The organism is Streptomyces sp. NPDC096323 (assembly GCF_040302845.1).
Taxonomy (GTDB): Bacteria; Actinomycetota; Actinomycetes; order Streptomycetales; family Streptomycetaceae; genus Streptomyces.
This window is the reverse complement of record NZ_JBEOSI010000005.1, coordinates 166,173-221,489: the sequence shown is the minus strand read 5'-3', so window position 1 is coordinate 221,489 and position 55,317 is coordinate 166,173. Positions and strand designations below refer to the sequence as shown.

Here is a 55,317-nt window from a genome sequence, read left to right as displayed (position 1 = left end):
CGACCGCGCCGCCCTCGACGCCGACGTCGGCCACCTCGCCGACGCCCTGCCGGCCCTGGCCCGCACCCTGCGCTACGGGGACGTCCGCGCCACGGACACCGCCGCGCTGGGGAAGGTCGCGGCCGGGCTCGCGGAGCGGATCTGCGTCGGCCTGCCGCCCGCCTGCACCGGGCTCGACGCGGACGGGGCAGCCGCCCTGCGCCGCCAGGTGGACGGCGTCCACGCGGCGATCGGACTGCTCGCCGGCGCGGTCCCGGAGAACGCGGACGGGCTGCGCGAGCGCTGGAGAGCGGTCCTGCACAAGCTGGCCGCCCGGGACGCGGTCGTCGGCGTGATCCGCGGCCGGGCTGCCCGGCTGCTGCTCGACGACGGACACCTCGCCCAGGACGAGGCCGCCCGGCTGATGGGCCTCGCCCTGTCACCGGGCACGCCTCCCGCCGACGCCGCCGCATGGATCGAGGGATTCGTCGGCGGCGCGGCAGGCGGCGGCATGCTCCTGGTCCACGACGAGCGGTTGCTCGCGCTGGTCGACTCCTGGCTCAGCGGCGTCCCCGCGGACACCTTCACCGACGTGCTGCCTCTGCTGCGACGCACGTTCTCGGCGTACGAACCGGGCGTGCGCCGCACCTTGGGCGAGCTTGTCCGGCGCGGCCCGGCCGTCCGTACGGTCCCGGGCGGGGGAGCGGTCCCGGGCGGGGAGTCCACGGCGCCCGGATTCGGCCCCGTCCTCGACGCGGCGCGCGCGGACGCGGTGGTGCCGGTCCTGCGCCTGCTGCTTGGCCTGGACGCCGAGCCGATGACGGAGACACCCGACAACCACGAGGAACGGCTGGGGGCAACGGGATGACGGCAGTAGGCGACACGGACGCGGTGGACATGGCAGCAACGGCAACGGCAACGGCAACTGCACCGGCGGCGGCGACCGCACCACCTCCCCTCGATGACGGGGAACGGCTGCGGCGGTGGCGCATGGTGCTGGGTGCGGACAGCGCGGAGAGCACCGGATGCACCCTCACCGGCCGCGACGCCGCGATGGACGGTGCGCTGACCGCGCTGTACGAGAGCGGGGGCCGGCCCGGAGGCAGGGGCGGCGGCGGACGATCGGCCGGACTCGGGGCCTCCGCCCCGTCCGTGGCCCGCTGGCTCGGCGACATCCGTACGTACTTCCCCACGTCCGTCGTCCAGGTCATGCAGCGCGACGCCATCGACCGCCTCGGCCTCTCCGCGCTCCTGCTCGAACCGGAGATGCTGGAAGCCGTCGAGGCGGACGTCCATCTCGTCGGCACCCTTCTCTCCCTCAACAAGGCCATGCCCGAGACGACGAAGGAGACGGCCAGAGCCGTCGTGCGCAAGGTCGTCGAGAAGCTGGAGCGGCAGCTCTCCACGCGCACCAGAGCCACGCTGACCGGGGCACTCGACCGGTCCGCGAAGGTCACGCGGCCCCGGCACCACGACATCGACTGGGACCGCACCATCCGGGCCAACCTCAAGAACTACCTCACCCTCCCCGGCGAGGACGGGGCCGGCACGATCGTCCCCGAGCGGCTCATCGGCTACGGGCGGGCAGCGCAGTCCGTCAAGAAGGACGTCGTCCTCTGCATCGACCAGTCGGGCTCGATGGCGGCCTCCGTCGTCTACGCCTCCGTCTTCGGCGCCGTCCTCGCCTCGATGCGCTCGCTGCAGACCCGGCTCGTCGTCTTCGACACGGCCGTCGTCGACCTCACCGACCAGCTCGACGACCCCGTCGACGTGCTCTTCGGCACCCAACTCGGCGGCGGCACCGACATCAACCGCGCGCTCGCCTACTGCCAGTCCAGGATCACCCGCCCCGCGGACACCGTCGTCGTGCTCATCAGCGACCTCTACGAGGGCGGCATCCGCAACGAGATGCTGAAGCGGGTCGCCGCGATGAAGGCGTCCGGGGTGCAGTTCGTGACCCTCCTCGCCCTCTCCGACGAGGGAGCGCCCGCCTACGACCGCGACCACGCGGCGGCACTCTCCGCACTGGGCGCTCCCGCCTTCGCCTGTACGCCGGACCTCTTCCCGGACGTGATGGCGGCCGCCATCGAGAAGCGGCCCCTGCCGATACCGGACAAGGAGACCGCTCAGGGATTCGGTCACTGACCCGGGCCCGGGAGGTGGAGTCCACCACGCCCGGGACGTGGAGTCCGCCCGGTCCGCGTCCGGCTCTCCCATCCTCTTCCCGTGTCGATTTGTCCACTGCGACCCGGCTACCAGCGCGATCTGTGACCGTAATCACCGCCCAGGTGGGATCTGCGATTTAGGGTCATGCGGGGCGCGGGGATAACCTGCGAGATGGACATGCCGCGTATTCGGTCACCGTGTGCGCCTTCCTAGTGACAGAGCAGTCACGTTGCCCCTCGCGGCACGCCCACGCAGAAAACCAACCGCGAGACCATTTGATAAGGGACGGACGCGCGTGGACCTGTTCGAGTACCAGGCGAGGGACCTCTTCGCCAAGCACGGTGTACCGGTGCTGGCCGGTGAAGTGATCGAGACGCCTGAGGCAGCCCGCGAGGCGACCGAGCGGCTGGGCGGCAAGTCTGTCGTCAAGGCCCAGGTGAAGGTCGGCGGCCGCGGCAAGGCCGGTGGCGTGAAGCTGGCCGCCAACCCCGACGAGGCGGTCGCCCGGGCGACCGACATCCTCGGCATGGACATCAAGGGCCACACGGTCCACAAGGTGATGATCGCCGAGCTGTCCCCGGAGATCGAGGCGGAGTACTACGTCTCGTACCTCCTCGACCGCACCAACCGCACCTTCCTGGCCATGGCCTCGGTGCAGGGCGGCATGGACATCGAGGAGGTCGCGGAGAAGACCCCCGAGGCCCTCGCGAAGGTCCCGGTCAACGCCGTCGACGGCGTTGACATCGTCAAGGCCCGCGAGATCGTGGCCCAGGCGAAGTTCCCGGCCGACGTGGCCGAGGGCGTCGCCGAGGCCCTGGTGACCCTGTGGGACACCTTCGTCGCCGAGGACGCCCTCCTCGTCGAGGTCAACCCGCTGGTGAAGACCAAGGACGGCCGCATCCTGGCGCTCGACGGAAAGGTGTCTCTCGACGAGAACGCCGACTTCCGTCAGCCCGGGCACGAGGCGCTCGAGGACAAGGCCGCAGCCAACCCGCTCGAGGCTGCCGCCAAGGCCAAGAACCTCAACTACGTGAAGCTCGACGGCGAGGTCGGCATCATCGGTAACGGTGCCGGTCTGGTCATGTCGACGCTGGACGTCGTCGCGTACGCCGGTGAGAACCACGGCAACGTGAAGCCCGCCAACTTCCTCGACATCGGTGGCGGCGCCTCCGCAGAGGTCATGGCGAACGGCCTGGAGATCATCCTCGGCGACCCGGACGTCAAGTCCGTGTTCGTCAACGTCTTCGGCGGCATCACCGCCTGCGACGAGGTCGCCAACGGCATCGTCCAGGCGCTCGAGCTGCTCAAGTCCAAGGGCGAAGCGGTCACCAAGCCGCTCGTCGTGCGCCTTGACGGCAACAACGCGGAGCTGGGTCGCAAGATCCTCTCCGACGCCAACCACCCGCTCGTTCAGCGCGTGGACACCATGGACGGCGCGGCCGACAAGGCCGCCGAGCTCGCCGCGGCTGCGAAGTAAGGAAGAGGGACTCAGACCACCATGGCTATCTTCCTCACCAAGGACAGCAAGGTCATCGTCCAGGGGATGACCGGCGCGACGGGCATGAAGCACACCAAGCTCATGCTCGCCGACGGCACCAACATCGTCGGCGGCGTGAACCCGCGCAAGGCCGGCACGACCGTCGACTTCGACGGCACCGAGGTACCGGTCTTCGGCTCCGTCGCCGAGGCGATGGAGAAGACCGGCGCGAACGTGTCCGTCCTCTTCGTGCCGCCGGCCTTCTCGAAGGCCGCCGTCGTCGAGGCGATCGACGCCGAGATCCCGCTCGCCGTCGTGATCACCGAGGGCATCGCCGTCCACGACTCGGCCGCCTTCTGGGCGTACGCCGGCGCGAAGGGCAACAAGACCCGGATCATCGGCCCGAACTGCCCGGGTCTCATCACCCCCGGTCAGTCCAACGCCGGCATCATCCCGGGCGACATCACCAAGCCCGGCCGCATCGGTCTCGTGTCGAAGTCCGGCACGCTGACCTACCAGATGATGTACGAGCTCCGTGACATCGGCTTCTCGTCCGCCGTCGGCATCGGTGGCGACCCGGTCATCGGCACGACGCACATCGACGCCCTCGCGGCGTTCGAGGCCGACCCCGACACCGACCTGATCGTCATGATCGGCGAGATCGGCGGCGACGCCGAGGAGCGTGCGGCGGACTTCATCGCGAAGAACGTCACCAAGCCGGTCGTCGGTTACGTCGCGGGCTTCACCGCCCCCGAGGGCAAGACCATGGGCCACGCAGGCGCCATCGTCTCCGGCTCCTCCGGCACCGCCGCGGCGAAGAAGGAGGCCCTCGAGGCCGCCGGCGTCAAGGTCGGCAAGACGCCGACCGAGACCGCCAAGCTGGCGCGCGAGATCCTCGGCGCCTGACGCCTGACGCCTGACGCCTGACGCCTGACGCCTGACGCCTGACGGCTGGTGCCGACGCCTCATCGCGTCGGACCACCACCGCAGGAACGCGGCACCGCACACAAGACCGCGGGCCCGTACCCCGAGCAGGGGTACGGGCCCGCGTCTTTGTGGGCCCGGCAGTGTGCCGGTATCCGGGCGGCGTGCCGCCGCCTGCCGGATCAGCCGGCCCGGGGGACCAGCCGGGCGGGGCCGTGCACCAGCTCACCGGAGAGCTTCTTCTGGAGCTTCCTGTCCTGCGGCGTCAGCTTCTGCGGGCCGCCGAGCGGAGGCACCCCTTCCACTCGCTGCGCCGGCGACGGCGGTGTCTCGTACTGTCGCGGAGCCGTGGCCAGCGTGATGAGCGTGAGCCCGATCAGCAGCACGGTGAACGCGATGGCCGCCCGGGTCCAGAGCTCCGCCTTGCGCTCACTGCCGGTTCGGATCAGCTCCGGCACCGGAAGCGAGGAAGCGGGCTGGGTGAGGGCGAGCGCGCCGAGGCGTTCGTGCACGAGCGCGGACTGCTCGGCCGGCGTCGGGGGCTCCGCCAACTCGGGGAGCCGCTCGGAGAGGGCCGCCCGCGCGGTCATCAGCCGCCCGGCCGCCGCGGGAGTGCTGGCCTCCGTCTCCGCCGCGGTCTCCGGCAGCCCCAGACCCACACCGTCGTACAGCAGAAGGGTGCGGCGGTACGAGGGCGGCAGGGCCAGGAGCGCGTCGAGCAGGGCGCGCGGACCAGGCGCCTCGGGCGGCGGATCGGGGCGGCGGTGCTCGCGGCGCAGCCGGTGCCAGGGCGACATCGCGTACTCATAGGCGGCCGCCCGCACCCAGCCCACCGGATCGCGGTCCACGGCGACCTCGGGCCAGCGCTGCCAGGCCAGTTCGAACGCTTTGCCGACGGCTTCCCGGGAGAGGGCGCGGCGGCCGGTCAGCAGATAGGTCTGGCGGTAGAGCGCGGCGGCGGCGTGCCGGTAGAGCGCGTCGAACGCCGCGGCGGGGGAGAGCCCGGCCCCATCCGCCTGGGCCTCACCGGCCCCGTCCGTCGCCTCGTCGGCGTCGGCAGTGTCGACCCCAGCGACCACACTGACTCCACCGCCCCCACCGACTCCCTCTGCCCCATCAGCTCCATCTGTCCCCACGGCCTCAATAGGCTCAGGCACGGCGGTGGTGCCGGGAGGGGCCGGATCCACGACGTCGCTCCCGGTGCTCTCCCCGGCTTCCTCCGCCCTGTCCACAGTGGCCTTCTCCGTCCCGGAAGGGGGCGGCGTGGGCCCCGTGCCGGTGGTCCCGATGAGTCGCGCGTACACCTCGCGCTTGCGTCCGCGCGGGCTGGTGCGGCCCGTCTCCCAGGCCCGGACCGTGGCCGGGGTGACACCCACGGCCGCCGCCACCTGCGCCTCCGTCAGAGACTTGGCCTCCCGCAGCCTGCGTCGCTCCTTGGGTGCGGGGAGCGGAGGGGCGGCGGGCGTGCCGGTCGTGCTCTGAGTCATGACGGCTCCCCGCCCGGCCTGCACTGGGTGAAAAAGTACATAAACGTATATTGGGCGACACAACGGCCGTTCGCCCGTTACACGGAATAAGCGCGTGTCGTTGGGAGCATTGCGGCGTGACCCAATTGACCGAACGCGGCCCGTCGTTGTCGGCAGAGCACGGACGGTCCGCCGTGCAGGCCCGGGCGCTGCTGCGGGGGGCCGTCGCGGCAGGGCTGGGCCTCGGCTCCGTCGGCGTGCTCGTCGTGCTGCTGTGGATCAGCTCCCCGGACCCCGACAGCGGCCCCCGCGAGGCCTTCCACGCCGCGGCGGGCCTCTGGCTCCTCGCGCACGGCGCCGAACTGATCAGGACCGACACCCTGACGGGAGCCCCGGCCCCCGTCGGCGTCGTTCCACTGCTGCTCACCGTCCTGCCGGTCTGGCTGGTGCATCGGGCGGCCAGGGATGTCCTGGAACCCGAGGAAGGGCGGGGGGCTCCCTCGGCCGGAGGCACGTTCGCGCTGGTGACCGGGGGATACCTGCTGGTCGGTGCGGCTGTGGCGCTCTACGCCCGGGGCTCCTCGCTGTCGGCGCGGCCGCTGTCCCTGCTCTTCCCGGCGGCCCTCGTGGTCGCGGTGGCCGCCGCGGCCGGTGTGTGGACGGCCTCGGGGCGTCCGCTCGGGCCGCCGCCCTCATGGGCGCCGGTGCGGGTGCACGAGGCGATGGCGCGCTCCCGGTTCGCGCGGCGCGCGGAGGCGGTGGGCCGGTCCGCGGCGGCCGGGGTGGCGGTCCTGCTGGGCGGGGGCGCGCTGGTGACCGCGGTGGCGCTGGTGTTCCACGCGGACCCGGTCCAGGAGTCGTTCCTCCGGCTCTCGGGCGACTGGGCCGGGCGGTGCGCGGTGCTCCTGCTGGCGCTGGGCCTGGTGCCGAACGCTGCGGTGTGGGGCGCGGCGTACGGGCTCGGCCCCGGTTTCGCGCTCGGTACGGCGTCCACGGCCACCCCGCTCGCCTTCACGGGGCACCCGTCGCTGCCGGACTTCCCCCTGCTGGCGGCCCTCCCGGCGCAGGGGCCCGGGACGCCCCTGAACTGGGCGGCCGCCGCCGTGCCGGTCGCCGCCGCGATGACGGTGGCCTGGTTCACCGTACGGAGGGCGGCGCCCGCCCACGGCGAGCGCGAGGCGGCCTGGAGTCTGGGGGAGACGGCGCTCACCACCGCGCTGGCGGCCACCGGCTGCGGCATCGGCGCGGCTCTGCTGGCGGCGGCGGCCGGCGGGCCGCTCGGAACGCACGCACTGGCACGGCTCGGCCCCGTGTGCTGGCTCGTGGGCGCGGCGGCCCTGGTCTGGACGCTGGTGCCTGCCGTCCCGGCGGCGCTGCTGCTACGGGCCTGGCGGCTGCGCGGCCCGAAACCGGCCGATGCGGCGGATGCCGGACCGGGCGGGGCGAGCGGCGGTACGGGCGAGGTGCGGAAGCCCGGCGATGCGGCGGAGGGTGGGAGCGGGAAGACCGGCCGCAGGTGGTGGCCGAGGCGCGGCGCCCGGCCGGAGGAAGAGCAACAACCTGCGGCGAACGAGGCCCCCGTGCCCGTACTGCAACCGGCCGGTCCTTCCCGGGCGGACGCGGACGACGATTTCGAGGCGTACGACTTCCTGCCGATCGGCCCGTGGCAGGCGAAGCCGCCCGCCACGCACCCCACCGCACCTGAAGAAGAACCCGCACCGGCCGCAGAGTCCGCACCGGCCGCAGACCCCGCATCGGCCGCAGACCCCGCATCGGCCGCAGAGCCCGCACCGGCCGCAGGGCCCACAACAGCCACGGACCCGGGACCGGCCGGACCCTTCGGCCCGGCCGGTCCCGAGAGCGCTACTTCTTGACGCCGAAGAAGGGCTCCAGCGGCTTGGGGAGCTCGTCGTTGCAGGACAGCTGCCCCGTCTTGGTGAGGGCGTCGTTCACGCAGGTGTAGTAGTCGCGGTAGACCAACTGCACCGTGAACGTCGTCGCCACGATCGACAGGGCGATCAGTCCGGTCACCAGACCGCTGACCGCGGCCGTCGTCTGCTGACGGCTTCCGCGCTGCACGTAGTTGGTTCCCTGCGGGTCCGCCGGTGCGGACGGCGCGACGGGAACGGTGCCCTGACCTTCTCGGGGAGCCACCTCCCGTCCGGCCTCCCCTCCCTGCGCCGACGGCTCCTCCGGCTTGGCCCGGAGCGCGCTGATCGACCAGTAGGTGGCGAGTGCGCCCAGCAGCAGCGCGATCTCCGGGAAGTCGAAGAGCGCGAAGAAGAAGGCCCACATGCCGGAGAGCAGTGAGTAACGGGCGCGGCGCTGGACCGGGTCCTTCGGGTCCCAGCGCAGGGCGCCGCGGGGGCCCTCGGGGCCGCCCCGTCCGCCGCCCTGGCCGTTCGGTCCCCCGGGCCCGTTGGGCCGGCCGCCGAAGGGGCCGCTCTGGCGCCCCGGCTGATGGCTGCTCCACTGGCTGCCCCAGACGGGCCGGTTGTCGGAGGACCCGCCCTCTGGCGCGTCCCCGGAGCCGTCGTCGCCCTCGCCGTTCCCGTTCGTACCGCCGCCGGCCGGGTGGCGCGGCTGCCACGGCTGGTCGGGGCGGTCCTCGGGCGGCGGGGCGAACGGATTGTCGTCCCCCGGACCGGAAGAAGAACCGGAAGAACCGGAATTGGAGGAAGGGGAGGAAGAAGAGGAGGGGGAGGGGGAGGAAGAAGAGGAGCCCGGCGTGGGGGTCTGCTCCCGCATCAGCAGTGAGGACCGCTCGGGCATCGGACGGCGGAAGGCGGTGCGGCGGCGTCGGTCCGGCATATGGTGAACGTCTTCCCCATCTCGTCATTTCCGCCCTGCGGGCGGCTCGCTGACCCTGACGCTACCCTCCGGCGAGGAGGGGCCGGAAGCTGGGCGTACAGGCGCGGTGGCCGACAGCTGTCACCCAGACCGCCCGCCCCTGCAGGGCCTGCGGCCGGCGGCCTCTCACCCCCGTCAGACGAAGGCCTCCCGAGGTGCCGGTATCGTTGCTGACGGTCGGCTCGTTCGTAGAGTTCCCCGTATCGGGGGGCGCGGTTCTTTCGTACGACCGTACAAACAGCATGGCCGTCGTGCCGCCGGTCCCGCAATGTGGCGGGCGGTGCGGCCGCTTCGAACTGCTCCATACGCGAGAAAGGGCCCAGCCGTGGCCTCCCCGCTCTCCTCCGCCGGACCGGCCCGCCTGGTCGTCCTGGTATCCGGTTCCGGTACGAACCTCCAAGCCCTGCTCGACGCGATCGCCGACGACCCCGAGGGGTACGGCGCCCGGGTCGTCGCCGTCGGCGCCGACCGTGACGGCATCGCCGGTCTGGAGCGGGCGGAGCGGGCCGGGCTCCCCACCTTCGTGTGCCGGGTCAGGGACTACGGGACGCGTGCGGAGTGGGACGCGGCGCTCGCCGCGGCCACCGCCGCGCACCACCCGGACCTCGTGGTGTCCGCGGGCTTCATGAAGATCGTGGGCAAGGAGTTCCTCGCCGGGTTCGGCGGCCGGTTCGTCAACACCCACCCCGCCCTGCTGCCCAGCTTTCCCGGTGCCCACGGTGTGCGCGACGCACTCGCGTACGGCGTGAAGGTCACCGGGTGCACCGTCCACTTCGTCGACGACGGCGTCGACACCGGTCCGATCATCGCGCAGGGCGTGGTCGAGGTGACCGAAGAGGACACCCCGGAGGGCGAAGCGGCCCTCCATGAACGCATCAAGGAAGTCGAGCGCAAGCTGCTCGTCGAGGCCGTGGGGCGGCTCGCCCGTGACGGCTATCGCATTGAGGGACGAAAGGTTCATCTCGGTCATGTCGGTGAATAAGCCCATCCGCCGCGCCCTGGTCAGCGTCTACGACAAGACGGGGCTCGAAGACCTCGCGCGCGGTCTGCACGAGGCGGGTGTCGAGCTGGTCTCCACCGGCTCCACCGCCGGGAAGATCGCGGCCGCCGGAGTGCCGGTCACCAAGGTCGAGGAGCTCACCGGGTTCCCCGAGTGCCTCGACGGCCGCGTCAAGACGCTGCACCCGCGCGTCCACGCCGGCATCCTGGCCGACCTGCGCCTGGACGCCCACCGCGAGCAGCTCGCCGAGCTCGGCGTGGAGCCGTTCGACCTGGTGGTCGTCAACCTCTACCCGTTCAAGGCGACCGTCGCCTCAGGCGCCTCGGACGACGAGTGCGTGGAGCAGATCGACATCGGCGGCCCGTCGATGGTCCGCGCCGCAGCGAAGAACCACCCGTCGGTCGCCGTCGTCACCAGCCCCGAGCGGTACGCCGACGTCCTCGCGGCCGTCAAGGCGGGCGGCTTCGACCTGACCGCCCGCAAGCGGCTCGCCGCCGAGGCGTTCCAGCACACCGCCGCGTACGACGTGGCCGTCGCCGGCTGGTTCGCCGACGGCTACGCCGCAGCCGACGACTCGGGCTTCCCCGAGTTCCTCGGTGAGACCTTCGCGCGCAAGAACGTCCTGCGCTACGGAGAGAACCCGCACCAGCCCGCCGCGCTCTACACCTCCGGCGAGGGCGGTCTGGCCGAGGCCGAGCAGTTGCACGGCAAGGAGATGTCGTACAACAACTACACGGACACCGACGCCGCGCGCCGGGCCGCGTACGACCACGCCGAGCCGTGCGTCGCGATCATCAAGCACGCCAACCCGTGCGGCATCGCCATCGCCGACGACGTGGCCGCAGCGCACCGCAAGGCCCACGCCTGCGACCCGGTGTCGGCGTACGGCGGTGTCATCGCCGTCAACCGTCCGGTGACCGTCGCCCTGGCCGAGCAGGTCGCGGAGATCTTCACCGAGGTCATCGTCGCCCCGGCGTACGAGGACGGCGCCGTCGAGGTGCTCGCCCGCAAGAAGAACATCCGCGTGCTGCGCTGCCCCGACGCCCCCTCCGCCGAGGTCGAGGTCAAGCCGGTCGACGGCGGCGCGCTGCTCCAGGTCACCGACCGCCTCCAGGCCGAAGGCGACGACCCCGCCAACTGGACCCTCGCCACCGGTGACGCCCTCTCCGCCGACGAGCTCCGGGAGCTGGCCTTCGCGTGGAAGGCGTGCCGCGCGGTCAAGTCCAACGCGATCCTGCTCGCCAAGGACGGCGCCTCGGTCGGCGTCGGCATGGGTCAGGTCAACCGCGTCGACTCCGCGAAGCTCGCCGTCGAGCGCGCGGGCGAGGAGCGGGCACGGGGCGCGTACGCGGCCTCCGACGCCTTCTTCCCCTTCCCCGACGGGCTGGAGATCCTGACGGCGGCCGGCATCAAGGCCGTGGCCCAGCCGGGCGGTTCGGTCCGCGACGAGCTGGTGGTCGAGGCCGCGAAGAAGGCGGGCGTGACGATGTACTTCACGGGTACGCGGCACTTCTTCCACTGACCGTACGACGAAGGGCCGTAACCCCACGCGACGCGCGTCGGGTTACGGCCCTTCGTGTGTGCCCGCGTCCGGATCAGACGGACTTGACGACCACGCTGGAGCAGATCTTGTCCGCGAACGTCTGCTTCTTCGCGTCCCAGATGGGCCACAGCCAGCCGAGGTAGCAGGCGAGGCTGTCCAGGAAGTGGGCGATGTAGCGGACGAACGCCATGCCGAAGCCGAGCGGCTGACCGTCAGCCTCGCGCAGCAGGCGGATGTTGACCGCCTTCTTGCCGATCCACTGGCCGGTCGTGCCTTCCTTGTACAGCTTGAAGAGGCCGAGCCCGATGCCGATGATCGCGCCGACGAAGACGAGGGCGCTGCCCGCGCCGCCACCCATGCCGGCGCCGATGCCGACGAGGATGCCGTACGGGACGGAGATCACGATGCCGTCGATCAGGATGGCCGCGAACCGGCTCCACCAGCCGGCGAACGCGGGCATGCCGCCGTAGCCGGGCTGCGGCATGCCGCCCTGACCGTACGGCTGGCCCGGCTGGCCCTGCGGGTAGCCGTAACCCGGCTGGCCCTGCGGCGGGATGCCCTGGGGGGCCTGCTGCGGGTAGCCGTAGCCCGGCTGGCCCTGCGGCGGCTGACCGGGCTGCTGCCCGTAGGGGTTGTTCGGGTTCGGGTCGCCGAAGCTCATCTGGGGCGTTCCTCCAACAGGACGTACGGGGACGAATGCGGCCGCGCGGAGGAAGAAAACATCAGCGGTCCGCCCCCCGGATACTGCTGCGGCACTGCGGCGTTCATCGTTATGAGCCGAACCTGAGTTTGTCCAGTCGCGGTCCAAGAAGTTGTCCAAGTGCAACCTTGTGTCCACGGCCCGTATCTGTAATTGGTCCGCGGGCGGGGTCATCCGCGAGTATGGGGACATGACTGCCCAGATTCTCGATGGCAAGGCCACCGCAGCCGCGATCAAGTCCGATCTCACCGTCCGCGTGGCGGCCCTCAGGGCCCGGGGTATCACCCCCGGCCTGGGAACCCTGCTGGTCGGTGACGACCCCGGCAGCAGGTGGTACGTGAACGGCAAGCACAAGGACTGCGCCCAGGTCGGCATCGGCTCCATCCAGCGCGAACTCCCCGACACCGCCACGCAGGAGGAGATCGAGGACGTCGTCCGCGAACTCAACGCCGACCCGGCGTGCACCGGTTACATCGTGCAGCTACCCCTGCCCAAGGGCATCGACACCAACCGCGTCCTGGAACTGATGGATCCGGCCAAGGACGCCGACGGCCTGCACCCGATGAGCCTGGGCCGGCTCGTGCTCAACGAGCAGGGCCCGCTGCCCTGTACCCCGCAGGGCGTCGTGCAGTTGCTGCGCCACCACGGCGTCGAGATCAACGGCGCGCACGTGGTGGTCGTGGGGCGCGGTGTGACCATCGGCCGGTCGATTCCGCTGCTGCTGACCCGCAAGTCGGAGAACGCCACGGTGACCCAGTGCCACACCGGCACCCGTGACCTTTCCTCGCACCTGCGCCGGGCCGACATCATCGTCGCCGCCGCGGGCGTGCCGCACATCATCAAGCCCGAGGACGTGAAGCCGGGCGCGGCCGTGCTCGACGTCGGCGTCAGCCGCGACGAGAACGGCAAGATCGTCGGCGACGTCCACCCGGGCGTGGCCGAGGTCGCCGCCTGGATCTCGCCGAACCCGGGCGGTGTCGGGCCGATGACCCGCGCCCAGCTGCTCGTCAACGTGGTCGAGGCGGCCGAGCGCGACGCCGACGCCACCGCCGTCTCCGCCGGCTGATCCGGCCCGGAAGGAACCCCATGGGTGCTGGTACGAGCCCGGCCGACCGGGCCGCCTCGGCGACCGGGCCGGCCGACGAGCAGGCCGGGGCAGTCGACGAGCAGGCCGCGGCCACGGCTGACGCCGCGGCGGACGGCTCCGCGAAGGACGGCCCTGCGGTGGACGGCCCCCCGCCGAACGCCTCCGAGCCGGACGCGGTAGCCGCCCCCGTTGCCCCCGAGCCGGACTCCGCAGACGCCCCCGAGCCGGACGCCCCCGCGAAGGCCACGGACGAGCGCACCGGCAGCCATCCGGAGCCCCGCCCCGCCGCGGCCTACGCGGCGCGCCGGTCGCGGCGGTTCCCGTCGTTCACCCGGGACACCGCGCGTCCCGAGGGCGGCGGCCGGGCGGCGGGCGGGGACGCGCCCGCGCCCGCCCGCCAGTGGCCGCTGCTCGCCGTGCTCTGCACGGCCGGGGCCGGTCTTCTGATCGTGGCCGCCGACCCCTTCGACCAGGCCTTCCGGATCGGCACGATCCTGATCGGCGTGGCGCTCGTCGTGGGTGCGGTCCTGCGTCTCGTGGTCCCCTCGGTGGGCATGCTCGCGGTGCGTTCCCGCTTCACCGACCTGGTGACGTACGGACTGCTGGGCATCCTCATCGTGATGCTGTCCCTCATGGCGCAGCCCGACCCGTGGCTGGACATCCCGTTCCTGGAGGACGCGGTCCACTTCACGATCCGCTGAGGCCCGCCGGCCCGGACGGTGTCCGTCCCCTCCCCCGAGAAGGGACGGACACCAGGGACGGGACCCACCGGTGCGCGATGCCCCGGTAAGCGGCGAGTTGAGCGGCCTTGCCCCGTCCTGGCTCCAGCCTTGTCGACGGGGATCGGGGGTTCAAGGAATCGCTGGGGCCTGTGGCACGGAAGTGACCATTCCGCCACCGTGTGATCGCTGGGCAACGGTGGCGGACCCGGCTGTTCCGCCACGGCGCGCCGCCGCCGCCGACCCCCGGCCGGGTGAGCGGGCGGTGACCGGTTGTGTGCGGTGCCACAGGGGGGCGGGCGGCCGTGGGCTTCCGGGTCGGATAGCCTGACCGCTGGATATCTCTTCACATCAAGATTCAGGGATGTCCAGCACCAGGGGCCAGGAGCCCCCACCGCCAGCTGTCTAACGGAGATCGCCATGACCCGCACTCCCGTGAATGTCACCGTGACCGGCGCAGCCGGCCAGATCGGCTACGCGCTGCTCTTCCGCATCGCCTCCGGCCACCTGCTCGGCCCGGACGTGCCGGTCAACCTGCGTCTCCTGGAGATCCCGCAGGGGCTGAAGGCCGCCGAGGGCACCGCGATGGAGCTCGACGACTGCGCCTTCCCGCTGCTGCGCAACATCGAGATCACCGACGACGCCAACGTCGGCTTCGCCGGTGCCAACGTCGCCCTGCTCGTCGGCGCCCGCCCGCGCACCAAGGGCATGGAGCGCGGCGACCTGCTCTCCGCCAACGGCGGCATCTTCAAGCCGCAGGGCAAGGCGATCAACGACAACGCCGCGGACGACATCAAGGTCCTCGTCGTCGGCAACCCGGCCAACACCAACGCGCTCATCGCGCAGGCCGCCGCCCCGGACGTGCCGGCGGAGCGCTTCACCGCGATGACCCGTCTGGACCACAACCGCGCGATCTCGCAGCTGGCCGCCAAGACCGGCGCCGCCGTCTCCGACATCAAGAAGCTGACGATCTGGGGCAACCACTCGGCCACCCAGTACCCGGACATCTTCCACGCGGAGGTCGCCGGGAAGAACGCCGCCGAGCTCGTCAACGACGAGGCGTGGCTGGCCGACACCTTCATCCCGACCGTCGCCAAGCGCGGCGCCGCGATCATCGAGGCCCGTGGCGCGTCCTCGGCCGCCTCGGCCGCCAACGCCGCCATCGACCACGTGCACACCTGGGTCAACGGCACCGCCGCGGGCGACTGGACCTCGATGGGCATTCCGTCGGACGGCTCCTACGGCGTCCCCGAGGGCATCATCTCGTCGTTCCCCGTCACCACGGAGAACGGCACGTACAAGATCGTCCAGGGCCTGGACATCAACGAGTTCTCCCGTGCGCGCATCGACGCGTCGGTGAAGGAGCTCACCGAGGAGCGCGACGCGGTCCGCGAGCTCGGCCTGATCTGATCCGTACGTCCCCCGGGGACACACGGACGCCACCGCCCCCGGCAGCAGTGAGTCGCTGCCGGGGGCGGTGGCGTTTTCCGGTACGGGGGAGCCTCAGGCCGTCCGGAGCCGGTCGGCGAACCCGCCCAGCGCCGCCATGGCCCGGCGCTGGAGGCCGGGACCGAACGTGACGCGGGCGGCGCCCAGTTCACCCAGGCGCCGCGGGCCCGGCCCGTCCGGCCGGGCCAGAGCGTTCAGCGGTGCGGGAACGGCGGCGGACAGACGGGGGAGCGCCTCGGGCGGTGCCATGATCGGGTAGACGCCGTCGGCGCCCGCCGCCACGTACAGGAGCGCCCGCCGCACGGTCTCGGCCTCCTGGTCCACGCCCTCCGGAACGCCGGTGACATACGTGTCCACCCGGGCGTTGACGAACAGCTCGTCCCCGGCCGCCGCCCGCACCCCGGCCAGCCGGTCCGCCTGCCACCGGGCGTCCACGAGGACCCCGTCCACCGTGTCCTCCAGATTGCAGCCGACGGCCCCCGCGGTGAGCAGCCGCTCCACCAGCTCCCTGGGCTCCAGCCCGTACCCGGCCTCGATGTCGGCCGACACCGGTACGGAGACGGCGCGGGCGATCCGGGCCACCGCCGCGAACATCTCGGCGGCGGGCGTGGCCCCGTCCTCGTAGCCGAGCGAGGCCGCGACCCCCGCGCTCGGGGTGGCGAGGGCAGGGAACCCCGCGTCGGCGAGGACGCGGGCGCTCGCGGCGTCCCAGGGGCCGGGGAGGACCAGCGGATCGCCGGGAGTGCGGCCGTGGTGCAGCGCGCGGAGGGCGGATGCGGTCATCGCGAATGGCTCCTGAGGCGAGTGGGGAAGGCCGGGATCAGTGGTCGCCGGGCGTGTAGTGGCCCGGGACCATGCGCGTGGTCACGGCGAACCGGTTCCATGCGTTGATCGCGATGATCGCGGCGATCAGATGGGCCAGCTCGGTCTCGTCGAAGTGCTTGGCGGCCTTCGCGTACACCTCGTCGGGCACGAAGCCGTCGGTCAGGACGGTGACCGCCTCGGTCAGCTCGATCGCCGCGATCTCCTTCGGCGTGTAGAAGTGCTGCGACTCCTCCCAGGCGCTGAGGTTCACGATCCGCTGCACGGACTCGCCCGCCGCGAGGGCGTCCTTGGTGTGCATGTCGAGGCAGAACGCGCAGTGGTTGAGCTGCGAGGCCCGGATCTTGACGAGCTCGCCCAGGACCGGGTCGATCCCCTTGGCGGCCGCGCCGTCCAGGCGGGCCATCGCCCGGTAGACGTCGGGGGCGTGCTGCGTCCACTGCATGCGCGGGGTGTGCTCGGCGGTGTACTCGGATCCCTGGTGACTGTTCTCGTTCGTCGTCATGCATACGACGCTACGGGGTCAGTGGCGCACCGGTATGGTCCATTTCCATGACGGATCCCTGGGCCAGTTTCGGCGCCGACCTGCACCTCGACCTGACCGGATCGACGGGGCTGCGGGCCGGTCTCATGAACGCCCTGCGGGAGGCGGCCCGGACCGGACGGCTGGCGCCCGGGACCCGGCTGCCCTCGTCCCGGACCCTCGCCGCCGACCTCGGCATCGCCCGCAACACCGTCGCCGACGCCTACGCGGAACTGGTCGCCGAGGGCTGGCTCACCGCCCGGCAGGGCTCCGGCACCCGGGTCGCGCAGCGGTCCGCGCCGCGCCCGTCCGTCACCAGGACGCCGCGTACCCCGCGGCCGAGCGGCAGCCCCGCCTACAGCCTGATGCCCGGCTCGCCCGACCTGGCGACGTTCCCGCGCGCCGAATGGCTGAAGGCGGCCCGCCGCGCCCTCACCCGCGCACCCCACGACGCCTTCGGCTACGGCGACCCGCGCGGACGCGTCGAGCTGCGCACCGCCCTCGCCGACTACCTGGCCCGTGCCCGCGGAGTGTACGCGGACCCCGAACGCATCGTGGTCTGCGCCGGCTTCGTCCACGGGCTGAGGATGCTGGGGAAGGTGCTGCGGGAGCGCCGCGTGCGTGAGGTCGCCGTCGAGTCGTACGGACTGGAGCCGCACAACAGCCTGCTCACTGATGCCGGGCTGCGCACCCCCTGCCTGCCCCTCGACGGACTCGGCGCGCGGACCGGGGAGTTGTACGGGATGCGGGGCGCGGGCGCGGTGCTCCTGACGCCCGCTCACCAGTTCCCGACCGGGGTTCCGCTCCACCCCGACCGGCGGACAGCGGTGGTCGACTGGGCGCGCAGCACCGGCGGCCTGATCCTGGAGGACGACTACGACGGCGAGTTCCGCTACGACCGCCAGCCCGTCGGCGCGCTCCAGGGCCTGGATCCCGAACGGGTGGTGCACCTGGGCACAGCCAGCAAGTCCCTGGCGCCGGGGCTGCGGCTGGGGTGGATGGTGGTGCCGCAGTCGCTGGTGGGCGAGGTGACCGCCGCGAAGGGCTGGAGCGACTGGGCGTCCAGCGCGCTGGACCAGCTGACCCTGGCGGAGTTCCTCGCCTCCGGCGCGTACGACCGGCATGTGCGCTCCATGCGGCTGCGCTACCGCAACCGCCGCGACCAGCTGGTCGCGGCCCTGGCGGAGCGGGCCCCCTCCCTCCGCGTCAGCGGAATCGCCGCCGGGCTGCACGCCGTGCTCGAACTCCCGCCGGGCAGCGAGGCCGAGGTCGTCCGGGCGGCGGCCTGGCAGGGCCTCGCGGTGCAGGGCCTGTCCTTCTTCCGGCACCCCGACGCGGAGGCGCGGCCCGAGGCCCTCGTCATCGGTTACGGAACACCGACCGACAGCGCCTGGGCGGGCGCGCTCGACGCCCTGTGCCGGATCCTGCCGTAGGACCGACCGTCACATGGGGGCCGGCGTGCCCGGGACCACCGGCTCAGGGGTGTCCGACGGGGCCTCGCCGAACCGGGCCAGGGCCAGCGCTCCCGCCACGGCCACCGCGAAGCCGGTGACCGCCACCCAGCCGAGGCCGTCACGGGTACGGTCCCCGAGCAGGGCGACCCCCACCAGCGCGGGCCCGATCGTCTCGCCCAGGACCATTCCGGCGGTGGCCGTCGTCACCGAGCCACGCTGCAGCGCCGAGGTGAGCAGCAGGAACGCCGAGCCACCGCCCACCAGGAGCGCGTACACGGCGGGGTTGGTGACGAGCGCGGCGGGCGACACGTCGTCGATCAGCCGGACGCCCACCTCCACCACACCGAAACCGCAGCCGGCGCCGAGCCCGAGGACGAGGGCGCGCGCCCGCTCGGGCAGTCGGCCCGCCGCCGTGCCGGTCAGCAGGATGGCGACGGCGACGCCGAGCATCGCCCATCGCAGCGCGGCCGATCCGGCCGCGTGCCCCTCCTCGCCGGAGGCGAGCCCCAGCATGCCGAGTCCCGCGCAGACCACGGCGACGGCCGTCCACTCGGTGGAGCTCAGCCGCACCCCGAGCAGCCGGGCGGCGACGACCGCGGTCACGGCGAGGCTCGCGGCCAGGGCCGCGCCCACCGCGTAGATGGGCAGGGAGCGCAGGGCGACGACCTGGAAGACGAAGCCGAGGCCGTCGAGCGCCAGTCCGGCCACGTAACGCCACTGCCGAAGGGCCCGCAGCAGCAGCGCCGGGTCCACCCCCGCACCGGCCCCCGGCTCGGCCGCGGCCCGCGCGGCGACGGCCTGAAGGACGGAGGCCGTGCCGAAGCAGACCGCGGAACCGAGCGCACAGATCATCCCCAGGAGCACACGGGGACTCTACGGGGCACCGGGCGTCCGCCCCGGATCAGCCCCGCAGTACCTCGCGCAGCTGCTCCAGCCCCCAGTCCAGGTCCTCCTTGCTGATCACCAGGGGCGGGGCGATCCGGATCGTCGAGCCGTGGGTGTCCTTCACCAGCACCCGCCGGTCCATCAGCCGCTCGGAGATCTCCCGTCCCGTGCCGCGCCCCGGCTCGATGTCGACACCCGCCCACAGCCCGCGCCCCCGCACCGCCTCCACCGCGCCGCCGCCCACCAGCAGGCCCAGCTCCTGATGAAGGTGCTCGCCCAGCTCCGCGGCACGCTGCTGGTACTCGCCGGTGCGCAGCATCGCGATGACCTCCAGCGCGACCGCGCACGCCAGCGGATTGCCGCCGAACGTCGAACCATGCTCGCCGGGCCGGAAGATCCCCAGGACCGCCGCGGACGACACCACCGCCGACACCGGCACCACGCCCCCGCCCAGCGCCTTGCCGAGCACGTACATGTCGGGCACGACACCCTCGTGCTCGCAGGCGAACGTCTTCCCGGTCCTGCCCAGACCCGACTGGATCTCGTCCGCGATGAACAGCACGTTCCGCTCGCGGGTCAGCTCCCGGACCCCGGGGAGATAGCCGGGCGGCGGCACCAGCACCCCGGCCTCGCCCTGGATCGGCTCCAGCAGCACCGCCACGGTGTTCTCGGTCATCGCCTCCCGCAGCGCGGTCAGATCCCCGTACGGCACGATCTCGAACCCCGGCGTGTAGGGACCGTAGTCCGCGCGCGCCTCGTGGTCCGTGGAGAAGCTGACGATCGTCGTCGTCCGGCCGTGGAAGTTGTCGGCGGCGACGATGATCTTCGCCATCCCGTCCGGGACGCCCTTGACCCGGTAGCCCCACTTGCGGGCGGTCTTCACCGCGGTCTCCACGGCCTCCGCCCCGGTGTTCATCGGCAGGACCATCTCCATGCCGCACAGCTCGGCGAGCCCCGTACAGAAGTCGGCGAACCGGTCGTGGTGGAAGGCCCGCGAGGTGAGGGTCACGCGCTCCAGCTGGGCCTTGGCCGCGTCGATCAGCCGGCGGTTGCCGTGGCCGAAATTGAGCGCCGAATAGCCGGCGAGCATGTCGAGGTAGCGCCGGCCCTCGACATCGGTCATCCAGGCGCCGTCCGCCGTCGCGACGACGACGGGCAGCGGATGATAGTTGTGCGCGCTGTGCGCCTCGGTGGAGGCGATGGCGGTTTCCGTGGTCGACACGGGATCTCCGTTCGTCGTGCGGCTCGGGCGCTGGGTATGCCCACTTTGTATCGTCGGTCGGATCCCCGACGAGGAAACCTCTTGCGCGCGGCGCGCCCGCGTTTTGTGCTGCCGGGACCCGCCCGGGGCCCCCTCCGGCGTCCTCACGCCTTTCTTCCACCGGCTGCCCGGGAACGGTTGCGTACCTGAGACAATGACTTCCATGGCCTCTGAACGTCCCCGTGTGCTTTCCGGAATCCAGCCCACCGCAGGCTCGTTCCACCTCGGCAACTACCTCGGCGCGGTCCGCCAGTGGGTGGCTCTGCAGGAGTCCCACGACGCCTTCTACATGGTGGTCGACCTTCACGCGATCACCGTCCCGCAGGACCCCGCGCAGCTCCGCGCCAACACCCGGCTCGCCGTCGCCCAGCTGCTCGCCGCCGGGCTGGACCCGGAGCGCTGCACGCTCTTCGTCCAGAGCCACGTCCCGGAGCACGCGCAGCTCGGGTGGGTCATGAACTGTCTGGCCGGGTTCGGCGAGGCGTCCCGGATGACGCAGTTCAAGGACAAGTCGGCCAAGCAGGGCACCGACCGCACCACGGTGGGGCTCTTCACCTACCCGCTGCTGATGGTCGCCGACATCCTGCTCTACCAGGCCGACCAGGTCCCGGTGGGGGAGGACCAGCGCCAGCACCTGGAACTGACCCGCAATCTCGCCGAGCGGTTCAACGGCACCTACGGGGACACGTTCACGATTCCGGACCCGTACATCCTCAAGGAGACGGCGAAGATCTACGACCTGCAGGACCCGTCCGCGAAGATGAGCAAGTCGGCGGCGACCGCCAAGGGTCTGATCAACCTCCTGGACGAGCCCAAGGTGACCGCCAAGAAGGTGAAGAGCGCCGTCACGGACACCGACACCGTGATCCGCTTCGACCAGGTGGAGAAGCCGGGCGTCAGCAATCTGCTGTCGGTGTACTCCACCCTCACCGACACGTCCATTGCCGACCTGGAGCAGAAGTACGAGGGCAAGGGCTACGGTGCGCTGAAGACGGACCTCGCCGAGGTCATGGTCGACTTCGTCACACCGTTCCGCACCCGCACCCAGGAATATCTCGACGACACCGAGACGCTGGACTCCATCCTGGCCAAGGGAGCGGAGAAGGCACGGGCCGTCGCCGCCGAGACCCTGGCGCGGACCTATGAGCGCATGGGCCTTCTGCCTGCCAAGCACTGAGACCGCCCCCCATGCGCCGGTCGGTCTGGGGTCCAAGGACCCTGGCGCCAGGGGCCCCGCAGGCTGCACACTGGCGGCGTAAAGCATGCGGCTGCCAGTGGCTGAAAACAGATGCTCGAGGATTGAGGAGAACGACGTGGGGACCGTAACGCTCGGCGTTTCGATCGCGGTCCCGGAGCCCTACGGCAGCCTGCTCCAGGAGCGGCGCGCGAGCTTCGGGGACCCTGCCGCACACGGCATTCCCACCCACGTCACCCTCCTGCCGCCGACCGAGGCGGAGGCGGCCGCCCTGCCCGCGATCGAGGCGCACCTCACCGCGATCGCGACGGGCGGCCGTCCCTTCCCGATGCGGCTCTCCGGCACTGGCACCTTCCGCCCGCTCTCGCCGGTCGTCTACGTCCAGGTCGTCGAGGGCGCCTCGGCCTGCTCCTGGCTCCAGAAGCGGATCCGGGACGCCTCCGGGCCGCTGGTGCGCGAGCTCCTGTTCCCGTACCACCCGCACGTGACCGTGGCGCACGGCATCTCCGAAGCGGCGATGGACCGGGCCTACGCGGAGCTCGGCGACTACGAGGCGTCCTGGACGTGCGGCTCCTTCGCGCTGTACGAGCAGGGCGTGGACAGCGTCTGGCGCAAGATCAACGAGTTCCCGTTCGGAGCGGGCGGCGGCAGCCCGGCCGTGCCCGCCCAGAGCGGCAGCTCCGTGGACGCGACCTCGCTCCACGGCTGAGCCGTTCCACACCTGAGTGGCTCCACACCTGAAAGCTCAGACGGGCAGCCGCCGGAACAGCGGCCGCGGTACGTGCCGCAGTGCCGACATCACCGCGCGCAGCGCCCCCGGCACCCACACCGTCTCCGAACGCCGCCGCAGCCCTGTCACGATCGCCTCGGCGACCGCGTCGGGCGTGGTCACGAGCGGGGTTCGGGTGAACGGGATCATCGCGAGCGGCGCCCCGGCCGCCGCCGCGCCGGACCCGGCGGGCGCGGACGCCGGCCGGACGAGACCGGGGCGTACGACCATGACGTGCACCCCCGTGCCGTGCAGGGCGTCCCCGAGTCCCTGCGCGAACGCGTCCAGGCCCGCCTTGCTCGACCCGTAGATGAAGTCCGCGCGCCTGGCACGCTCCCCCGCCACGGAGGAGAGCACCACCAGCGAGCCGTGCCCCTGCGCCTGGAGTGCGCCGGCGCACACCAGACCGGCGGAGACGGCGCCCGTGTAGTTCGTCTGCGCGACCCGGACCGCGGCGAGTGGCTCCTCCTCGTCACGCTCCTGGTCGCCCGGGATGCCGAAGGCCAGGAGCACCATGTCGATGTCGCCCTCGGCGAAGATCTTGCCGAGGCCGCTCTCGTGGGACTCGGTGTCCAGCGCGTCGAAGTCGACGGTACGGACATAGGCGCCCCGGCCGCGCAGCTCGGCCGCGGCCGACTCCAGGGCGGGGGAGGGGCGGCCGGCCAGCCAGACGGTGCGGGTGCGGCGGGCGATCAGGCGGCGTGCGGTGGCGAGCCCGATCTCCGATGTGCCGCCGAGGACGAGCAGGGACTGCGGGGCACCGAAGGCATCCTTCACGAGAACGCTCCTTAAAGGCGGAAGAGGGTGGGGAGCGCGGCGGCAGGGTTGGTGACCGCCGCGCCGTCAGAGGGAGAGCCGGCGCGAGAGATCGGACCGGAACGCGCCGCCCGGGTCCCACTCGGCCCGGAGCTGCCGGAACGCGTCCAGCTGCGGGTACATCGCGGCCAGCGCGTCCGGGCGCAGCCGGGAGTCGGCCGTCAGGCAGACCCGGCCGCCCGCCGCCGCCACCTCCTCGTCCATGCGGTCGAGGAAGCGGGCCAGCCCCGGCAGGGCGGCGGGCAGGTCCACGGTGAGGCTCCAGCCCGGTTCGGGGAACGACAGCCAGCCGGGGCCGCTCGGGCCGAACCGTCCGAGCACGGCGCGGTGCGACGGGCAGCGCCGCTGCGCGAGCTGCCGGACGATCCGGCGCAATGTCTCCGCCCGCCTGTCCCCGATGGCGAACTCGTACCGCACGAAGCCGCCCCGGCCGGGGAGCCCGAGCGCGCGGGGTGCGGTGTCCTGCGGGTGGAAGAACGTGGAGATCCGCTGGAGTTCACCGGTGCGCGACCGGGGCGCGCGGCGGTAGCGCAGCTCGTTGAACGCCGCAGCGGACATCCGGCCGAGCAGCCCGCCGGGCGTCAGGTCCGGTAGGAGCCCGTGCGCGGGAGACAGCGGGGCGGCGCGGAAGTGCAGCGGTGTGCGCCGGGCGAGCGCCGGGAGCATGTGCAGGGGTGCGTGCTCCCCCTGGGTCAGGACGCCGCGTCCCGTCGACCGGCCGCGGGCGGTCAGGTCGATCCAGGCGGACGCGTAGCGGTGGCGGCGGCTGCCGGTGGCCAGCCGGGTCATCAGATCGTCGAGATCGAGGGCCCGTTCGGTGTCGACGGCCATCAGGGACGTGGCGACCGGCTGGAGCCGGAGCGTGGCCGAGAGGATCACCCCGGTCAGGCCCAGGCCGCCCGCGGTCGCGTCGAAGAGCCGGGTGCCGGGGAGGACCGTACGGACCCCGCCGTCCGCGGTGAGGAGCGCGAACTCCGTGACGTGGCGGGAGAAGGACCCCGCGGTGCGGTGGTCGTGGCCGTGGACGTCCGAGCCGATCGCCCCGCCCACCGTGATGTGCCGGCCGGCGGGCGTCACCGGTGGGAACCAGCCGAGCGGCAGCAGCACCTCCGTCAGCCGCTGCAGGCTCACCCCCGCGTCGCACACCACGACTCCGGCCCCGGCGTCGATGGTCCGGATCCGGTCGAGCCCCGTCATGTCGAGGACGGAGCCCCCGGCGTTCTGCGCCGCGTCGCCGTGCGCCCGGCCCAGGCCTCGTGCGATCGAGCCGCGCGGCCCGCAGCCGCGCACCGCGGCAACAGCCTCCTCGTAACTCCGGGGGTGAAAACGCAGCGCGGTGGTCGGGGCGGTGCGGCCCCAGCCGGTCAGGGACACGGTGTCGACAGACATGAGGGTGACCGTATCGCCCGAGAAAACACCTTTGAGGGATTTGTTACAACACTCACCGAAATGGGTGATTTAGGGTCGTCATCAGGCCCTCGGCGGACCGGTCGCCGGTTTTCGGTGCGGGGGAGGGTATTGAGCTGCTGTCGGCTGAGTATGCACAAGTGCGTTGGAGTGTCTGGGAGTGAGTCTGGTGGCGCGGTGGGTGAGGGTGGGAACGGGAGTTCTGGGGTCGAATGGGTGACCTTGGTGGTGGTGGCTCGTTATGTCGGGTGACGGGTTGTTCGGCGGTTGGCGGGTGGAGGGTGTGGTCATCAGTGGGTGGTGTGCGGGAGTTGGCGGCGTCGTTCGTGGCCCGGGGCCCGTCCGGGGTGGCTGTGCGGGACAGCGGCCTTGGCCCAAGGTGTGATCGGGGTCGATACCAACGCCGACCACTTCGCCGCCTACCGCCTCGACCTCCACGGCAACCCGGTCGGCGAACCCCACCGCTTCCCCTACGACCTGACCGGGCCGCCCACCACCGTGACGCGCAACTGCGCCACGCCCTCACCCGCCTCCTGCACTGGGCCCGCCATACCGGTGTGGGTGCGATCGCGATCGAGGACCTCGACTTCAGCGCCGAGAAGACGCGGGAGAAGCACGGCCGCAGGAAACGGTTCCGGCAGCTGATCTCCGGTATCCCGACCGGCAGGCTCAAGGCCCGACTCGTCTCCATGGCCGCAGAACATGGTCTGGCCATTGTGGCGGTCGATCCGGCCCACACCTCAAGGTGGGGTGGTCAGCACTGGCAGAAGCCACTGACCACTCCCCGCCGCAGAATGTCCCGTCACGATGCCGCTGGTATCGCGATCGGGCGACGCGCCCTCGGACACCCGATCCGGCGTCGGACGGCACCGCCCCGTGCACACCAGAGCGATGTGCACGGGCATCGGACCGTCCAGGCCGACCGGCGTGCCCCTGGGCGTGAGGAACCCCGCCCCCGCATCCCCGGACCACGGACACGATCCGTGCCACCGGACGCGGCGAGAACGCGGGCGACCAGGACACCCAAAACCGTTCGGGATGTCCGCAGCGAGCAAGAACGGGTACAAGACTCACTCCTGCTCACTGAATAGGAACGGGAGTCGTACGTCATGGACTGGCTGAAAAAACTCCCCGTCATCGGGCCGCTCGTCTCCCGGCTGATGGAGACGCACGCCTGGCGCAGTTACGAGACGCTGGAACGGGTGCACTGGGCGAGGCTCGCCGCAGCGATCACGTTCATCAGCTTCCTGGCCCTCTTCCCGCTGATCGCGGTCGCCGCGGCGATCGGTGCGGCGCTGCTCTCCGACAAGCAGCTCAAGACGATCGAGGACAAGCTCGCCGACCAGGTGCCCGGCATCTCCGACCAGCTCGGCATCGACAGTCTGGTGGCGCACGCGGGGACGGTCGGGCTGGTGGCCGGCGCGCTGCTGCTCTTCACCGGCATCGGCTGGATCGGCTCGATGCGGGACTGCCTGCGCGCTGTCTGGGAGAAGGACGACCAGGACGAGGGCAACCCCGTCCTGCGCAAACTGAAGGACGCCGGGGTCCTGTTCGGGCTGGGCGGGGCCGCCCTGGTGACCATGGCGATCTCCTCGGTCGGCTCCGTGGCCGTCGGCCGGATCGCCGATCTGGTCAACATCCCGGAGGGCGGCGCGGGCGGGGTGCTGCTGCGGATCGCGGCCCTGGTCGTGGGGGTGCTCGCCGACTTCCTGCTGCTGCTCTACCTGCTGACCATGCTGCCCGGCGTCGAACCGCCGCGGCGCCGGCTGATGGTCGCCGCCCTGATCGGCGCGGTCGGCTTCGAACTGCTCAAGCTGCTGCTCGGCAGCTATATGAGCGACGTCGCCTCGAAGAGCATGTACGGGGCGTTCGGCGTCCCGATCGCCCTGCTGCTGTGGATCAACTTCACGGCGAAGCTCCTGCTGTTCTGCGCCGCCTGGACGGCCACCCCGGGCAAGGACGAGGCCGGTCAGGTGGAAGGCGCGGAGCAGGACTCCGCGCCCGCCGCCGGAGAGGAGACCGGCGGAAGCACCCTCAGCCGCGGGGGAGACGGCGTACCAGGTCCGGCAGCGGCCAGCGCCGGTTGACCAGGAACACCGCCCCGGCCACCAGGACCAGCACCCCGCCGACGATCGCCAGGGCGATCCCGGCGCCGCCGGACTCGTCGGCCGCCGCGGCGGCCTTCGTGGTCCCGGGTCCGTGTTCCCCCGCGTCCGCGGCAGGCTGCTCGGCCTGGGCACCCTTGCCCGTACCCGTACCCGTACCCGTCTCGGCGGACTTCGGCGGGACGAGTTCACCGACCGGGGTGACCTTGCCGGTGGCGGCGAAGCCCCAGTCGAGCAGGCTGGCCGCTTCCTTGTAGACGGCGTGCGTCTCCTTGGACGACGGGTTCATGACGGTGACGAGCAGGACCTTGCCGTTGCGCTGGGCGACTCCGGTGAAGGTGTTCCCGGCGTGCGTCGTGTAACCGTTCTTGACGCCCGCGACGCCGCTGTACTGGCCGACGCCGTCGGCCCCCGTCAGCAGCCGGTTGGTGTTCTGGATGCCGAAGCTCTCGCGCTTCTCGCCCTTCTTCTGCTCGCCGGGGAACTGCGCCGTCGCGGTCGCGCAGTACTCGCGGAAGTCCGCCTTCTGCATACCGCTGCGGGCGAACAGCGTGAGGTCGTACGCGCTGGAGACCTGGCGGGGGGCGTCGTACCCGTCGGGCGAGACCACCGTGGTGTCCAGGGCCTGGAGCTCGACCGCGTGCGCCTGCATGTCGGCGACGGTCTTGGGGACACCCCCGTACATCGAGGCCAGGACGTGCACCGCGTCGTTGCCCGAACGCAGGAAGACCCCGAGCCACAGGTCGTGCACCGTGTAGCTGAGGTCCTCCTTGACGCCGACCAGGCTGCTGCCCTCGCCCATACCGGCGAGATCCGCGTCCTTCACCGTGTACGAGAGCGTCTTCGGCTGCAGTGCCGGTGCCTCGATCAGGGTGTCGGCGAAGAGCATCTTCAGCGTCGACGCCGGAGGCAGCCGCCAGTGCGGATTGTGCGAGGCGAGTACGTCACCGGTCTCGGCGTCCGAGACCATCCAGGACCTGCCGGTCAGGTTCTTGGGCAGGACCGGGGCGCCGGGGCCGAGGTTGACCTGGGTCCCGCTCCGGCCGAGCTGCGCGCCTCCGACCTGAGACATGCCGGCGGGCGGCTTCGGCTCGCCGTCCGTGGCGTCCTGACCGGCCGCCGACGCGGGACCGACGAGGAAAACGGACAGCAGAGCGGCAGAGGTGACCGACAGCGCGGCCTTCTTGAGAGCTGGCACGGTCGAAAACGTACATGCAGATGATCTGATTATTGATACCGGCGCTATGACCCGCCGTACGTGCCGCCGGGACGGCCCACCCCGGGCGAGGTGGCCGGAGCGCGGCGGAGATACTGATGCCATGAAGCTCAGCCGCCCCGTCTCCTGGTTCCTGCTCGCTTTCGGGGTGTGGAGCTGGTTCATCTGGATCACTTTCGCTAAGAACCTGTGGCAGGACGGCAGCGGCCTCGCCTTCGACGACGCGGGTGACCCGACCGCCTACTTCTGGGTTCATCTGCTGCTCGCCATCACGTCCTTTCTCCTGGGGACGGCCGTCGGAGTGATCGGGTTCCGTGGCGTCAGGTCCCTGCGCGCCCAGGACGCCTAGCGCGTCGAGTTCCGGCCGGGTCCGGATACGGGACACACAGGGATGAACGAGGCGGGGAGTGCGCATGGCGGTCATCGGTTTCGCTCTGATCGCGGCCGCGGTGCTCGCGCTGCTTGTCCTCGTGCACCGCTATGTGTGGCGCCGCCTCGTCGGTGACACGACGACACCGGGCAGCCTCCCGCGCAGGGCCGGCACGGTGGCGGCGTACGTCCTGCCGCTGCTGAGCGTCGGCGCCCTGGTCGCCGGGCGTACGGGCACGCCCTTCCCGCTCCAGCAGGCGCTGGCCTGGCCCGGCTACCTGTGGCCGGCCGCCCTGCTCTACCTGACGCTCGCCCTGCTGGCCGGGGAGCTGGTACGGCCACTGCTGCGCAGGCTGCTCGCCCGCCGGTCCGGGAGCGCGCCGGAGCCGGCCGCGCAGGAGACCGTGCCCGCCGAAGCGGCCCCCGCCCCCGCCGCGCACGCGTCCGCCGTCACGACCGCCCCGCCGGCCGCCGCCCCCGCCGACCCCTCGCGCCGCCTCTTCGTCGCGCGGGCCGTCGGTGGCGCCGCTGCTGTGGCGGGGCTCGGCACGACCGGCTACGGCACGTACGGGGTGCTGCGCGGCCCGCGCGTGAAGCGCGTCACCGTGCCGCTGGCCCGGCTGCCCCGGTCCGCCCACGGGTTCCGGATCGCCGTCGTCAGCGACATCCACCTGGGCCCGGTCCTGGGCCGGGCCCACACGCAGCGGATCGTCGACACCGTCAACCGCACCCAGCCCGACCTGATCGCGGTCGTCGGGGATCTGGTCGACGGATCGGTCGAGGATCTCGGCCCGGCCGCCGAACCGCTCGCCCGGCTCCGCTCCCGGCACGGGGCGTTCTTTGTGACCGGAAATCATGAGTACTACTCGGGGGCTGCCGAATGGGTGGACCACGTAAGGGAATTGGGCCTGCATCCGCTGGAGAACGCCCGGGTCGAGATCGACGGCTTCGATCTCGCCGGGGTCAATGACATCGCGGGCGAGAGCGAGGGGCAGGGCCCCGATTTCGGCCGGGCGCTCGGCGACCGGGATCCCGCCCGCGCCGCCGTCCTCATGGCCCACCAGCCCGTCGTCATCGACGAGGCCGTCCGGCACGGCGTGGACCTCCAGCTCTCCGGGCACACCCACGGCGGCCAGCTCTGGCCGGGCAACTACATCGCGGAACTGTCCAATCCCACGGTCGCGGGGCTGGAACGCTATGGCGACACCCAGCTGTACGTCACGCGAGGCGCGGGCGCCTGGGGCCCTCCGGTACGGGTCGGCGCCCCCTCCGACATCACCGTCGTCGAACTCGCGTCCCGGCAGGCCTGATCAGGGCGGACACCGCCGGAATGTCCCGATCGGGTGACTGGTCGTGAACCCTCTGTATCCGACGTATCGGCCCAAGGTTTCAACTAGCGAACAAAAGCCTATGAGCCTCCGATTTTCTCTTCCAGATGTGAAAATCGTGTGATTGGCTGAGCGTGAACTTGTGCGGTGATCTGCGTATCTGAGCGCGACGCCGAGGTGGGGCTGTTAAGGGAGTGCACGGCAATGCGGTCGATCCGGCTACGGATTCTCGCGATTCTCGCGGTTTTGGTCATCGCAGGCGTGGTCGCCTGGCAGTTGCTTCCCTCGAACGAGGGGAAGAGTGATCCGGTCACGGTCGGCACGACCGACGAGGTGACCTCCCTCGACCCGGCGGGCGCGTACGACGCCGGTTCGTGGGCGATGTACAGCAACGTCTACCAGTCCCTGATGACGTTCAAGTCCGGGGCGATCGTCCCCGAGCCGGACGCGGCGGAGAGCTGCGGGTTCATCGGCGGGAAGCTGCAGACGTACCAGTGCAAGCTCCGTGACGACCTGACCTTCTCGGACGGCAAGGAGATCACCGCCGAGGACGTCAAGTACTCCTTCGACCGGATGATGGAGATCAAGACGGACGTCGGTCCCTCGGTCCTCTTCCCCAGTCTGAAGAACGTGGTGACCGAGGGTCGGACCATCACCTTCAACCTCTCCGCGCGGGACGCGACCTTCCCGCAGAAGCTCGCCACCGGCGCCGGTTCGATCGTCGAGCGGGACGCGTACGCCGAGCACAAGCTGCGGGCCGACGGTCATGTGACCGGGTCGGGGCCGTACGTACTGAAGTCGTACGAGCCGGGCGTCTCCGCCGAACTTGTGCCGAACGCGAAGTACAAGGGCGCGCTGAAGAGCACCGGTGGCCCGGTCACCGTGCGCTACTACAAGCAGTCCGAGGACCTGCTGTCGGCGTGGAAGTCCGGCCAGATCGACGTGACGCACCGTCAGCTCCCGCCCTCCACGCTCGCGTCGTTGGACCCCGGTGCCGTCGACCAGCACGTGACGGAGGCCGACAGCGCCGAGATCCGCAACCTGGTCTTCAACGTCCGCGACGGCTCGCCGCTCTCCGACAAGAAGGTCCGTCAGGCCATCGCGTCGGTCATCGACCGCGCGCCGCTGGTGTCCGACATCTACAAGGGCACCATCGAACCGCTCTACTCGCTGATCCCCCAGGGCTACATCGGGCACAGCACCCCGTTCTTCGACGCGTACCCGTCGCCGAACGCCAAGCGTGCCAAGCAGTTGATGCAGGAAGCCGGCGTCGAGCTGCCGCTGCCCGTCACCTTCGCCTACCGCGACGACGACGAGTACAAGAAGGAGTCGATGGAGATCCGCCGCCAGCTGGAGGCGGACGGGCTCTTCAAGGTCACGGTGGAGGCCGTCGAGTGGCAGGCCTTCCAGAAGGGGTACGCGGCCGGCAAGTACGACATGTACACCGTGGGCTGGCTCCCCGACTACCCGGACCCCGACACCTTCAGCCAGCCGCTCGTCGGCCGTGACAGCAGCCTTCACAACGGCTACACCAGCAAGAAGATGGACCAGCTGATCAGCTCCACGCTCCAGTACAGCGACCGGAGCCGCACCTCGTCCGACTTCAAGGAGCTCCAGAAGCTGGTCGGCGAGGACGTGCCGCTGGTGCCGCTGTGGCAGAAGAAGGACTACGTCCTCGCCAAGCCCGACATCTCCGGATCGCAGTACCTCTCCGACGGCACCGGCATCTGGCGGCTGTGGGAACTGGGCTGGATCTGATCCGGCATCACACGCGGGACCGAGCGGCCGCTCCGGGATTCCTCCTGGGGCGGCCGCTCGGCCGTTCACGTACCCGCTCCGCTACTTGGCAGCCGTCCGCCCCGCCACTCCCGGCAGGAACTCCTCCAACACCTCGTGGACCTGCCGCACGAGCGGCCGCAGCACCCGGAACCGGGACAGGGCGACGGCGCGCGCGACGATCGGGGCGATGCGCTCGACAAGGCGGCGGCTGCGTTCGGCGTTGTCCGTCCGGTCGTAGACCCAGTACAGCACCAGGCCCATCTGGTTCAGCCACATCAACTGGGGCAACAGGTCGGCCAGTTCGGGGTCGACCTTGGTGCCGGAGCCCGCCAGGCAGCGCTCGTGGATGGAGATCGCCGCCTCGCGCGCGGCGACCGAGTCGGGCGAGAAAGGGCTGAGCGGGCTTTCGGGGTCGGCGGCGTTCTTGAAGAACTGGGCGGCGAAGCGGTGGTACGGCTCCGCCACGTCCAGCCAGCAGAGCAGGACCCCGCGGATGCGCACCGCGAGGTCCTCGTCGCCGGCCAGAACCGGCTGGACCGCCGCCTCGTGCTCGGCGGCGATCCGGTCGTAGAAGCCCTGGACCAGGTGCTCCTTGGACGAGAAGTAGTAGTACGCGTTCCCCACGGAGACGCCGGCCTCCTGGGCGATGGCCCGCATCGTCGTCTTGTCGTATCCGCGTTCCGCGAAGAGCCGGAGCGCGGTTTCGAGGATGAGTGTGCGGGTCTGCTCGCTCTTGGGAGCCTTGACTTCCTTCACGTCCTTCTCTTCCTTCACCACGGTCCCGAGGGTATCCGGACCGGCTACGTCGCCGGGCCGGGCCCCTGCACCCGGCAGGCGCCGCCCGCGCCCGCGCCCGCGCCCTCGCCCCCGTCCGCGCGGCACGGCTCGGCCGTCAGGGAACGGTACGCGGAGGCGGCGAGGACGGTCGCCCGGGCGAACGGGCGGCCCGCCGGGGTGGTCAGCCAGTGGGCCTTCGGCCGGTGCTCGGCCAGCGCCCAGAGGCAGACGATCCACGCGGAGGTCCCGCGGTAGGTCTGCCCCCGGTCACCGATCACCGTGATCTCCTCCAGTGTTCCGGAGTGGTCGAGGCCGGGGAAGCGGCGGTGCGCCTCGGCGGAGTCCGCCGGCACGAGGTCCAGCGGGACCAGCTGACGCTGCTTCATCAGCCACTGGCGCAGATGGACGCAGAGCGAGCACTGTGCGTCGTACAGCACGGTGAGCCGTTCGACGGACCACCGACCGCCACCGGTGCGGGGCGTCATGGCCGGCCCTCACGTCCGGGGAGCGGGAGCCGCCCACGGCCCCTGCCCCGGGCCCGTCCAGCCCTGCGGAGCGACGGGCGGGGTCTGCTCGCGCTCCATCAGGCCCCGGCGGCGGATCTTGTTGAGTACGTAGACGTTGCCCAGGTGCATGACCCCGAGGGCGAGCAGGACGACGCCGACCTTGACCGACAGGGCCTCGAAGAGCTCCCGGGCGTCGGCGACGCCGCCGGAGTTCTTCAGGTAGAGGGTCACGAACCCCAGGTTGACCAGATAGAAGCCCACCACCAGCAGGTGGTTGACCGCGTCGGCGAGCTTCTCGTTCCCGTGCAGCACATCGGCGAGGAACACCCTGCCGTTGCGGCTCAGCGTGCGGGCGACCCAGACGGTGAGCGCCACGCTGATGAGCAGATAGATGACGTACGCGACAACAGTGAGGTCCATGCCCCACCCTCCCTTGAACGCGTTCAAATGCTGTTGTCCTGGACTGTAGACCTCTCTTTGAACATGTTCAAGCCGCGGCGGCGGTGGTCGGCGTCACCGCGTCCGCGGGCTCGGCCGACGCCTTGAAGCGCCGTACGCCCGGCACGGCCGCCGTGGCCAGGCAGGCCGACCCGACGAGCAAACCCGCCACGGCGAGCGGCACTTCGGGGCCCCACGCGGAGGCGGCGAGCGGGGCCAGGGCGTACCCCAGCGGCATCGCGCCGAGCGAGAGCAGCCAGTCGTACGAGGTCACCCGAGCGAGCGCGTGCGCGGGGACGGCGGACTGGACGGCGGTCTCCCAGACCGGGTTGAGGAAGCCGAGTCCGGCCAGGGCGATCCCGTACGCCACGAGGGACGCGGCGACGGGCGCGTGCGCGGCCAGCAGGCACAGCGGCAGCGCGTACAGGGCGCCACCCAGATTGGCGGTCAGGACCGGACGGTGCGGCCGGACCCGGCCGGCCACCAGGGACCCGATCAGCAGGCCGACGGCGCCGGTCTGGAGGAAGCCGACCCAGACGCCGTCGCCGCCCAGGTCGCGGAGGAAGAGGGCGGGTCCCAGCGTCATCAGGACGGCGGCGGCGCCGTTCCACGCCGCGTGGGCGATCAGGCTGGTCCAGTACCAGTCACGGCTCCGGACCTCGCCCCAGCCCTCCTTGAGGTCGCCGATCAGGGAGCTGCGGGCAATGGGCACGTGCCGCACCTCGATCGCGGCCAGCAGTGCGGCGCTCACCGCGAAGGTGGCCCCGTCCAGGACGAAGGCCCAGCCGGGCCCCGCGGTGAACACCAGTGCCCCGGCGACGGCCGGGCCGCCGAGCCGGGCGGCGCTGCTGACCACCGCCATCAGGGCGTTGGCGCGCAGCAGCCCGTCCTCGGCCACGGTGCCGCGGATCAGCGGCGAGACGGTCGGCATCGAGAAGGCGCCGGCGGCGCCGCCGATGGCCTCCGCCACGGCGATCTGCCAGAGCGCCGGTGTGCCGGAGAGCAGTTCGGCGCCGACGAAGAGCTGGGTGACGCACCGTACGAGATCGGTGGTCAGCGCGACCGTGCGGGCGTTGAAGCGGTCACCGACCACGCCCCCGAGGGGCAGCAGGAGGAGCTTGGGGACCATGGCGCAGGCAAGTACCAGGGCGAGGGCCGATGTTGAGCCGGTGGCGAGGTAGACGGCGAGGGTGAGGGCGGCGGGGATCGCGGCGTCACCGACGAGGGAGAGGCTGCGCCCGACGAAGAGGAGGCGGAAGGACCGGTTGCTTAAAGGGTGGGACATGGGCGGGAATCTATTTCGCTTCCGAACTATTGGTCAACGAAATATCAGTTTTCGAAGCGCATCAGGTCCCGGCGTAGGCTGTGGCCCATGCAGAAGCGCGACTGGACCGACGGCCACGTGGAGCGGTGGAAGCCGGTCCTTCCGGAACTCGACCCCGATGTCGAGGGCGCGGTGACCCGGATGAACAAGCTCTCCGTCCACCTGCGGCGGGTGCGCGAACAGTCCCTGGTCGACTTCGCCCTCGACCGCCAGGAGTTCGACACCCTGCACAAGCTCGCCGGCCGCGGCGGCAAGGCCGCCCCCTCCGACCTCGCCGCCGACCTCGACCTCGCGCCCGCCTCCGTCACCGGCCGCCTGGACGCCCTGGAGCGCCGCGGATTCGTCCGCCGTACTCCCTCCGTCACCGACCGCCGCCGCGTCGACGTGGAGCTGACCGACGAGGGCCGCTCGACCTGGATCGGCGCGATGGAGTTCCTCGGCAACGAGGAGGACCGGCTGCTGGGCGTCCTCGCCAAGGACGAACGCGCCCTGCTCAACGACATGCTGCGGCGCATCATGGTCGTCGCCGAGGACAAGGGCGGCGCCGGCTGGGACTGAGCGCAGGCTGGGACTGAGCGCCGCTGGGACCGAGCGCCGCTGGGACCGAGCGCAGGCTGGGACCGAGCCCCCCGGCGTACGGCAAGAGGCCCCGCCCCCCGCAGTTGTCACTGCGGGGGACGGGGCCTCAGGTGCGCTCGGGGAATCCCCGGGATCAGAAGCGACGCGTGATCAGCGCGCGCTTGACCTCCTGGATCGCCTTCGTGACCTCGATGCCACGCGGGCAGGCGTCCGTGCAGTTGAACGTGGTGCGGCAACGCCACACACCGTCGCGGTCGTTGAGGATCTCCAGGCGCTGCTCGCCGCCCTCGTCACGCGAGTCGAAGATGAAGCGGTGCGCGTTGACGATCGCCGCCGGCCCGAAGTACTGGCCGTCGTTCCAGAACACCGGGCACGAGGACGTGCACGCGGCGCACAGGATGCACTTGGTGGTGTCGTCGAAGCGCTCGCGGTCCTCGGGGGACTGCAGACGCTCGCGGGTCGGCTCGTTCCCCTTGGTGATGAGGAAGGGCATGACGTCGCGGTAGGCCTGGAAGAACGGGTCCATGTCGACCACGAGGTCCTTGAGGACCGTGAGGCCCTTGATGGCCTCGATCGTGATCGGCTTCTCCGGGCTCAGGTCCTTGATCAGCGTCTTGCAGGCGAGCCGGTTCTTGCCGTTGATCCGCATCGCGTCGGAACCGCAGATGCCGTGCGCGCACGAGCGGCGGAACGTCAGCGTGCCGTCGGTCTCCCACTTGATCTTGTGAAGGGCGTCGAGGACACGCTCCTTCGGGTCGATCTCGATCTGGAAGTCCTGCCACTGGGCCTCGTCGGAGACCTCCGGGTTGAACCGGCGGATCCGGAACGTGGCCGTGATGTACGGCGAGTCGGCGAAACCGGCCTCGGGCTCGGGAGCCTTGTCGGCCTTTTCCAAGGTGGGGGTAGCCATCAGTACTTACGCTCCATCGGCTGGTAGCGGGTCACGACGACCGGCTTGTAGTCCAGCCGGATCGACTCGGTGCCGTCCTCGGCGACCTCGCGGTACGCCATGGTGTGGCGCATGAAGTTGACGTCGTCGCGGTTGGGGTAGTCCTCGCGGTAGTGACCGCCGCGGGACTCCTTGCGCGCCAGCGCCGAAGTCGCCATGACCTCGGCGAGGTCGAGCAGGTTGCCCAGCTCGATGGCCTCCAGCAGGTCCGTGTTGAACCGCTTGCCCTTGTCCTGGATCGACACGTCGAGGTAGCGCTTGCGCAGCTCGGCGATCTTGTCGACCGCGGTCTTGATCGTCTGCTCGGTGCGGAACACCATCACGTTGGCGTCCATGCACTCCTGCAGCTCCAGGCGGATCGCCGAGACGCGCTCGGTGCCCGCGGAGTTGCGCAGCCGCTCGACCTGGTCGATGACCATCTGCGCCGGGTTCTCGGGAAGCTCGACGAGGTCGTTCTTCGCGGCGTACTCGGCGGCGGCGATGCCCGACCGGCGTCCGAAGACGTTGATGTCGAGCAGCGAGTTCGTACCGAGGCGGTTGGCGCCGTGCACGGAGACACACGCGACCTCGCCGGCGGCGTACAGGCCCGGGACGACGGTGGTGTTGTCGGCCAGCACCTCGCCCTCGACGTTGGTCGGGATGCCGCCCATGGCGTAGTGCGCGGTCGGCTGGATCGGGATCGGGTCCGTGTAGGGCTCGATGCCGAGGTACGTACGCGCGAACTCCGTGATGTCCGGGAGCTTGGCGTCCAGCTGCTCCGGCGGGAGGTGCGTGAGGTCGAGGTAGACGTGGTCGCCGGCCGGACCGCAGCCGCGGCCCTCGCGGATCTCCGTGTAGATGGAGCGCGAGACGACGTCGCGCGAGGCGAGGTCCTTCATGACGGGCGCGTACTTCTCCATGAAGCGTTCGCCGTCCTTGTTGCGGAGGATGCCGCCCTCACCGCGGGCGCCCTCCGTCAGCAGGATGCCCATGCGCCAGATGCCGGTCGGGTGGAACTGGAAGAACTCCATGTCCTCCAGCGGCAGACCACGGCGGTAGCAGGCGGCCTGGCCGTCACCGGTCAGGGTGTGCGCGTTCGACGTCACCTTGAAGAACTTGCCGGTGCCGCCCGAGGCGTAGATGACCGACTTCGCCCGGAAGACGTGGATCTCGCCGGTGGCCAGTTCGTAGGCGACGACGCCGGCGGACTTCTTGACGCCGTCCTCCTCGACGACCAGCTGGTCCAGGACGTAGAACTCGTTGAAGAACTCCACGCCCTCCTTGACGCAGTTCTGGTACAGCGTCTGGAGGATCATGTGGCCGGTGCGGTCGCCCGAGTAGCAGGCGCGGCGGACGGGGGCCTCACCGTGGTTGCGGGAGTGACCGCCGAAGCGGCGCTGGTCGATCTTGCCCTCGGGCGTACGGCCGAACGGCAGGCCCATCTTCTCCAGGTCGAGAACGGCGTCGATGGCCTCCTTTGCCAGGATCTCGGCGGCGTCCTGGTCGACCAGGTAGTCGCCGCCCTTGATCGTGTCGAAGGTGTGCCACTCCCAGTTGTCCTCCTCCACGTTGGCGAGCGCGGCGGCCATGCCGCCCTGCGCGGCGCCCGTGTGGGAGCGGGTGGGGTAGAGCTTGGTCAGCACGGCGGTGCGGCTGCGCTTGGTCGACTCGATGGCCGCGCGCATGCCGGCGCCGCCGGCGCCGACGATGACGGTGTCGTACGTGTGGATCTGCATGGTTTACCTCTGGTCCTTCGGGCCCGGCGCCTAGCGGATGTTCGGGTCGAAGGTGAAGATCACCAGCGTGCCCAGCAGGACGGTGAACACCGTGGCGGTGTACAGCAGCATCTTCAGCCAGAAGCGGGTGTTGTCCCGTTCGGCGTAGTCGTTGATGACCGTACGGAGACCGTTGGCGCCGTGCAGCATGGCGAGCCACAGCATCGCCAGGTCCCAGACCTGCCAGAACGGCGAGGCCCAGCGGCCCGCCACGAAGGCGAAGCCGATCTTGGAGACGCCGCCGTCCAGCACCAGCTGGATCAGCAGGTGACCCAGGACCAGGACGACCAGCACGATGCCCGACAGGCGCATGAAGAGCCAGGCGTACATCTCGAAGTTGGTGCGGGAGCCCTTGGGGGACTTGCCGGTCCGCTTGCGCGGCGGCTCGATCACGGGCGCGGGGTTGTCGACGTCGTAAAGGGCGGCGCCCTCGACGGCGCCGATCGCGGAGGTCTCGGTGGACATTGGCCTCAGCTCCCGAATACTTCGCGTACGGCGTGGCCGAGGACGGGGTACAGGGCCCCGAGCATCAGCACGATCCAGATGCCCAGCACGACCCAGAGCATCTGCTTCTGAACGCGCGGGCCCTTGGCCCAGAAGTCCACGGCGACGATGCGCAGACCGTTCAGCGCGTGGAAGAGAATCGCGGCCACCAGGCCGTATTCGAGGAGCGCGACGATCGGCGTCTTGTACGTGGACACGACGTCGTCGTATGCCTCGGGGGAGACGCGGACGAGAGCGGTGTCCAGGACATGTACGAACAGGAAGAAGAAAATGAGGACACCGGTGACTCGATGAGCCACCCACGACCACATGCCTTCCCGGCCGCGGTACAGCGTTCCAGCCGGCACGGAAGAACCCTCCGGGAGCGGGGATTGGGGTCGGCCGGCTTGACTGTCGGTCTGACCCGGCCGGGTACGGTCCACCGGCCCCGGCCATCGTAGCGACGGTTTGTCGGTTCGATCGCGCGGGGGCCTCTGGTGTGATCAAAGTGGCAACGAATCAGGCACGGACGGGCTATGGACAGGTGCTGAGGGGCCTGTTTGCCCGTCTGTGGCCCGGAATCCGCCCCTCGGTGCCCACCGCCAACCCGTTACTGACTCGATACCAGCTCGATCATGCGGCCCCGGGCGAGTCGCCGCATCTCGTCCGCCGTCACCACCCGCTCGTGCTCGGGCTCGTGCCCCAGCCGGGCCCGGATGCCGGCCAGCACCTGATCGGGGTGCTCGGCGGGCCGGAAGCCGTCCAGGCAGATCACGAAGACATGACCGAACCGGGACTCGTACGCGGCGTGCGCGGCGGACAGTGCGAGGTGGGCGGCGTGCGGCGCGTCCGGGTGCAGGCCGGGGGCGGACTCGGCGGCCAGCGCCTCGGCGCGGTCGGCGGGGGAGAGGTCGTAACTGGCCTCGTCGACGGCGGCCAGCAGCGCGTCCAGGTCCGGGTAGGGGCGGTGGGCGGCCAGTCGCTCGGCCCAGCGACGGCTGCCGTAGCACTTCAGCAGGACGCCCTCGGCCTCGTCGGCGGGCGCGGCGTTGAACCGCAGCAGGCCCGAGGGGCCGCGGCCCGGCGTGGATGCGCAGCTCTGCACGGGCACGGCGGTCCGGCGGGCTGAGGGGGGCGGCTGCGCGGGGAGGCCGGCGTGGGACTCGCTGGACCTGGACAGCGTGGGCTCCTGGAATCAACGGCATCTGTGAACCTGGAGTGGGGAGGGACCGGAGAGACCAGGTGGATGCAGGGTGAAGGGAGAGACGAATGTGCCTCAAAGCTAGCGACGCTGGGCAACGGCCGTCCGACGGATGCGCGAATTTCACCCGGACGAGAGAGTTTCACGACGGCTGAGGGGCGAATGGGCGAGGAGAATGCCCGGCTATCTCCCTACATCTGCTCTCTTTCCCTTGTTCGCCTGTTCGCCTGTTCGCCTGTTCCCCCGTCATCTCTTTGCACCGGAGGTTTCTGACTGATGGCACCCTCACGCGGCGCCCTCATGGCCGTTGCGGCGGTCGCCGCGGCGACCGTCACCGTCGCCGCCTGCGACGACTCCGGCACCGGACACACGAACGGATCCGAGACGTCCCGCTCGTCCGTGTCGTCGCCGTCCGCGTCCCCCAAGCCCTCCCCGACCCGCAGCTATCCGCTCTCCAAGAGACCCCGCACCATCCCCTCCGTACGCGAACACACCTCCGCCCGCGGCCCCGGCTGGCAGCCCGGGAAGGACAGCGCCGTGGTGATCGGCAAGGGCGACAAGGTCCTCGCCGACGAGGGGCGGCTGCTCGCCGGCGAGCTGAAGATCCGTTACGGGGGCGAGGTCGAGGCCGGTGCGGGTGACGTGGAGCTCGCGCTGAACCCGAAGGACCGCGGCGGGCCGGAGTCGTACGCCCTGCGGACCCGCGACGGACGCGTCACGATCAGCGGCCCCGGGGAGGCGGGCGTCTTCTACGGAACCCGCACCCTCAAACAGTCCCTGCGCGCCGACGGGAAAATGCCCGAGGGCGAGGTCACCGACCGGCCCGGCCGCCCCCAGCGCGGTCTCAACCTCGACATCGCACGCAAGCACTACACCGCCGGCTGGATCGAGGACCGGCTGCGCAGCATGGCCGACCTCAAGCTCAACCAGCTCGGCCTGCACTTCTCGGACGACCAGGCCTTCCGCATCGCGTCCGACACCCACCCGGAAGTGGTCTCGCCCGAGCACCTGACCAAGGCCGAGGTGCGGCACATCGTGGCCCTGGCCCGCCGGCTGCACATCGAGGTCGTCCCCGAGATCGACTCGCCGGGCCACCTCGGGGCGGTCCTGCGCGCCCACCCCGACCTCCAGCTGTACAACGTCTCGGGCGTGCCCTCGAAGGGATCGCTCGACATCTCGAAGCCGGGCGCGGCGAAACTCCTCGACGAGCTCCTCGGCGAGTACACCGAGCTGTTCGGGGGGGCGTTCTGGCATCTGGGCGCCGACGAGTACCAGGCCCTCACGGTGCGCGACCCGGCCGCCTCCTACCCGCAGCTCCAGCGCGCGGCCGTGAAGAAGTACGGGGCCGAGGCCGGTATCGAGGACCTCGCCACCGGCTGGCTCAACGACCGCGCGGCGGTGGTCCGGCCGCACGGCATGAAGCCCAAGGCCTGGAACGACGGCCTCTTCCGCGACAGCACCGTGCGAGCCGACAAGGACATCGAGATCGAGTACTGGACGGGCAAGGAGTACGGCGCCCGGCCGCCGGAGCAGTACCTGAGCGAGGGGTACAAGATGCTGAACCTCAACGACGAGTACCTCTATTACGTGCTCGGCCAGCCCAACGCCTTCGTCTACCCCACCGGCAAACGCATCTACGAGCAGTGGACCCCCCTCGTGCTGCGCGGCACGAGCCCCGTCCCCGCCAAGTACTCGGACCAGATCCTCGGCGGCCGGTTCGCCGTCTGGGGCGACTTCCCGAACGCCCAGACCGCGGCCCAGGTGGCCGAGGGCATCCGGATGCCTCTGCGGGCGACGTCACAGAAGCTGTGGGACCCGGACAAACCGGCGCTGAGCTGGGACGGCTTCAAGGCGCTGGCGAACGAGATCGACCAACGCTGAGGGGCCGGACCCGTGGACAGCGCGGCGAGCGGGGGCTACGTTCCGCTTGCCGCGCGATCCGGGGAGGGACGCGCGCTCCATGCGCCGACGTCCGAACCCTGGGGGGTTCCACTTTCATGCTCTGCTCACTCTGCGGTACGAGACCGGCCACCACCGCCGACGGGCGGTGCACGCTGTGCGCCGCCACGCGCCGTTCGGCGGCGGGCGGTCTGATGCCGACGCCGACGGGACCGCAGACCGTGCGTTCGCTGCGTTCACCGGTGGGGCTCGGCAAGGCGGTGTGCGTGCTGCTGGGCTCGGTGGCCGTGGCGGACGCGGTGTCGATCGGGGCCGGCGGCTACGCCCGGCAGGTGTACGACGAGGGCATGGCCGACGACTTCCTCAGGTTCGACGAAGCCCTCGCGAACCGCGCGGACACGCTGTACCAGGCCTCCGGCTCCCTGCAGATGCTGACGTTCCTCGCCACTGTCGTCGTCTTCCTCGTCTGGTTCCGCCGGGTGCGGCTCAACGCGGAGGTGTTCGACGCGTACGCCCACACGATGCGGCCCGGGTGGGCGGTCGGTGGCTGGTTCGTCCCCCTCGGCAACCTCTGGCTGCCCCACCGCGTCGCGAGCGGCATCTGGACCGCGAGCTCCCCGGGCGGCAGCAACCGGCCTCCGGCCCCGCGCGGGCTGCTGCACGCCTGGTGGGCGCTGCTGCTCTGCGCGGAGTTCCTCTCCCGATACGCCGGGCAGCTGTACTCGGACGCCGAGGAACGGGACGAGGTCCTGCACTCCTTCGACGTGGGCGTGGTCGCGGACCTGACCGACATCGCCGCCGCCGTGCTCGCGATCCTGTTCGTGCGCCGGCTGACCGCGATGCAGGGCGACCGGGCGGCGGAGCGGGCGGCCGCTCCCGTCCCACCGCTCCCGGCGGAGCGGGCCGACTGGGGCCGGGCGCACTGAGAAGCCGGGGCCGGCCCGGGCCGGGCGGCGGTAATCAGACGGTGGCACCACCGCCCGAACCCTTGGTGCCGACTTGTGCGTGCGGTCTCCGGGCTGCGAGCGTTGCGCCACGGGTGCGCGGTCCTCGCGCTGATGCCAACTGTCTGGCGCGCCCGCCCGTTACTGAAGCCCTGCTGTATGAGATCGCCGTGCGGTGCTAGAGGTACGGAGGGCCAGCACGGAGGACGTGGGTTCGCGGTTGGGACATCCAGGAGGATCGGCGGGCCGCCGACCCTGCGTGATCCCTGGACGCTAACTGAGTTGCTGGAAGTTGAGCCATCCGCTGGTGCCGACGGCGGTGGGCGTGCCGATGCCGGTCGGGGTGACGGCGGGGTAGAAGTAGAACTCCTTGCCGGTGTCGTGGCTGGTGGCGAAGAGGTCGGGCTTGTTGTCGCCGTTGGCGTCGCCGGAAGAGGTGATCAGCGGGTGGGTGGTGCTGTCCCAGCCGGTGGCGTTGATGGTGATGGCGCTGCTTCCGAGCCCCTCACCGGAGGGCCCGGTGCCGGCGTAGAGGCGCAGGCGGCCGTCGGTCCGGTTGCGGGCGATCATGTCGCCCCGGCTGTCCGCGTTGACGTCTCCGGGGGCGGTCATGTCGTAGTCGCCCCAGCCGCCGTTGCCGATGAGGATGGGGTCGGCGTACTCGTCGAGGTGGAAGGTGTCCGAGCCGTAGTAGAGCCAGAGGAATGTTCCTTCCTTGACGAGCAGGTCGGTATGGCCAGGGGTGTCCGGCGTGCCGTCGGCGTCGGTGTCGAGGGGGCCGTCGACGTCACCGATGGCGAGGATCTGGGATGCGTCTGCCCAGTGGTCGTTCTCGGTGCTGTAGGTGGTGATTTCCTGGCGGTCGTAGCCGCACGACGCGGAGGCACCGTCGGCTGACTCGCCGATTTCCGTGCAGGCGTAGCCGAGGCCGTTGTTGGGGTAGACGTACAGTTTCTTCTGGTTGTTCGCATCCGGAACGGCTGCGATGAGGTCTTCGTAGCCGTCGTTGGTCCAGTCCCCGCGGTGGCTGACGGAGGCGCCGTTGAACTTCGTGGCGCTGGCGACGGTGTACGGCGCGTGCCGGCCGTCGCCCTGGCCGGGGTAGAGCCAGAGCGCACCATCGGTGGTGCGTACTCCGTACATGTCGGTGTTGCCGTCGCCGTTGAGGTCGCCGGGCTTGTCGGTGATGCCGGGGCTGTCGGCGTAGAAGATGTAGACGGCGCGGTCGGAGATGTTGCCGGCCTTGTCGATGCTGCGTGCGTAGAGGGTGTGGTTGCCCGCGGCGAGCGGGGTGAGCTTGATGGCGACGGATCCGCCCTGGGTGCTGGGGGCTGCGCTGCGGACGGTGCCGTCCCAGTCGGTCCAGTACTCGTACTTGGTGACGTCGACGACGCCGCCACTGCTGATGGTGAAGGTGCCTTCACTGCGTGCCTTGCCGGTGGCAGCGGGCCAGCCGTCGGAGCCGTCGGGGAACTGGCTGGAAGTGGTCACCGGCGGAGTGGAGGGCCGGGTGGGGTCGAAGACGAACCTGCAGCCGGGCTTGCCGGTGCCGGGAACGGGCGTCACCGCCGAGTACACGTACAAGAGCGGCAAATACGTCTGGACCCAGACGCCCAAGAAGGACAAACCGTCCCGCCAGAAGTACGCCGCGTACAAGGCCAACCCCACCCACTACATGATCGACGACGGCCACGCAAAAGCCCGCGCCAAGCAGCAGGCCGAATACCGCGCCCAAGCCGTCAAGGCAGCCAAGGAAAAGGCAGATAAGGAACGCAGAAGAAAAGATGGAATCTTGGGTAGTATCTGGAAAGGGAACTTCAGAAACGCCTGGGAAAATACAAAAGAGTCAGATACCGCCCAGTGGGTCACCAAGCACAGGGCCGGCATAGCAACGTTTGCCGGCTATGCCTCGATCGGAATCTGCCTGGCCACGGCAGGGGTCGGATGTGCCATCGCCGGAGGGGTCGCTCTGGGGGCTTCATATTCAAGAACGCATACGATAACGGAATCATCGGCGGCCGGCGCAGAAACCTGGGAGGATTCGCAAAGGGTCTAGCGATGGATTACGCCTTCGGGAAACTAGCCGTAGGAACTCCCGCGGCGCAAGCGGCTAGAAGTATGAGAGTCGGAAGTAGAGCGTTCGAGCAAGGCAACACTGAAAAATGGGTCATGCGAGGTTTCGAGGCCTCTCTCGGTGCAGCATGGCAGTTCGTAGGAGATCAGTAGATGACTGAACGACTCGGCCCCTTGGAATGCGTGGATGGCCTGTGGGTCATCGGCGACCCGCAAGGCGATCACTTGCGCTTCGAGAGAGAAGGGCTCGCTCAGTGTGTTCAGGGCGTAGCAGCGCCATCGATCCCCTGGCTCCTGTTCTCAAACCTCCGCATCTATGTGGTTGCCACGCGACTGGGTAACTCCAAAGGATTGGCAAGGTTCACGCGGATCACCATGAACTTGTCCGGAGCCTCCGTTGCCGCCCAAGGCGGGCCGGCTCGCTTGATGGCGACCCTGAAGGATCGCGGGGACTGGCAGGCCGAGTTCAGGCATCATGCCCGCTGGTATCCCCTTCGGGAGATCAGAGTGCTCGCTGAATTTCTTCGCCAAACTGTCGAGCGCGGCGAAGCGGCGCATCTCGGTGACCCGGAATGGGTTACATCAGTAGTTGGTAAACTAAGCCGACTGCCGCGCAGCCTGCCGGGCGCAAGGAGAATGACGGTCACGCAGATCCTGGACGATTGTCGGCCCTAGGGTCGCACCGCGTCCACTGACCGACGACCAGAAAGAGGAGAGGGGCCGTGCCGTCCGGAAAATAGAAGTTCCTGCACTTCCATTTTCTCGACCGGCACGGCGCCTCGCGAATGAAATTTTTCTGTTGTCCCTGTTCGGCCTCAGTTGACCTGCGTTGAGGCCGGTGAGGCTGATGGTTGGTGAGGGGCCGCCGTCGCGTTGGCTCCCGGTGGTGTCGCCTGGCTTGTGGTCGGCAGGCCCTCCGCGTCCCGGCCCGGGGCAAGAACCTGCACGGCCGACGCCGGCGTCACCATCGTGATCGCGCCAAGATCCGCAGCTCTGCGCACACGCCATGGCCACCTCACAGGCTGGCGGCCCTGCGGAAGCTCCGTTGCAGCACCACCCGCATCACCGCTGTGGTGCCTGCCGTCCTCGCACTCGAACTCACCGCCTGATCAAGATGGGAGAGGCTCAGTGACGCTTTTCAGCCATTCGGCGCTGAACCCGATAAGAGGAAGCGCTGCTTCCCCGTGCGTGAGGCCGGGCGCGGGGAAGCCGACGGGAGACGCCGATGAGCCTGCTGGAATTGATCGCCGCCGCTGACGCCCGGGGGCTCGCCGCGAGCGGGGCGGCCTGCCTCGACCGGTGCCTGCCGCAGCCGGCCGAGGGGGCCGACCCGGATCCGCTGCGACCGCTCTGGGCCGGCTGCGCCGACCCGGGGAACTGGCAGGACCGGCTGGCGGAGGCGCGGGCCGCGTTGGACGCCCTGCCCGATGCGCCGGAGAACGTGCTGCGGATCGCCGGGCTCCTCGGCGAGGCGCCCGCGGACCGGTCGGGCGAGGAGCTGCGCACGTGGGCGGACGCCTGCTCGGTGCTGGCCCTCGACATCCACCGTGCGCACGACGCCGCACGCGCCGACGCCGCGGAGCTGGTGGAGCGCTGCCGGGCCGGCGATCCGGCCGGGGCGGGGCCGCTGCTGGCCGGCGAGGCCGCCCGGCAGGTCCGGATCCTGGAGATGCTGGCCGAGATCGGGGACGGCGCGCCTACCGGAGCGGGCCTGCGCCAGGTGATGGACGTATCGACCGAGGGCCAGCGGGTACTGCGGGCCGCTGCCTCGCGACGGGCCCGGGTGCGGGGCTGAGGGGACCCCGGCGTCACGCGTCCTGGCCGGCGCGCTTCAGACGGAGGGCCGAGACGAGGAAGAAGACGCCGCCGAGGAAGGCGTAGCCGGCGAGATTGGCCAGAGAGGCGTCGTCCCTCCCCGCCTGGGCGAAGAACGACGCGCCGGCGAACGTGGAGATGGCGCCGCTGACGATCATGGCCCACTGGCCGCCCAGGCGGCGCCGGGCGGCGCCCACGATGAGCTGGACGAGGCCCGCGGTGACGGCCCAGACGCCCCAGACGCGCAGGACCGCGGGGATGCCGGACGTGGCGGCGACGGCGAGGCCGATGCCGGTGAGCGTACTGAGCGCGATGTTCACGTACAGGCCGCGGACGGGGCCGCCGGCCGCCCGGCCGGAACGGAGATCGACGACCGTGCACGCGACGTCGAACAGGGGATAGACCACCAGCAGTGCCGCGCTCAGCGGGCCCAGCGTGTCGGCGGTCGTGAACACCAGGGCGGCCCATACGGAGGCGAACGCGAAGCGCAGGAAGTACAGCTTCCTCAGGGTGGCGGACACGCTCGTGGAGGTGGGGGCGGTGGCGGTACCGGCGATGGCGTTCACGGGAGGTGCCTTTCTGTCGAGGGCGAGGGAGAACGTTCGTTCTTGCTGACGCCATCTAAGGACCGCTGTCGGCACCTGTCAAGACCGAACGTTCTCCCTCACGGATTTGGTAGCCTCGGCCCCATGAGTCGGGACACAGAAGGCGGCAGCACGTCCGAAGCACGGGCCAAGCTGCTCAGCACGGCGACGAGGATCTTCTACGCGGAGGGCATCCACTCCGTCGGCGTCGACCGGATCGTCACCGAGGCGCAGGTGACCCGGGCGACGCTGTACCGGCACTTCGCGGGCAAGGAAGAACTCGTCCTCGCCTATCTCGACCTGGCCGACCGGGGAATCCGGGCCCAGATCGGGGAGGCCCGGGAGAGCGACGAACCGGCGGTCGACAAGATCCGCGCCGTCGGCCGGACCATCGCCGAAGGCATCCGTTCCCCGGGCTTCCGCGGCTGCGCCTTTCTCAACGCCGCCGCCGAGTACCCCGACCCCGCCCACCCGATCCATCAGGCGGTACTCGCCCACCGCCAGTGGTTCCTGGACACGGTCACGGAGCTCCTGGCCCAGGCCGGCTTCGCGTCCCCGGCCGCGGCCGGCCGGCACCTGGTCATGCTCCGCGACGGCGCCATGGCCTCCGGCTGCCTCTCCGACGCGGAACTCGTCTGTGAGACGTTCCTGCGGGGCGTCGAAGGAATCGTGCAAACTCCCGCGGTTTCTACAGGTAGGTGATCACACCGATCGCTCGGTACAGGCAAACCGTGATGATGGCTCCGCACACCACTTTCGACACGAGCCCGCGCGACAACGACATCACGGACAGGCCTGAGCACATGGCCGCCCATGCGACGCAGATCAGCGCGCCCCACGCGCCGTCGCTGTCCCGGCGACCGGGAAACGCGTCCGGATGGTCCGGCTCGGCGGTCATCGCGAAGCCGAACGCCAACAGGAAGGCGGCCAGGACATACAGGCCGGCCGCCCCGCACGATCGCGGCACGGACTGTGCCTGTTTCTGTGTCACTCCGTGAATCCTTCCGGCATTCCCCGGACCGGTACCAGCCGGAAGGGTTCGCCTGTGGTTACCCGGCGGGCGGAGGGCCGAGATGACTGCTCATCAGTTCCCGTAGCCGGTCGGCGTCCTGTGGGTCTTCGAGGCCGCGTTTGGGCAGGATCATCACCCCGGTTCTCGATGCGTCCGGGGTGAGGAGCACGAACACGCGCCGGCCCTCGACGCAGCGTCCGTAGAATTGCCAGCCGGTCTCCTGTGTATGTGCGGCGGTCACGGTCCTGATGCCGGACGCGTCGACGGTCACGCGGTGCTCGCCCAGGTGGCGGGCGTATCCCAGCAGGCCCAGCGCCGTCACCTTGCGGACGGCCACCAACAGGAGACAGATGACCAGGAACGAGCTCCACGTGCTCGGGTCCACGGCCGTGATGCCCCGGGTCAGCACCGTGGCCGCGATCGCGAAGGCGAGGAACGCACCCAGCCCCCACATGAGGCGATGACACCACCGCCCGACCCGGCTGTGCCGCATCTGGATCTTCAGGCCGTCGGAGATCTCCCGCCACGTCACCACGTACGTCAGCCGCACCTGCGTGTCAGCGGCCATGCGCCCTCCCTGGATTTCGATGGGCGGGTCCGTGGCGGCGTACGCCCGCGACGCGGCCTGTCGCTCCGGCTCCGGCCGCAAGGAACGACGACCGGGGCCGCCACCCCCCACAGGAGAGGCCCCGGTCGTCTTCCGCGGGGCCGCAGGACGGCCCCGTACTCATCTCAGCGCCGTGAGTGCGTTTTCTGTCACACCGGGGTGGGCGACGGAATGTTGCGGGTTGTACAAGTCATGGACGTGATGCCCGCGAAGGACGTAGCGTGCTGAGTCGCGCAGGGTGGCGCGGCAGTGGTGACCAGCTGCGATTCAGGAACAGCAGGGCAGGGTTGAGGGAGTGCTGGGGGACGACGCGGGGCTTACCGCCGCGGTGCTCGCGGCACAGGACGGGGACGAGGATGCCTTCCGTACTGTGTACCGCGCTGTGCAGCCGCGGCTGCTGGGCTACATACGGACGCTCGTGGGGGAGCCGGACGCCGAGGACGTGGCGTCCGAGTCGTGGCTGCAGATAGCCAGGGACCTCGACCGGTTCAGCGGTGACGCCGACCGGTTCCGGGGCTGGGCGGCGCGGATAGCGCGCAACCGCGCCCTGGACCATCTGCGGATGCGCGGCAGGCGGCCCGCCACCGGCGGCGACGAGACGGAGCTGTCGGAGAAACCGGCCGGTTCCGACACGGCCGACGAGGCGATCGAGGCGCTGGCCACCGGCCGCACCATGTCGCTCATCGCCCAGCTGCCGCAGGACCAGGCCGAGGCGGTGGTGCTGCGCGTGGTGGTCGGTCTCGACGCCAAGAGCGCGGCGCAGACGCTTGGCAAGCGGCCCGGCGCCGTTCGCACCGCCGCACACCGCGGGCTGAAGCGGCTCGCCGAACTGCTGCGGGCGGACGCCGTGGACGGCGAGGGCGAGGACGGCGGGGACGGGGGCGCGCGCGGCGGAGGCGGTCCGGCTGTGGCCGGTCCCGCGGAAGGGAGCGGGCCGCGCGACGACGGACCGGCCGGCGGAGTCGGGGCGCCCAGGGGGCCGGCCGACGGTACGGCCCCGGCGCAGTCGCCGCGGAACAACGGGACGGGCCGGACGGCGGAACTCGGCGCCGTCCCCGCGCAACGCCCCTCCCGCACCGGCCTGGTGGCGCCCGCCGGTGTGACGCATTCGCGTCTGTGGACGCAGAAGGACATGTGATGGCCGACGAGCAGCACGAATGGCTTGACAAGGAAGCGGCGGAGAAAATGCTCCGTCGCGAACCGGTCGACCCTGCCGACGGCCGGCCCCGGAGAGAAGCCGAAGGGCACGGAGCCAAGAGGGACGAAGCCGCGGGGCGCGAGGCCGAAAGGCTCGCGGCCGCCCTGGACGCGCTGGCCCGCACCGTCCGCCCCGCCGCCGGGGAACTCCCCGGAGAGGCCGTAGCGCTGGCCGCCTTCCGCGCCGCCCGTCGCCCCGCCGCCCGCGCCACCGCCGTGCCGGCACCGGCGGACCCCGTGCGGGCCGTCCGGTCCGCGGGGGCGGACGGCACGGCCGAGTCCGGGATGCTCGCCCCCGTACACATACGTTCGGCCGGTTCCGGCGCGGCGTCCGGGTCCGCGGATGCCCGCGGACCGCGGCCCATGCGCTGGAGCCGGCCCATCCGCTTCGGCCTGGTCGCCTCCCTCGCGTGCTGCGCGATCGGCGGGGTGGCGGTGGCCGCCGGGACCGGGGTGCTTCCCGTCCCCTTCGGCCGGCACACGCCCGTACCGGCCACATCCGTGTCGGCCGCCGCCTCCCCCGGGGAACTGGGCTCCGACCTCACCACCGACGACGAGACGTCCGCACCGCCGCCCGGAACCCCCGGCGACGGCTCCGCGTCGCCGGACGCGCCCGGCGACGCCCCCACCGGCGGCCCGAAGAGCGGCCGCCCCGACGACGGCGGACACACCACCGACGCGGGCGGCGACGCCGGCGACACCACCGGCGACCACCCGTCCGGCGGCGCCGGGAACGACCCGTCGGGCGCCGCCGACGCGACAAAGGGCCCGGACGGCGGTCAGGACGATGGCCGGGGCGGCGACACGCAGGACAAGTCGTCCGCCTGGTACGCCAAGACCCTGAAGGCCTGCCGCGACTACCGCGAGGGCAAGCTCGACGACGAGCGCAGAACCCGCCTCGAGGCGCTGGCCAAGGGAGCCCGCAACCTCGACCGCTTCTGCGACCGGATGATTGACCAGGCCGACGGGAAGAACGGCGACGGCGACGAGGACCCGTCCGGGAACGGGGACGGGGACGGGCACGGGAACGGGAACGACGATGCGTCCGGCGGCTCGGGCACCCTGCCGTCGATGGGGTTCTCCACCGCCTCCCCGGACCCCACGACGGCCGCCGGTTCGCCGGCTTCCGGGGACGCGCGCTCCCCGGCCCCGGCGCCGTCCCTCGCGACGCGCTGACGGCCCGCGCCTGCGGCCCCGCACCACCCCGCTACCACCCGGTGTGACATTTTTCGGCCTCACGGCGCAGTAGTGAGTGAGCCGACTGGTCATCGGCAGCGCCCGGAGCCGGGGTTCCCCCCGTACCTACGGCTCGGCGCAACGGCGCGGGCGGGACACGTTCCCCCGGTTCCGCCCGCGCCTCTCATCCATGACTGCTTCCGCAGGCGACGGTCTCAGTAGACGACGACCTTGTCGCCGTTGCGGACCTGGTCGAACAGCGAGGCGATCTTCGCCTCGTCCCGGACGTTGACGCAGCCGTGCGAGGCGCCGTTGTAGCCACGGGCCGCGAAGTCCGCCGAGTAGTGCACCGCCTGACCGCCGCTGAAGAACATCGCGTACGGCATGGCCGTGTGGTAGATCGACGACACGTGGTGGCGGGACTTCCAGTAGACGGAGAAGGTCCCTTCGCGGGTCGGCGTGTACTGCGAGCCGAACCGCACGTCCATCGACGAGAGCACCCTGCCGTCATTCATCCAGGACAGCGTCCGGCTGTTCTTGCTGATGCAGATCACCCGGCCCGTCAGGCACCGCTTGTCCGGCTTCGCGGCGGGGCGGGTGGTCGGCGGGTTGAGCTCCGCGGCCGTCGGCGTGTGCGTCATGCCGAGCAGCTTCTGCCAGGTGACCGTGTCCGTCTTCCCCGTACGGGACAGCCCGCGCTTGCCCTGGAACGACTGCACGGCGGTGACCGTGACGGAGCCGTAGTAGCCCGTGGGGCTGCGGTCGAAATGGCCGATCTGGCGCAGCCGGGCCTGGAGCTCGCGCACCTGCCTGCCCTGCGAGCCGGTTGCCATCAGCACCTTGGCCTGCGGATCGGCCGACGGCGTGGACTCGGGCGTGGCCTTCGGTGTGGCCTTGGGCTTGGCGCTCGGCTCGGCGCTCGTGGACGGCGTCGCCGATCGCGTCCCGTCCGCGCCGGGCTTGCCGTCGTCGGCCGGTGAACTCGCCGGCGGCGTCGACGGACCGGCCGACGCGCCGCCGGCGGGCTCAGCCCTGCATCCGGCGGTCACCGCGACCAGTGCCAGTACGGCGACGGCGGCGGACGTCGTGCCCGCGCCCCGGCCGCCTCTGTGTGCGTGGCCGCGCCCGGTCCTGCTGCTGCGTATCATCTCGGCCCCCTGAACCTGCGTTATCTCATGGGACGGATTCCCGCTCTGCCCGGTTGCCGAATCCTGCGCATGATGGGAAAGCGGCACCGAGGACCGGAGGATGTCAGGCATCAGGGGCTGTGAGCAAGGTCCCGGCCGGGCTCCCTCCCACGCTTTAGGCCCTGCGGCTACAGTCCGTCGCGAGGCATGTCGGTTACCCATGAGTAGCTTCAGCGGGAGGCACGCAGATGACGCGCGAGTCGGAGTCGGGACTGCCGATCGAGCCGGTGTACGGACCGGACACGCTCGACGGATGGGACCCCGCCGAGAAGCTGGGCGAGCCGGGCGCCTACCCCTTCACACGCGGCGTGTACCCGTCGATGTACACCGGACGCCCGTGGACGATGCGCCAGTACGCCGGCTTCGGTACGGCCACCGAGTCCAACGCCCGGTACAAGCAGCTCATCGCCAACGGCACGACGGGCCTGTCCGTCGCCTTCGACCTGCCCACCCAGATGGGCCACGACTCCGACGCCGGGATCGCGTCCGGCGAGGTCGGCAAGGTCGGGGTGGCGATCGACTCCATCGACGACATGCGCGTGCTGTTCGACGGGATCCCGCTGGACCAGGTCTCCACGTCCATGACGATCAACGCCCCCGCCGCCCTCCTGCTGCTCCTCTACCAGCTCGTCGCGGAGGAGCAGGGCGTCCCGGCGCGGCAGCTCACGGGCACCATCCAGAACGACGTCCTCAAGGAGTACATCGCCCGGGGAACGTACATCTTCCCGCCGGCGCCCTCCCTGCGGCTGACCGCCGACATCTTCAAGTACTGCCGGGCCGAGATCCCGAGGTGGAACACCATCTCCATCTCCGGCTACCACATGGCGGAGGCCGGAGCCTCGCCCGCGCAGGAGATCGCCTTCACGCTCGCGGACGGCATCGAGTACGTCCGTACCGCCGTCGCGGCCGGCATGGACGTCGACGACTTCGCCCCGCGGCTCTCCTTCTTCTTCGTCGCGCGTACGACGATCCTGGAGGAGGTCGCCAAGTTCCGCGCCGCCCGCCGGATCTGGGCGCGGGTGATGAAGGAGGAGTTCGGCGCGGAGAACCCGAAGTCGCTGATGCTGCGCTTCCACACCCAGACCGCGGGCGTCCAGCTCACCGCCCAGCAGCCCGAGGTCAACCTGGTGCGTGTCGCGGTGCAGGGACTGGCCGCCGTCCTGGGCGGCACCCAGTCCCTGCACACCAACTCCTTCGACGAGGCGATCGCCCTGCCCACCGACAAGTCCGCCCGCCTCGCCCTGCGCACCCAGCAGGTCCTGGCGTACGAGACGGACGTGACGGCCACCGTCGACCCGTTCGCCGGCAGTTACGTCGTCGAGAAGATGACGGACGACGTCGAGGCCGCGGCCCTGGAGCTGATGCTCAAGGTCGAGGACATGGGCGGCGCGGTCCACGCGATCGAGCGCGGCTTCCAGAAGAACGAGATCGAGCGCAGCGCCTACCGCGTCGCGCTGGAGACGGACAGCGCCGAGCGGATCGTCGTCGGTGTCAACCGTTTCCGGCTCGACGAGGAGGAGCCGTACGAACCGCTCCGTGTCGACCCGGCGATCGAGGCCCAGCAGGCGGCCCGGCTGGCGAAGCTCCGCGCGGAGCGCGACCAGGGCGCGGTGGACGCGGCGCTGACGGCCCTGCGCAAGGCGGCCGGGGGAACGGACAACGTGCTCCACCCGATGAAGGACGCGCTGCGGGCCCGCGCCACGGTGGGCGAAGTGTGCAACGCGCTCCGGGACGTCTGGGGGGCGTACGTGCCGACGGACGCCTTCTGAGACGAGTGGCGAGGGCGGGGGCGGGGTGGCAACGCGCCTTCGTGAAACGTCAGTTGTGACGTGAGGGCCGCTGTTGCCTGTCACGCGTCCGTGACACGGAATGGATGAGTCCGCTGTACATCGCACCTAGATTCATCCATGCAGCCCGCCCCACCTCACGGCCCCACACTTTGAGGAAGCGGCATGCGACTCTCCCCGCCTTCCGAGCCCGCACGGGCCATTCCTCACGGAGTCGATCATGTCTTTCCGTTCCTCGCACCGCCGTGTCTCCCTTCGCACCGCCGTCGCCGCAGCCGCACTGGGAGGCGCCGTTCTCGCCCCGGCCACCGCGGCCTTCGCCGACACCGTCCCGGCCACTCCGGCCGTCCAGGGGCAGCAGGCCACCGGCAAGGGCACGCTGATCCGGACCGACGCGCTCAAGGGCGGGCTGACCGCCAAGGTGTACAAGCACGGTGACCAGCACATCTACTACACCGCGACAGTGCTCGACGGCGCCAAGGAGCTGGGTGTCCTCACGGCCGGTGGTGGTTACGCCTCCGAGGACAGCAAGGTCTTCGGCAACGGCGTCAAGGTGACGCTGGACCTCACGGGTGCCGTCACCTCCGTCGTCGACGCGGGCAGCGACGGGCAGGGTCCGGTGACCCCCGTCGAGTGCGTCGCCACGGTGACGAAGAGCATCGGCGCCGGCACCCTGGCCGAGCTCAGCACCGGCCCGTCCGGCCCCTCGGTCGTCTTCCAGGGCAGCGACGGCAAGGTCGTCGGCCAGCTCTCCCGGCTGCACCCGAAGCTGCCCGCGAGCGCGGGCTTCCTCGGCGAGATCATCAACCCGAGCAGCACCGCGCCGCAGCTGCGCACCAACATGGAGGGCGGCGGCCACCCGGCGTCCGTCACGGACTTCCCGAAGCTGCCCAAGGGATGCAGCTTCACCTACACCACGACGTCGGGCACCGGCTCCTCGGCCAACGGCTCCTCGGGCACCGGCTCCTCGGCCAACGGCTCCTCGGGCACCGGCTCCTCGGCCAACGGCACCTCGGGCACCGGCTCCTCGGCCAACGGCTCCTCGGCCAACGGCACCGAGACGCAGACCTCGCAGACGTCCGTCGTCCCCAAGGGCAGCGTCGCCGCAGGGGCCGAGATCGAGCAGAACGGCAGTCCGGTGCTGATCGCCGTCGGCGGTGCGGCAGCGGTGGGCGCGGCAGGTCTCGGCTTCGTCCTCATGCGCCGCCGCGCGGCGGTCTCCGGCCGCTGACCCGGCCGTCCACGTCAGGGGAGGGACCGTCGCACCGTGCGACGGTCCCTCCCGGTTCCGCCTGCCGGGAGTCCCCGTATGCACGCCTCACTCGCCCGCCGTCTGCTGACGGGTTCGCTCATCGCCCTCGTCTCCGCCGCCTCGCTGGCGGGCTGCGCCTCGGGCGACGGCGCCCACACCACCCCGCCCGCGCACATCGCGGCCCCGGCCGGCACACCGGATTCGCCCGCGCCGTCCACCTCCGCCGCCCCGCTGCCCGCCTCCGAGCCGGTCCGGGTCCGCATCCCGTCGGCGGACGTGGACACCGGCCCGGTCCTGAAACTCGGCCTGGCGTCCGACGGCACCGTCGAGGTCCCGTCCGTGGCCCAGGCGGACCGGATCGGCTGGTACACCAAGGGCGTCACGCCCGGAGAGACCGGGCCCGCCGTCCTCATAGGTCACTTCGACACCGCCGAGGGCCCCGCCGTCCTGAAGAACGTCGCGAAGATCGCGGCCGGTGACCGGA

The 55,317-nt window shown here is 71.0% G+C and carries 53 protein-coding genes and 1 pseudogene (2 of these 54 running past the window's edge); 30 read left to right on the top strand and 24 right to left on the bottom strand.

All coding sequences use genetic code 11. The annotated features are described in order from the left end of the window. The 4 genes from ABTX18_RS15825 to sucD form a co-directional block, all read left to right on the top strand. Positions 1–847, top strand: the 3' portion of a protein-coding gene (locus ABTX18_RS15825) for a DUF5682 family protein (RefSeq protein WP_352123299.1). It extends 1,598 nt beyond the left edge of the window; only the last 847 of its 2,445 coding nucleotides appear in the window; the start codon falls outside the window, past its left edge; the stop codon is at positions 845–847. 29 nt (positions 848–876) lie between these two features. After that, a complete protein-coding gene (locus tag ABTX18_RS15820; RefSeq protein WP_503061155.1) occupies positions 877–2,124 on the top strand; it encodes a vWA domain-containing protein in 1,248 nt (415 codons plus the stop codon). A gap of 316 nt (positions 2,125–2,440) precedes the next feature. Next, the gene (sucC, locus tag ABTX18_RS15815) at positions 2,441–3,622 is read left to right on the top strand and encodes an ADP-forming succinate--CoA ligase subunit beta (RefSeq protein WP_136327623.1); all 1,182 of its coding nucleotides are present in this window, start codon (positions 2,441–2,443) and stop codon (positions 3,620–3,622) included. Between the two features lie 21 nt (positions 3,623–3,643). After that, a complete protein-coding gene (sucD, locus tag ABTX18_RS15810) occupies positions 3,644–4,528 on the top strand; it encodes a succinate--CoA ligase subunit alpha (protein ID WP_136327624.1) in 885 nt (294 codons plus the stop codon). Between the two features lie 200 nt (positions 4,529–4,728). Here the strand turns inward: sucD and ABTX18_RS15805 are convergent, their stop codons facing one another. Continuing rightward, positions 4,729–6,033 carry a helix-turn-helix domain-containing protein gene (locus ABTX18_RS15805; protein WP_352123298.1) on the bottom strand — a complete coding sequence of 435 codons (1,305 nt, stop codon included), beginning with the start codon at positions 6,031–6,033 and terminating at the stop codon, positions 4,729–4,731. 125 nt (positions 6,034–6,158) lie between these two features. On the opposite strand from ABTX18_RS15805, the gene ABTX18_RS15800 reads away from it, so the two are divergent. Continuing rightward, a complete protein-coding gene (locus tag ABTX18_RS15800; RefSeq protein ID WP_352123598.1) occupies positions 6,159–7,886 on the top strand; it encodes a cell division protein PerM in 1,728 nt (575 codons plus the stop codon). Here the strand turns inward: ABTX18_RS15800 and ABTX18_RS15795 are convergent. After that, on the bottom strand, positions 7,876–8,823 hold the full coding sequence (locus ABTX18_RS15795) for a hypothetical protein (protein ID WP_352123297.1): 948 nt from the start codon (positions 8,821–8,823) through the stop codon (positions 7,876–7,878). The two genes, ABTX18_RS15800 and ABTX18_RS15795, sit on opposite strands and share 11 nt — an antisense overlap. Positions 8,824–9,187: 364 nt before the next feature. On the opposite strand from ABTX18_RS15795, the gene purN reads away from it, so the two are divergent. Together purN and purH are read left to right on the top strand one after the other, a co-directional pair. Beyond that, positions 9,188–9,844: a phosphoribosylglycinamide formyltransferase gene (gene purN / locus ABTX18_RS15790; RefSeq protein WP_352123296.1), complete on the top strand. Its 657-nt coding sequence runs from the start codon at positions 9,188–9,190 to the stop codon at positions 9,842–9,844. Next, on the top strand, positions 9,831–11,384 hold the full coding sequence (purH, locus tag ABTX18_RS15785) for a bifunctional phosphoribosylaminoimidazolecarboxamide formyltransferase/IMP cyclohydrolase (protein WP_352123295.1): 1,554 nt from the start codon (positions 9,831–9,833) through the stop codon (positions 11,382–11,384). The genes purN and purH overlap by 14 nt, the downstream gene beginning before the upstream one ends. Before the next feature lie 73 nt (positions 11,385–11,457). Here the strand turns inward: purH and ABTX18_RS15780 are convergent, their stop codons facing one another. Next, the gene (locus ABTX18_RS15780; RefSeq protein ID WP_352123294.1) at positions 11,458–12,066 is read right to left on the bottom strand and encodes an RDD family protein; all 609 of its coding nucleotides are present in this window, start codon (positions 12,064–12,066) and stop codon (positions 11,458–11,460) included. A 229-nt stretch (positions 12,067–12,295) separates the two neighbouring features. On the opposite strand from ABTX18_RS15780, the gene ABTX18_RS15775 reads away from it, so the two are divergent. The 3 genes from ABTX18_RS15775 to ABTX18_RS15765 all read left to right on the top strand — a co-directional run bounded on the left by ABTX18_RS15775 (position 12,296) and on the right by ABTX18_RS15765 (position 15,321). Next, entirely contained in the window at positions 12,296–13,171 is an 876-nt protein-coding gene (locus ABTX18_RS15775; protein ID WP_352123293.1) for a bifunctional methylenetetrahydrofolate dehydrogenase/methenyltetrahydrofolate cyclohydrolase, read from the top strand. Between the two features lie 20 nt (positions 13,172–13,191). After that, positions 13,192–13,893 carry a DUF3017 domain-containing protein gene (locus ABTX18_RS15770; RefSeq protein WP_352123292.1) on the top strand — a complete coding sequence of 234 codons (702 nt, stop codon included), beginning with the start codon at positions 13,192–13,194 and terminating at the stop codon, positions 13,891–13,893. Positions 13,894–14,331: 438 nt separating this feature from the next. Further along, a complete protein-coding gene (locus ABTX18_RS15765; RefSeq protein WP_136327632.1) occupies positions 14,332–15,321 on the top strand; it encodes a malate dehydrogenase in 990 nt (329 codons plus the stop codon). 93 nt (positions 15,322–15,414) lie between these two features. Here the strand turns inward: ABTX18_RS15765 and ABTX18_RS15760 are convergent, their stop codons facing one another. Together ABTX18_RS15760 and ABTX18_RS15755 are read right to left on the bottom strand one after the other, a co-directional pair. Further along, positions 15,415–16,143, bottom strand: coding sequence for an isocitrate lyase/PEP mutase family protein (locus ABTX18_RS15760; RefSeq protein ID WP_352123291.1), 729 nt, complete (start codon positions 16,141–16,143; stop codon positions 15,415–15,417). 37 nt (positions 16,144–16,180) lie between these two features. Beyond that, positions 16,181–16,687, bottom strand: coding sequence for a carboxymuconolactone decarboxylase family protein (locus tag ABTX18_RS15755; protein ID WP_352123290.1), 507 nt, complete (start codon positions 16,685–16,687; stop codon positions 16,181–16,183). A 47-nt stretch (positions 16,688–16,734) separates the two neighbouring features. On the opposite strand from ABTX18_RS15755, the gene pdxR reads away from it, so the two are divergent. Continuing rightward, a complete protein-coding gene (pdxR, locus tag ABTX18_RS15750) occupies positions 16,735–18,138 on the top strand; it encodes a MocR-like pyridoxine biosynthesis transcription factor PdxR (protein ID WP_352123289.1) in 1,404 nt (467 codons plus the stop codon). 9 nt (positions 18,139–18,147) lie between these two features. Here pdxR and ABTX18_RS15745 read toward each other — a convergent pair whose 3' ends face one another. Then, positions 18,148–19,011 (bottom strand): DMT family protein, encoded by an 864-nt coding sequence (locus tag ABTX18_RS15745; RefSeq protein WP_352123597.1) that lies wholly within the window; start codon positions 19,009–19,011, stop codon positions 18,148–18,150. Positions 19,012–19,060: 49 nt separating this feature from the next. After that, positions 19,061–20,266, bottom strand: a complete 1,206-nt coding sequence (rocD, locus tag ABTX18_RS15740) for an ornithine--oxo-acid transaminase (RefSeq protein ID WP_352123288.1) — start codon at positions 20,264–20,266, stop codon at positions 19,061–19,063. 202 nt (positions 20,267–20,468) lie between these two features. Between rocD and trpS the strand changes: the two genes are divergently transcribed. Both trpS and ABTX18_RS15730 read left to right on the top strand, forming a co-directional pair. Then, the gene (trpS, locus tag ABTX18_RS15735; RefSeq protein ID WP_352123287.1) at positions 20,469–21,482 is read left to right on the top strand and encodes a tryptophan--tRNA ligase; all 1,014 of its coding nucleotides are present in this window, start codon (positions 20,469–20,471) and stop codon (positions 21,480–21,482) included. 136 nt (positions 21,483–21,618) lie between these two features. Next, a complete protein-coding gene (locus ABTX18_RS15730; RefSeq protein ID WP_352123286.1) occupies positions 21,619–22,209 on the top strand; it encodes a 2'-5' RNA ligase family protein in 591 nt (196 codons plus the stop codon). 36 nt (positions 22,210–22,245) lie between these two features. On the opposite strand, the gene dprE2 is transcribed toward ABTX18_RS15730, so the two are convergent. Both dprE2 and dprE1 read right to left on the bottom strand, forming a co-directional pair. Then, entirely contained in the window at positions 22,246–23,046 is an 801-nt protein-coding gene (gene dprE2, locus ABTX18_RS15725) for a decaprenylphospho-beta-D-erythro-pentofuranosid-2-ulose 2-reductase (protein ID WP_352123285.1), read from the bottom strand. Between the two features lie 66 nt (positions 23,047–23,112). Continuing rightward, the gene (gene dprE1, locus ABTX18_RS15720) at positions 23,113–24,474 is read right to left on the bottom strand and encodes an FAD-binding oxidoreductase (protein WP_352123284.1); all 1,362 of its coding nucleotides are present in this window, start codon (positions 24,472–24,474) and stop codon (positions 23,113–23,115) included. A 378-nt stretch (positions 24,475–24,852) separates the two neighbouring features. Between dprE1 and ABTX18_RS15715 the strand changes: the two are divergent. Then, positions 24,853–25,583: pseudogene (locus tag ABTX18_RS15715) on the top strand (transposase family protein); the annotation flags it as partial. Positions 25,584–25,601: 18 nt separating this feature from the next. Continuing rightward, positions 25,602–26,579 (top strand): YihY/virulence factor BrkB family protein, encoded by a 978-nt coding sequence (locus tag ABTX18_RS15710; protein WP_352123283.1) that lies wholly within the window; start codon positions 25,602–25,604, stop codon positions 26,577–26,579. Here the strand turns inward: ABTX18_RS15710 and ABTX18_RS15705 are convergent. Continuing rightward, positions 26,527–27,795: a D-alanyl-D-alanine carboxypeptidase family protein gene (locus ABTX18_RS15705; RefSeq protein ID WP_352123282.1), complete on the bottom strand. Its 1,269-nt coding sequence runs from the start codon at positions 27,793–27,795 to the stop codon at positions 26,527–26,529. The genes ABTX18_RS15710 and ABTX18_RS15705 overlap by 53 nt on opposite strands. A 121-nt stretch (positions 27,796–27,916) precedes the next feature. Between ABTX18_RS15705 and ABTX18_RS15700 the strand changes: the two genes are divergently transcribed. From ABTX18_RS15700 to ABTX18_RS15690, 3 genes are all read left to right on the top strand, one after another. Continuing rightward, the gene (locus tag ABTX18_RS15700) at positions 27,917–28,162 is read left to right on the top strand and encodes an SCO4848 family membrane protein (RefSeq protein WP_352123281.1); all 246 of its coding nucleotides are present in this window, start codon (positions 27,917–27,919) and stop codon (positions 28,160–28,162) included. A 64-nt stretch (positions 28,163–28,226) separates the two neighbouring features. Then, on the top strand, positions 28,227–29,492 hold the full coding sequence (locus tag ABTX18_RS15695) for a metallophosphoesterase (RefSeq protein ID WP_352123280.1): 1,266 nt from the start codon (positions 28,227–28,229) through the stop codon (positions 29,490–29,492). A 222-nt stretch (positions 29,493–29,714) separates the two neighbouring features. Then, entirely contained in the window at positions 29,715–31,268 is a 1,554-nt protein-coding gene (locus tag ABTX18_RS15690) for an ABC transporter substrate-binding protein (protein WP_352123279.1), read from the top strand. Between the two features lie 81 nt (positions 31,269–31,349). Here the strand turns inward: ABTX18_RS15690 and ABTX18_RS15685 are convergent, their stop codons facing one another. The 4 genes from ABTX18_RS15685 to ABTX18_RS15670 all read right to left on the bottom strand — a co-directional run bounded on the left by ABTX18_RS15685 (position 31,350) and on the right by ABTX18_RS15670 (position 34,295). Continuing rightward, positions 31,350–32,066, bottom strand: coding sequence for a TetR/AcrR family transcriptional regulator (locus tag ABTX18_RS15685; RefSeq protein ID WP_352123278.1), 717 nt, complete (start codon positions 32,064–32,066; stop codon positions 31,350–31,352). A 23-nt stretch (positions 32,067–32,089) separates the two neighbouring features. Next, positions 32,090–32,551: a thiol-disulfide oxidoreductase DCC family protein gene (locus ABTX18_RS15680; RefSeq protein ID WP_352123277.1), complete on the bottom strand. Its 462-nt coding sequence runs from the start codon at positions 32,549–32,551 to the stop codon at positions 32,090–32,092. Between the two features lie 9 nt (positions 32,552–32,560). Then, complete coding sequence (locus tag ABTX18_RS15675; RefSeq protein WP_352123276.1) at positions 32,561–32,992, bottom strand: hypothetical protein; 432 nt, start codon at positions 32,990–32,992, stop codon at positions 32,561–32,563. 67 nt (positions 32,993–33,059) lie between these two features. Next, positions 33,060–34,295, bottom strand: a complete 1,236-nt coding sequence (locus tag ABTX18_RS15670; RefSeq protein ID WP_352123275.1) for an MFS transporter — start codon at positions 34,293–34,295, stop codon at positions 33,060–33,062. Between the two features lie 87 nt (positions 34,296–34,382). Here ABTX18_RS15670 and ABTX18_RS15665 point away from each other — a divergent pair, with 87 nt between their 5' ends. Continuing rightward, positions 34,383–34,892, top strand: coding sequence for a MarR family winged helix-turn-helix transcriptional regulator (locus tag ABTX18_RS15665; RefSeq protein ID WP_352123274.1), 510 nt, complete (start codon positions 34,383–34,385; stop codon positions 34,890–34,892). 154 nt (positions 34,893–35,046) lie between these two features. Here the strand turns inward: ABTX18_RS15665 and ABTX18_RS15660 are convergent, their stop codons facing one another. The 5 genes from ABTX18_RS15660 to ABTX18_RS15640 form a co-directional block, all read right to left on the bottom strand. After that, positions 35,047–35,823 carry a succinate dehydrogenase iron-sulfur subunit gene (locus tag ABTX18_RS15660; RefSeq protein ID WP_148020328.1) on the bottom strand — a complete coding sequence of 259 codons (777 nt, stop codon included), beginning with the start codon at positions 35,821–35,823 and terminating at the stop codon, positions 35,047–35,049. Further along, complete coding sequence (gene sdhA / locus ABTX18_RS15655) at positions 35,823–37,577, bottom strand: succinate dehydrogenase flavoprotein subunit (RefSeq protein ID WP_352123273.1); 1,755 nt, start codon at positions 37,575–37,577, stop codon at positions 35,823–35,825. The genes ABTX18_RS15660 and sdhA overlap by 1 nt, the downstream gene beginning before the upstream one ends. 30 nt (positions 37,578–37,607) lie before the next feature. Further along, positions 37,608–38,081, bottom strand: a complete 474-nt coding sequence (locus ABTX18_RS15650; protein WP_352123272.1) for a succinate dehydrogenase hydrophobic membrane anchor subunit — start codon at positions 38,079–38,081, stop codon at positions 37,608–37,610. Positions 38,082–38,086: 5 nt separating this feature from the next. Continuing rightward, positions 38,087–38,467 (bottom strand): succinate dehydrogenase, cytochrome b556 subunit, encoded by a 381-nt coding sequence (sdhC, locus tag ABTX18_RS15645; protein ID WP_352123271.1) that lies wholly within the window; start codon positions 38,465–38,467, stop codon positions 38,087–38,089. A gap of 242 nt (positions 38,468–38,709) precedes the next feature. Then, positions 38,710–39,204, bottom strand: coding sequence for a 2-oxo-4-hydroxy-4-carboxy-5-ureidoimidazoline decarboxylase (locus ABTX18_RS15640; RefSeq protein WP_352123270.1), 495 nt, complete (start codon positions 39,202–39,204; stop codon positions 38,710–38,712). A gap of 372 nt (positions 39,205–39,576) precedes the next feature. On the opposite strand from ABTX18_RS15640, the gene ABTX18_RS15635 reads away from it, so the two are divergent. Both ABTX18_RS15635 and ABTX18_RS15630 read left to right on the top strand, forming a co-directional pair. Then, positions 39,577–41,181 (top strand): beta-N-acetylhexosaminidase, encoded by a 1,605-nt coding sequence (locus tag ABTX18_RS15635; protein WP_352123269.1) that lies wholly within the window; start codon positions 39,577–39,579, stop codon positions 41,179–41,181. A gap of 116 nt (positions 41,182–41,297) precedes the next feature. Then, positions 41,298–42,125, top strand: a complete 828-nt coding sequence (locus tag ABTX18_RS15630) for a DUF4328 domain-containing protein (protein WP_352123268.1) — start codon at positions 41,298–41,300, stop codon at positions 42,123–42,125. 291 nt (positions 42,126–42,416) lie between these two features. On the opposite strand, the gene ABTX18_RS15625 is transcribed toward ABTX18_RS15630, so the two are convergent. Further along, complete coding sequence (locus ABTX18_RS15625; protein ID WP_352123267.1) at positions 42,417–43,634, bottom strand: FG-GAP repeat domain-containing protein; 1,218 nt, start codon at positions 43,632–43,634, stop codon at positions 42,417–42,419. Positions 43,635–43,653: 19 nt separating this feature from the next. Here ABTX18_RS15625 and ABTX18_RS15620 point away from each other — a divergent pair, with 19 nt between their 5' ends. The 3 genes from ABTX18_RS15620 (at position 43,654) to ABTX18_RS15610 (ending at position 46,011) form a co-directional block, all read left to right on the top strand. Then, the gene (locus ABTX18_RS15620) at positions 43,654–44,199 is read left to right on the top strand and encodes a hypothetical protein (protein ID WP_352123266.1); all 546 of its coding nucleotides are present in this window, start codon (positions 43,654–43,656) and stop codon (positions 44,197–44,199) included. Positions 44,200–44,369: 170 nt separating this feature from the next. Then, positions 44,370–44,891 carry a hypothetical protein gene (locus ABTX18_RS15615; RefSeq protein ID WP_352123265.1) on the top strand — a complete coding sequence of 174 codons (522 nt, stop codon included), beginning with the start codon at positions 44,370–44,372 and terminating at the stop codon, positions 44,889–44,891. A 550-nt stretch (positions 44,892–45,441) separates the two neighbouring features. Beyond that, positions 45,442–46,011 carry a hypothetical protein gene (locus ABTX18_RS15610; protein ID WP_352123264.1) on the top strand — a complete coding sequence of 190 codons (570 nt, stop codon included), beginning with the start codon at positions 45,442–45,444 and terminating at the stop codon, positions 46,009–46,011. Positions 46,012–46,024: 13 nt separating this feature from the next. On the opposite strand, the gene ABTX18_RS15605 is transcribed toward ABTX18_RS15610, so the two are convergent. Next, positions 46,025–46,597 (bottom strand): hypothetical protein, encoded by a 573-nt coding sequence (locus ABTX18_RS15605; protein ID WP_352123263.1) that lies wholly within the window; start codon positions 46,595–46,597, stop codon positions 46,025–46,027. Between the two features lie 123 nt (positions 46,598–46,720). On the opposite strand from ABTX18_RS15605, the gene ABTX18_RS15600 reads away from it, so the two are divergent. Next, the gene (locus ABTX18_RS15600; RefSeq protein WP_352123262.1) at positions 46,721–47,317 is read left to right on the top strand and encodes a TetR/AcrR family transcriptional regulator; all 597 of its coding nucleotides are present in this window, start codon (positions 46,721–46,723) and stop codon (positions 47,315–47,317) included. On the opposite strand, the gene ABTX18_RS15595 is transcribed toward ABTX18_RS15600, so the two are convergent. Together ABTX18_RS15595 and ABTX18_RS15590 are read right to left on the bottom strand one after the other, a co-directional pair. After that, positions 47,304–47,606 carry a hypothetical protein gene (locus ABTX18_RS15595; RefSeq protein ID WP_352123261.1) on the bottom strand — a complete coding sequence of 101 codons (303 nt, stop codon included), beginning with the start codon at positions 47,604–47,606 and terminating at the stop codon, positions 47,304–47,306. The genes ABTX18_RS15600 and ABTX18_RS15595 overlap by 14 nt on opposite strands. Positions 47,607–47,664: 58 nt before the next feature. Beyond that, positions 47,665–48,195, bottom strand: a complete 531-nt coding sequence (locus tag ABTX18_RS15590) for a YcxB family protein (RefSeq protein WP_352123260.1) — start codon at positions 48,193–48,195, stop codon at positions 47,665–47,667. Between the two features lie 334 nt (positions 48,196–48,529). On the opposite strand from ABTX18_RS15590, the gene ABTX18_RS15585 reads away from it, so the two are divergent. After that, positions 48,530–49,372, top strand: coding sequence for an RNA polymerase sigma factor (locus tag ABTX18_RS15585; RefSeq protein ID WP_352123259.1), 843 nt, complete (start codon positions 48,530–48,532; stop codon positions 49,370–49,372). Further along, a complete protein-coding gene (locus ABTX18_RS15580; protein WP_352123258.1) occupies positions 49,372–50,607 on the top strand; it encodes a hypothetical protein in 1,236 nt (411 codons plus the stop codon). Before ABTX18_RS15585 ends, ABTX18_RS15580 begins: the two co-directional genes overlap by 1 nt. A gap of 215 nt (positions 50,608–50,822) precedes the next feature. On the opposite strand, the gene ABTX18_RS15575 is transcribed toward ABTX18_RS15580, so the two are convergent. Continuing rightward, the gene (locus tag ABTX18_RS15575; protein ID WP_352123257.1) at positions 50,823–51,755 is read right to left on the bottom strand and encodes a L,D-transpeptidase family protein; all 933 of its coding nucleotides are present in this window, start codon (positions 51,753–51,755) and stop codon (positions 50,823–50,825) included. A gap of 227 nt (positions 51,756–51,982) precedes the next feature. Between ABTX18_RS15575 and ABTX18_RS15570 the strand changes: the two genes are divergently transcribed. The 3 genes from ABTX18_RS15570 to ABTX18_RS15560 all read left to right on the top strand — a co-directional run. After that, positions 51,983–53,563, top strand: coding sequence for an acyl-CoA mutase large subunit family protein (locus ABTX18_RS15570; RefSeq protein WP_352123256.1), 1,581 nt, complete (start codon positions 51,983–51,985; stop codon positions 53,561–53,563). A 238-nt stretch (positions 53,564–53,801) separates the two neighbouring features. Then, positions 53,802–54,812: a hypothetical protein gene (locus ABTX18_RS15565; RefSeq protein ID WP_352123255.1), complete on the top strand. Its 1,011-nt coding sequence runs from the start codon at positions 53,802–53,804 to the stop codon at positions 54,810–54,812. A gap of 78 nt (positions 54,813–54,890) precedes the next feature. Then, on the top strand, positions 54,891–55,317 hold the 5' portion of the coding sequence (locus ABTX18_RS15560) for a class F sortase (protein WP_352123254.1). 200 nt of this gene lie beyond the right edge of the window; 427 of the gene's 627 nt are visible here — the first part of the coding sequence; it begins with the start codon at positions 54,891–54,893; its stop codon lies off the right edge, out of view.

What these genes read in the sequence shown, in the direction of transcription:
- ABTX18_RS15765 (WP_136327632.1), top strand. Translation starts at nt 14,332, where the DNA reads ATGACCCGCACTCCCGTGAATGTCACCGTGACCGGCGCAGCCGGCCAG.
- ABTX18_RS15665 (WP_352123274.1), top strand. Translation starts at nt 34,383, where the DNA reads ATGCAGAAGCGCGACTGGACCGACGGCCACGTGGAGCGGTGGAAGCCG.
- ABTX18_RS15590 (WP_352123260.1), bottom strand. Translation starts at nt 48,195, where the DNA reads ATGGCCGCTGACACGCAGGTGCGGCTGACGTACGTGGTGACGTGGCGG.
- trpS (WP_352123287.1), top strand. Translation starts at nt 20,469, where the DNA reads ATGGCCTCTGAACGTCCCCGTGTGCTTTCCGGAATCCAGCCCACCGCA.
- ABTX18_RS15610 (WP_352123264.1), top strand. Translation starts at nt 45,442, where the DNA reads ATGAGCCTGCTGGAATTGATCGCCGCCGCTGACGCCCGGGGGCTCGCC.
- ABTX18_RS15775 (WP_352123293.1), top strand. Translation starts at nt 12,296, where the DNA reads ATGACTGCCCAGATTCTCGATGGCAAGGCCACCGCAGCCGCGATCAAG.
- purH (WP_352123295.1), top strand. Translation starts at nt 9,831, where the DNA reads ATGTCGGTGAATAAGCCCATCCGCCGCGCCCTGGTCAGCGTCTACGAC.
- ABTX18_RS15575 (WP_352123257.1), bottom strand. Translation starts at nt 51,755, where the DNA reads ATGATACGCAGCAGCAGGACCGGGCGCGGCCACGCACACAGAGGCGGC.
- ABTX18_RS15570 (WP_352123256.1), top strand. Translation starts at nt 51,983, where the DNA reads ATGACGCGCGAGTCGGAGTCGGGACTGCCGATCGAGCCGGTGTACGGA.
- dprE1 (WP_352123284.1), bottom strand. Translation starts at nt 24,474, where the DNA reads ATGTCTGTCGACACCGTGTCCCTGACCGGCTGGGGCCGCACCGCCCCG.
- ABTX18_RS15630 (WP_352123268.1), top strand. Translation starts at nt 41,298, where the DNA reads ATGCTCTGCTCACTCTGCGGTACGAGACCGGCCACCACCGCCGACGGG.
- ABTX18_RS15670 (WP_352123275.1), bottom strand. Translation starts at nt 34,295, where the DNA reads ATGTCCCACCCTTTAAGCAACCGGTCCTTCCGCCTCCTCTTCGTCGGG.
- ABTX18_RS15755 (WP_352123290.1), bottom strand. Translation starts at nt 16,687, where the DNA reads ATGACGACGAACGAGAACAGTCACCAGGGATCCGAGTACACCGCCGAG.
- ABTX18_RS15650 (WP_352123272.1), bottom strand. Translation starts at nt 38,081, where the DNA reads ATGTCCACCGAGACCTCCGCGATCGGCGCCGTCGAGGGCGCCGCCCTT.
- ABTX18_RS15680 (WP_352123277.1), bottom strand. Translation starts at nt 32,551, where the DNA reads ATGACGCCCCGCACCGGTGGCGGTCGGTGGTCCGTCGAACGGCTCACC.
- ABTX18_RS15795 (WP_352123297.1), bottom strand. Translation starts at nt 8,823, where the DNA reads ATGCCGGACCGACGCCGCCGCACCGCCTTCCGCCGTCCGATGCCCGAG.
- ABTX18_RS15600 (WP_352123262.1), top strand. Translation starts at nt 46,721, where the DNA reads ATGAGTCGGGACACAGAAGGCGGCAGCACGTCCGAAGCACGGGCCAAG.
- ABTX18_RS15580 (WP_352123258.1), top strand. Translation starts at nt 49,372, where the DNA reads ATGGCCGACGAGCAGCACGAATGGCTTGACAAGGAAGCGGCGGAGAAA.
- ABTX18_RS15820 (WP_503061155.1), top strand. Translation starts at nt 877, where the DNA reads ATGGCAGCAACGGCAACGGCAACGGCAACTGCACCGGCGGCGGCGACC.
- ABTX18_RS15565 (WP_352123255.1), top strand. Translation starts at nt 53,802, where the DNA reads ATGTCTTTCCGTTCCTCGCACCGCCGTGTCTCCCTTCGCACCGCCGTC.
- ABTX18_RS15700 (WP_352123281.1), top strand. Translation starts at nt 27,917, where the DNA reads ATGAAGCTCAGCCGCCCCGTCTCCTGGTTCCTGCTCGCTTTCGGGGTG.
- ABTX18_RS15745 (WP_352123597.1), bottom strand. Translation starts at nt 19,011, where the DNA reads ATGATCTGTGCGCTCGGTTCCGCGGTCTGCTTCGGCACGGCCTCCGTC.
- sucD (WP_136327624.1), top strand. Translation starts at nt 3,644, where the DNA reads ATGGCTATCTTCCTCACCAAGGACAGCAAGGTCATCGTCCAGGGGATG.
- ABTX18_RS15760 (WP_352123291.1), bottom strand. Translation starts at nt 16,143, where the DNA reads ATGACCGCATCCGCCCTCCGCGCGCTGCACCACGGCCGCACTCCCGGC.
- pdxR (WP_352123289.1), top strand. Translation starts at nt 16,735, where the DNA reads ATGACGGATCCCTGGGCCAGTTTCGGCGCCGACCTGCACCTCGACCTG.
- ABTX18_RS15780 (WP_352123294.1), bottom strand. Translation starts at nt 12,066, where the DNA reads ATGAGCTTCGGCGACCCGAACCCGAACAACCCCTACGGGCAGCAGCCC.
- ABTX18_RS15660 (WP_148020328.1), bottom strand. Translation starts at nt 35,823, where the DNA reads ATGGCTACCCCCACCTTGGAAAAGGCCGACAAGGCTCCCGAGCCCGAG.
- ABTX18_RS15695 (WP_352123280.1), top strand. Translation starts at nt 28,227, where the DNA reads ATGGCGGTCATCGGTTTCGCTCTGATCGCGGCCGCGGTGCTCGCGCTG.
- ABTX18_RS15805 (WP_352123298.1), bottom strand. Translation starts at nt 6,033, where the DNA reads ATGACTCAGAGCACGACCGGCACGCCCGCCGCCCCTCCGCTCCCCGCA.
- ABTX18_RS15690 (WP_352123279.1), top strand. Translation starts at nt 29,715, where the DNA reads ATGCGGTCGATCCGGCTACGGATTCTCGCGATTCTCGCGGTTTTGGTC.
- ABTX18_RS15675 (WP_352123276.1), bottom strand. Translation starts at nt 32,992, where the DNA reads ATGGACCTCACTGTTGTCGCGTACGTCATCTATCTGCTCATCAGCGTG.
- sdhA (WP_352123273.1), bottom strand. Translation starts at nt 37,577, where the DNA reads ATGCAGATCCACACGTACGACACCGTCATCGTCGGCGCCGGCGGCGCC.
- ABTX18_RS15710 (WP_352123283.1), top strand. Translation starts at nt 25,602, where the DNA reads ATGGACTGGCTGAAAAAACTCCCCGTCATCGGGCCGCTCGTCTCCCGG.
- ABTX18_RS15615 (WP_352123265.1), top strand. Translation starts at nt 44,370, where the DNA reads ATGACTGAACGACTCGGCCCCTTGGAATGCGTGGATGGCCTGTGGGTC.
- ABTX18_RS15770 (WP_352123292.1), top strand. Translation starts at nt 13,192, where the DNA reads ATGGGTGCTGGTACGAGCCCGGCCGACCGGGCCGCCTCGGCGACCGGG.
- ABTX18_RS15635 (WP_352123269.1), top strand. Translation starts at nt 39,577, where the DNA reads ATGGCACCCTCACGCGGCGCCCTCATGGCCGTTGCGGCGGTCGCCGCG.